This is a genomic window from Microbulbifer maximicatervae (SeqCode) (assembly GCF_056231245.1).
Genome location: NZ_CP174334.1, coordinates 3,936,824 through 3,994,494, shown reverse-complemented (window position 1 = coordinate 3,994,494; position 57,671 = coordinate 3,936,824). Strand labels below are relative to the sequence as shown.

Here is a 57,671-nt window from a genome sequence, read left to right as displayed (position 1 = left end):
GGCGTTTGCTGGATCAAGAGTTTCTATCGAAAAGGCCTGTATAAACTGATGGAGCGCGGACTTACGGCCCGTTTGACGGGTGAGCTCAGCGGCCGGTACTTTCTTTTTCCACTTCAAACCCGCGATGATTTTCAACTGCGAAAGCACTCTGATCTGGTTTCTATCGAAAATGCGATAGAGGTAGTGTTGCAGTCGTTTGCACAAAATGCGCCACAGGGTTCGATGATGGTAATAAAGCACCACCCTATGGATCGTGGGTTTTGTCACTATCAAAAGCTGATACAGGAACTGGAAACTCGCTACCAGATTACCGGCAGGGTTATCTACTGTCATGACCTGCACCTGCCGACTTTGCTCGATCACACCCTAGGGGTTGTAACAATCAACAGTACAGTGGGCATATCTGCACTCTTCCACGAGGTGCCAACTCAAGTACTTGGAAGATCACTGTATGACTTACCGGGGCTGACTCATCAAGGGGGGCTCTCCAGCTTTTGGAGTCAACCCGACCCGGTAGACACGGAGTTCTTCCAGCGATTTCGGGCCTATCTTTATGATAAGACCCAAGTGGATGGCAGCTTCTCCCGCCATATTGCCGCTACAATCGATGGAGTTTGCAGGCGCTTGACGGAGTCCCGTGCAACGGAGCTAAGGCGGCAGCCTGAAACTGAGGTGGATATGGTCTAAGGAGCGCTGTACTCTTTTTCCCTCTAGATCAATGACGCTTTTCTTTTTATCTACCCAATATTGATATCCTATCTGTCGGCGGAGATACATGCTAATCAACTTGCCTAAAAAACAGGCTGATCTGGATCGTCTAACCTGTTAGACTGCGCGGCCTTTTACCCACCGCTCCGGTCCCGCGATAGGGACTTTGGCTTCAAGTGAATTCCGAAATGACCGATACCCCTAAAGCGGCCGGCTTCGACCAGTTGGGTCTGCCGTCTGAAATTCTCAGCGCCATCGAAAAGCTCGGCTATGAGACTCCCTCCCCGATTCAGGCACAAACTATTCCGTCCCTGCTGGAGGGGCGGGATGTGCTAGGCCAGGCCCAGACCGGCACTGGCAAGACCGCAGCCTTTGCGCTGCCGCTACTCTCCCAGCTGGACCTGAAGGATCGTCGCCCTCAGGCACTGGTGCTGGCACCGACCCGCGAACTGGCTATTCAGGTGGCTGAAGCCTGCCAGTCTTACGCATCCAAGTTGAAAGGTTTCCACGTTGCGCCTATCTACGGTGGCGCTGACTACCGCGGCCAGATACAGCAGTTGAAGCGTGGCGTTCAGCTGGTGGTAGGTACTCCCGGGCGGGTGATGGACCATATGCGTCGCGGTTCCCTGGATCTGTCCAATCTGCGCACCCTGGTGCTGGATGAGGCGGATGAAATGCTGCGCATGGGCTTTATCGATGATGTGCAGTGGGTACTGGAGCAAATTCCTGAAGAGCGCCAAATTGCGCTGTTTTCCGCCACTATGCCAAAAGAGATTGCCCGCATCGCCCGCGAGCATCTGGATGAGCCGGTTGAAGTAAAAATCCGTGTTAAGACCGAGACTGCGGAAACTATTCGCCAGCGCTACTGGCCGGTTGGCGGCCTGCACAAACTGGATGCACTGACCCGTATTCTTGAAGCGGAGCCGGTGGACGCCACGATTATCTTCGTGCGCACCAAAAACAGCACCGTGGAACTGGCAGATAAGCTGGCCGCCAGAGGGTTCGCCAGTGCCGCCCTGAACGGTGATATGGCGCAGAACCTGCGTGAAGCCGTGATCGACAAGCTGAAAAATGGCAAGCTCGATATTGTTGTAGCCACCGATGTTGCGGCTCGTGGGCTGGACGTAAAGCGTATCAGTCACGTGATTAACTACGATATCCCCTACGATACCGAAGCTTATATTCACCGTATCGGTCGTACCGGCCGCGCCGGTCGCGAAGGCGATGCGATCCTGTTTGTGGCGCCCCGCGAGCGCCGTATGTTGCGAGTCATCGAGAAAGCGACCAAGAAGCCGATCGAAAAACTCGATTTGCCCAGCGCAGATGCGGTTAACAGTGCCCGTATGCAGCGCTTCCGCGAGCGCATCACCGCGACCCTGGAAGGCCAAACTGATCTGGCGCCCTATCGCCAGCTGGTTGAGGAATTCCTGGCGCAGAATGAAGTTGACCCTCTGGATGTTGCTGCCGCGTTGGCTGCAATGGCCCAAGGTGATCAGCCCCTGCTGATTCAAGAGAAAGAGCAGAGGCCGCGCAAAGAGCGTCGCGAGCGCGATGATGACTTTGACGGTGGCCGCCGCCGCAAGAAGGAAAGCTTCGAGAAAGATCGCAAGCTGCCGCCGCCCGATGAGGGGCTGGAGCGCTTCCGTATCGAGATCGGCCGCGAGCAGGGCGTGCGCCCCGGCAGCATTGTTGGCGCTATTGCCAATGAGGTGGATCTGGACAGCTCCTATATCGGCCGTATCGAAATCTACAACGATTTCACCACGGTAGATCTGCCCCAGGGAATGCCGAAAGAAGTGTTCCAACACCTGAAGAAGGTGCGTGTTTCCGGTAAACCGATGAAAATCACCCGCTTCGATGAAGCGGCGGTGAAATCGAAAGGGAAGCCCAAGGGTAAGCCTAAGTTCAAGCCCAAAGGTAAGCCCAAAGCCAAGCGCGGCAATAACGACGAGTAAGTCGTACCTGTTTAGCAGGTTTATTCCGGGAGAGCGCAGGCCTGCGCTCTCCCATTCAGTTTCCTTTCTTCTATTTCTTCCCTGACTTGAATTAGCGCTGTGGCAGCATACGGGTGAGTGTGTTATCGCGGGCAATAAAGTGGTGCCACAGGGCGGCGGCGATATGCAGTCCAACCAGTACGAGCAGGGCGGGCCACATTACATCTTTGTGCAGGAAAGCTATTTGCTTGCCCAGATCCGGGTTTTTGGCGAACAGGTTGGGAACGGCAAACAGGCCAAAAAACTCGGTATCGCGCCCAAACAGTTGGCGCATCACGATGCCTGATACCGGCATAGCCAGAATCAACAGGTAGAGTCCACCATGGGTCAGGCTGGACAGCGCCTTCTGCCACTTCTTGCCTTCAATCTGTGGGCGCTTGTGACGTGCACGCCAGTAGAGGCGAAGGGCCAGAAGCATCAGGACACCGACTCCCAGGGAGAAGTGCAGCTGCATAAACCAGCCGCGCATGGGGTCGCCGCGCTCGTAAAACTCATGCAGTTCAACCGCTCCCCACACAGAGAGCAGCAGGATTACAAAAAGCCAGTGCAGTCCTTTACTCACTGAGTTCCAACGTTCAACCGGGTTTGACATAGAGGGTCTCCTACAAAGTCCAGGCATTTGGCCGGGTACAGGCCAATGCCGTATATAAGGAGCCTCTGAATAACTCCGTAATGCCTCTGCGGGTCTTGAAGGCCGCAGGTGTTAGACGCAGCTCAGTGCGAATGGTCACAGTCCTTTGCGGACGCTGCCATGCAGCAGATGCGGCCTTCAAGACCCGCCCTTCGGGGCTTGCAGAGCGATTCACACTCTGCGTTGCGACTTCTTGCAAGGTCTGGACATTCCTGCGAAGCCGCGTCTTGAGTGTGAACCGCTCTGTAAGCCAGAGGTATCACGGAGTTATTCAGAGGCTCCATCGTTATTTGTGTAATTTTACCGGCCTCTCCGGCCAGACCAAACCATTGATTTGTTTGATCTGAAAATATTCAGTTTGTTTGATAATTGTGCTGAGGTTGAATAAGTCATTATTTCCGCAAAGGCTTAAGCCGCCCAGTTAACTTTTGTAAGTGGTTAGGCAGGTTCTGCCACACTGGGGCTGGTTTTGGCCGCTCTCACACCTTGCAGATTGGCAAAGCTGGTATCCCGTGCGGTTTTGAGGAAGTCTGTGAGATAAGGTTGCTCGAGCATATCTTCCCGCACTGCCGCATAGAGAGTGCTCCAAAGGCCCTCTTTACCCAGCTGGAGTTGGGAAACAAACCCCTTTTGCAGGTACTCGTGCAGAGCCCAAGTGGGGAGGGCGCAAACCCCTCGGCCGCTGGCTACTAACTGAACCATCATCACGGTCAGTTCTGCGGTTCGAACTTCTGCAGGTTCAATTCCAGCGGGGTCGAGGAAGTGCTGGAAGATATCCAGCCGCTCTCGTTCAACCGGGTAGGTAATCTGGACTTCACCAGCTAACTCCTGCGGTTCTACCCAGCGTCGCTTGCTCTCCTGCGCCAGTGGGTGTTTGCGGCTTATGGCAAGGCACATTTCAAAGCTGAATAGTGGCTCGTAGTGCAGGCCTTTGAGACCCGAGTCCGGGTTGGAAGTGACAACCAGGTCCAGATCGCCGCGCACCAGTGCGGGCAGGGGAGCGAAGTGGAAGCCGCTGCACAGGTCCAGTTCCACTTCTGGCCAGCCGTCTCGATAGGTATTCAGTGCGGGCATCAGCCACTGGTAGCAGCTGTGGCACTCGATAGCGATATTGAGCCTGCCCGCTTGCCCAGATGCCAGCCGGGACAGGTCCCGTTGTGCTATAGCTACCTGGGGCAGTATGTCGTCGCCCAACTGCAGCAGTCTCAGACCGGCACTGGTAAATCGCAGAGGCCGGGATTTACGTATAAACAGTTCTTGGCCGAGCCGGTCCTCCATTTCGCGAAATAAGTGCGAAAGAGCCGACTGGGTCAAGTGAAGGCGCTCTGCTGCGCGTACCAAGCTGCCTGTCTCACGCAAAACACTCAGCGCACGCAAATGGCGCAATTCAATCATCATTAAAATTATTCATGTTATTTGCAAAAAATATGAAATTGATTGAACAGTACTGTGCGCACACAATCAAGTCAGGACTCTCGCTAATGCGACCGTTACCGAGATCGCAGCTGCGGGGTATTTTTCAATGGGGCAACTTTGTTCCCCTCACAGGAAACAGCTTGGGAAGGCGGCCATGGTGCAAACACATATCCTCGGCTATCCGCGTATCGGAGCCAATCGCGAACTAAAGAAAGCGCAAGAAGCCTATTGGCGCGGTGATATGCCCCAGCAGCAGTTGCTGCAAGTGGGCGCAGGGGTACGCCGTGGTAACTGGCAGGCCCAAAGTGAGGCCGGTTTGAGCCGTGTAGCTGTGGGGGATTTCGCCTGGTACGACCAGGTTCTGAATCACTCCCTGATGTTTGGTGTGGTCGGTCAGCGTTTTGCAGAGGGAGCGGCAGACAACAAGCTGGACCAGTACTTCCGCTTGGCCCGTGGTCGCGCTCCATCGGGACAGCCGGTAGCGGCCAGTGCCATGACCAAGTGGTTTGATACCAATTATCACTATCTGGTGCCTGAGTTCTCCAATGATCAGATGTTCTCCCTTGATAGTGAGTGGTTACTTGACGAGGTACGGGAAGCCCAATCCCTGGGCTACAAAGCCAAGCCGGTGGTTATTGGACCACTCACTTACTTATGGCTGGGGCGAGGTGTGGATAGCCCTCTGGATTTAGTGCCAAAACTCCTGCCTTGCTATGCCGAGTTGCTGTCTCAGCTCGCTGACCTCGGAGTTGAATGGGTGCAGTTGGATGAACCCATACTAGGCCTGGATCTGCCGGATGAATGGCGTGGGGCTTTTGATAGCACCTACCAGCAGATTGCGGCAGTAGCCCTGGGGGTGAATACACTGCTGGCTACCTATTTCTCACCTTTGCGCGAGAATTTGGAGCTGGTATTTTCCCTCCCGGTGCCTGGGGTACATATTGACTGTGTACGCGCACCTGAAGAACTTGAAGCTGCGGCCCAGCTGACAGGAAAGAACAAGGTTCTGTCTGCGGGTGTGATTAATGGGCGCAATGTGTGGCGAGCAGACCTCAGCCGCTGGCAGGGCACTTTGCAGCCTTTGGCGAAGCAGTTGGGAGATCGCCTGTGGCTATCAGCGAGTTGCTCCCTGCTCCACAGCCCTGTGGATCTGGAAACGGAGGTCAAGCTGCCCAGTGAGCAAAAACAGAAGCTCGCTTACAGCCGCCAGAAACTTCAGGAGTTGGCTCAATTACAGCAGCTGCTCAATGAGGACACAGAGATCCCTGTCTCAGGCGGAGAGAGTGGTGTAGCTGAGGGCTCCATTGTTGATCAATTACGGGATACTTGGCGTCAACAGTGCTTTCAGGATCGCTCTTTAGTACAGGCCAAGCGTTGGAAATTACCACTGCTGCCCACCACCACAATAGGCTCATTCCCACAGACGGATCTTTTGCGCGGTGTGCGTCGCAAGTACCGCAATAGCGAGATTTCTGAGGCGGATTATTTAGAACATCTAGGCGCTGAAATTGCCGAAGCTATCCGTCGTCAGGAAATACTCGGTCTGGATGTACTGGTGCATGGTGAGGCTGAGCGCAACGATATGGTGGAATATTTCGGGGAGCAACTGGATGGTTTTGTACACACCGGTAATGGCTGGGTGCAAAGTTATGGCTCTCGCTGTGTGAAACCCCCGATAATTTTTGGTGATATCTCCCGACCTAACGCTATGACAGTAGAGTGGAGTAGCTATGCCCAGAGCCTAACTAATAAGCCGGTAAAAGGTATGCTCACCGGCCCGGTCACAATTCTCAACTGGTCCTTCCCGAGGGAGGACATCCACTGCAGTGAGAGCTGTCTGCAAATTGCCAAGGCATTGCGGGAGGAGGTGCTGGATCTTGAGGCGGCCGGTATCGGGATTATCCAGATTGATGAACCGGCTTTGCGTGAGGGAGTTCCCCTTCGAGAGTCTGAGCACCAGGATTATTTTGCCTGGGCGGTAGGGTGTTTCCGCTACACCTGTAGCGAAGTAAAAGCGGAAACCCAGATCCACACTCATATGTGTTACAGCAATTTCAATGCAATTATGGATGCCATTGTTTCCCTTGATGCGGATGTAATTACTATTGAATCAGCTCGCTCCGATTTGCGCCTACTCAGCGCGTTTGCCGACAAGGCCGGTGGTTACCCCAATGAAATTGGACCTGGCATTTACGATATTCACTCACCCAATGTGCCGGAAAGGAGGGAGCTGGTTGAGCGACTTAAGAAAATTGCACAAGTGGTGCCGGTTGAAAGACTCTGGGTAAATCCGGACTGTGGCCTTAAAACCCGTAACTGGGCTGAGGTCGGGTCATCCTTACTGAATATGGTAGAGGCTGCGCGCACTGTGCGCACAGAACTGGCCTAGCCAATTTAGAAATAAAAAAACCGGCAATCATTTGGATTGCCGGTTTTTTCTTTTCTGTTTTTTCCGCTTCTGTTTTTTTAACTTACTCGGACTTGGTGGCTACTGTAGTAGTATTATTTAATTCAAATGGCACTGAAGGGTGGAAAGGTTTAATACCCAAGGCAGTGTAAAGCTCATCCGGGCGATACATATTTTGTCCCTCGAGAACCAGTGCAGTGCGACGTAACGCAGTGATATCCTCAAGGGGATTTCCCTCCAGTAAAACCAGGTCTGCATTTTTACCCACCGCAATACTGCCAGTGTACTCGTCGGCCCCCATAACCTGCGCCGGTACCAGTGTAGCCGTGCGCAGTACATCAATATTGGGAATACCTGCTTTGGCATAGAGTTCGAGTTCGCGTAACAGGGTAAATCCGGGGATGCCATCGGAGCCCGCGACCATAGTGACCTTGTGCTCGTGTAGTTTGAGCATCATGGCCAGCAGGGCTTCCGCTGAAAGGTCGTAGTCATCCCGGTGTTCCGGCTTCACATCCAGTTCGGCCCCAACAAAGGCGCGCTGGATATTGACTGGAAGGTGGTCGGTAATATCGGCAAACTCAGGATCTACTTTGCCCGGCTGGCGCAGTAACATCGAACTGAATACGGTGGTGGTTGCGTCTACGACAGTGCCTTTTTTGGCTAGCTTATCCAGGAAAGTAGCCACTTCTTTGCTATCCAGATCCAGCTCGTGGGCGTGCTCTCCGATTTCTGTAAAGCGCAGTCTTTTACGGGTATCTATCTTGCCCATAAAATTCAGAAACAGCATATTGATATGCTGAATTTCATCAAAGCCCGCGTCCACTGCCTCTTCGGCGGTCATAAATGCAGGAATATGACCGGACAAACGCATACCATTTTCGTGGATATGCTTGGCTAAGGGAGCGATCCACTCGGGCTCCATCGAGCTGTAAGTTTTAATTTGCTGATAGCCGCGATCGGCATACCACTCGACAATATCCTTGGCTTCTTCCAGGCTGTCCGCAGTCTTGCCCATTCGCATGGCATTTTCGCTTTCCCGGTCCATAAAGCCCGCACGGAAAAGGTCGCCGCCTATGATTTGCTCTGACTCAAACATCCCTTCAATACGCATGATACTTTCATGGGTATTACCGATGTCGCGAACATTGACAATGCCAGCGGCCATATTCAGAACACCATCGGTAGGGGATAAGTGGGCGTGCATATCCCAGAGGCCGGGGATCAGCGTATGGTTACGAGCATCAATGGTGGTTGCCCCGTTGGCTTTGATCGGCTTTTTACTGATTTTTGCGATCTTTCCATCTTTGATCAGAACATGGTGCTTTTTCTGCAGTTTGCCAGATTCAACATCAACCAGGTTGACGTTGCTGATCAGGATCGGTTGGGTTGATGTGTGGGTATGTTTCTTGGCAATACCTTGCAGGTACTGGTCTGCGGCTGCGACTTGCCGGGTTTTCAGTTCTTCGAGGTGAGATTTATCCCAACCTTTGCGCAGGATGGCGAACCATCCCCCTTCGTCGGAGGCAAATAAATCCCCATTGTCATCGTACCAGGCGAGATCTGGGGTAAAGCCCAGGCCGCTTACGCCGTAAAGATGGACCGTTTTCTTTTTCTCGCCTTGTTGCAGGGTCACTTTATCAAGCTTATGGAGGCGTGCTTTTCCTTGCGGCAGTAAATCAATATTTTGATCTGCATCGGCAATCAGTGCTTTTACCAATTGCGTCTGTACGGCAAGGGTACTGTTCTTGGGAATATAAAATTGGGCTTCGGAAGTTTTTGCACTGCCATGTTCATCGGAACCTTTCCAGCGAGCGACACCATTTTCCAGGGAAAATTCTTCGCTGACTGGAGCACCAAATGGGCTGATCCCTTCAATGGATAATTGCTCGGGCATTGCCGCCTCACCGATAGTGAAGCTCTCCTTGAGGTTTAGGCGACGGTTATTCCAGCCGAGCTTTAATTCACCAGATACCTTTGTTCCATCCTGATGAATAACTTCAGAGCCAGCAATGCCCTCTTTATCGTAAAAAATATATTCGATTGATTTTGCATAAGCGCTATTGGCTGCGGCTAGAACTGTGGCTGCGATAAGCGTTGCCAGTGTTTTTTTTCTCATGAACTGTCCCTTTTCTTGTTGTAATACCGGTGATGGACTTTGGCTTTTTTTCGGTGAGGGGGCAAGCAGCTCAGGGGCGCAAGCGGCGAGAGGAAAAGCGGGAGCGGTAGGGCGTTCTTTAATGTTTTAACTTTCTGAGTAAGGTAAAGGTATTGCGAGAGCGCTTACTTGTAAGCACTCTCACAATATTGCTTTAGTCTATGAACTAAGGGGTGCGAGAAAGATTTTCGTTGCCGGTTGCGTGTACGGCAATATTGTCTTCAATACGCACGCCGCCGTAGGGGCGGAAGCTGTCGACCTTATCCCAGTTAACCTCGGCAGCGAGGTCTGAGTCTTTTAGCTCTCCCAATAGGCTATCGATAAAGTAGAGTCCAGGTTCGATGGTAAATACCTGGTTCTCCTCGATAGTTCGGCTGGTGCGCAGGAACGGGTACTCGGCCGGTGGGGGTGTCGTGCCTCCATCGGGGCCGGTTTGGTGACCGCCGACATCGTGTACCTGGAGGCCGAGGAAGTGACCCAGGCCGTGTGGCAGGAAGGGGCGAGTTAAGCCGGATTCCACGGCATTCTCGGCAGAGGTTTTGATTATGCCAAATTGGGCCAACAGCTCTCCCACGTTGAAGTGGCACTGGCGATGTAGTTCCGGGTAAGGCAGGCCAGGCTTGAGGCCGTCTACCAGCTGCAACTGCTTTTCATCCATACCCGCTACCAGCTCTGCGAACTCATTATCGGCATAGGCGTAGGTGCGAGTGATATCAGAGCAGTAGCCATTGCAGTCAGCACCCGCATCGATCAGGAAGCTTTTCAGCTGCGGCTCAGGCAGGCGCTCAGTAGACAGGTGGGTGTAATGCAGGATTGCGGCGTGTTCATTCAGGGCAACAATATTGCCGTAGGGCATACGGTTCTCACCCTGGCCTGCAGCGCCCAGGTAGGCCTGATTGATTTCAAATTCACTGGCGCCACTGCGGAAAGCCTGTTCGGCGGCGCGGTGCCCATTGACCGCAATACGGTTCGCCTCACGCAGGCAGGCGACCTCATAAGGCGTTTTATAAGCGCGGGCCCAGTGCAAGCGGTTGATCAGAAGCTCCGGATTTTCCTCCCCCAGTGACCAGCCTTGCAGCTTGTCGCTCTCACCGATAAAAGCGGCATTCTCCGGGCTCAAGAACGCTTGGGCATCGGCCGGCTTGCTCAGTAGCTCGATATCGTAGAAATCGCTCCAGAAGGTCTGGGGTGCCGGCGGTACATAGTGCCAAAAGTCTACTGGGCGGTAGAACAAAAGCTTTGGCTTTTGTCCGCGCTGATAGATAACCCAGCTGTGGGGGTTGTCGGTAATGGGAACCAGTGCCTTAAAGTGGGGATTCACCTTAAACGGGTAATAGTTATCGTCTAGGAACTGCACCCTGGGAGCGCCACTGAATACGTTGAGGGTATCAAACCCGCTCTGTTCGAGGATTTCGTCGTAGCGGCGGCACAGGGTGGCCATATGATCGGCGTAAAGGTTTTTATCCATGTTCTCCCCGGAATGGATCGCTGAATCGTAAAGTCGGCATAGTGTATAGTCTGGACTCTGGATATTTGGCCTGAAATTTGACCATGGAAAAGAAGATACTGCTGACCGACTGCCCCGATGATAAGGGGCTGATCGCAAAGATTACCAATATTTGCTACAAGCACCAGCTGAACATCATCAAGAATGATGAGTTTGTGGACCGGGTTGAGGGGCGCTTCTTTATGCGCACTGCCCTGGAGGGTATCTTTAACGATACCACCTTCCTGGAAGATCTGGATATGACGCTGCCCCAGGGGGCAGAGCGTCGCCTGGTATCCATAGAGCGGAAGAAACGCCTGGTGCTGATGGTTACCCGCGAGCCCCACTGCCTGGGTGATATCCTGATGAAGTGCTATTCCGGCGCTATGGATGTGGAGATCGCGGCTGTTATCGGCAATCATCCGGATCTGGAGGGGCTGGTACAGAAGTTTGATATTCCTTTCCACTGTATTTCTGCTGAGGGGGTGGAGCGCGGAGCTCACGAGCAGCAAGTGGCCACCTTAGTGGATGAGTACAATCCAGATTATTTGGTGCTGGCCAAGTATATGCGCGTGCTAACCCCTGATTTTGTTGCTCGCTATAGTGGGCGCATTATCAACATCCACCATTCTTTCCTGCCCGCATTTATTGGAGCCAAGCCCTATCAGCAGGCCTACGAGCGTGGAGTAAAAATTATTGGAGCCACAGCTCACTTTGTTACCGACGATCTGGATGAAGGGCCGATCATTGAACAGGATGTAATACATGTGGATCATGCCTATTCTGCAGAAACCATGGCGGATGCAGGTAGGGATGTTGAAAAATTGGTTTTGACTCGAGCGCTGCAACTAGTTTTGCAGGAACGAGTGTTTATACACGGAAATAAAACAGTGGTATTTAAATAGAAACGCAGTAAACAATACTAACTTTGCGCTCGATGTAGTAAAGCTGGTTAGTGTTTAGAGAGGATTTTGAGTGAATAATAAAAATATTAGCAGTTTTCAGGCCCGCTTATTTATTGCCGCTGGCCTAGCGTTACCTATTTTTCTCAGTGCCTGTTCCAGTAACAAGCCGATTCCCGGAATGAAAGAGTCGTTTGTAACTGAGATTGCTCAAAACGGAGCTAAGCGTTTTACATTTACTCTTGAGAAGGATCGGCAGGATCTTCCTCCCCCAGTTTCAAACCAGCCTAGTTCTCAACGTCGAATGCAGCGGGATACAATCGGTTTGGGAGGCCGTTCAAGTGACCGAGTAGAGCGTTATTTAGATTGGGCTCTCGAGCAAAAGATGTTGGAAACCGGTTTCTGTGAGCGTGGCTATTTTGAAATTGAACGGGTTATTTCTGCAGATGGGGGTGAGGTGCGGGGAGAGTGCCGAGAAGGCGCTTTTTAGTGTCTTTTCTGCTTGCTAGACCTGTGCAGTAATTCAAGCCGATGTAAAAAGACAGGGGCTCTTTACCAGCTATTGCAGATAATAATAATGAAGTCTGAATCAATATTGGAAATGGTGTCTACCCAGCAGATTATTGCGGTTTTTGATTTAATATCAGATATTATTTTTTGGGTAAAAGATGATTCTGGTTACGTAGTACATTGTAACCGAGAGTTTATTGAGCATGTTGGATGCAGGTCCCTTAATCAGGTTGTGGGCCGCTCTGATATGGATTTTTCCCCCTCTTATCTCGCAAAAAACTATATGCGTGATGACCAAAGAGTGATGGAGGGCGAAACGATTACAGATCGACTGGAGTTGAATATAGGGAAAAGTGGAGAGTTGGTTTGGTTTACGACATCCAAGCGCCCACTAAAGAATTCCACTGGAAAAATTATTGGTACCTATGGCGTAGCTCGCGACCTTAATGAAACGGTCAAAACGCTCTCCAGAATGGATAAGCTGAAAAAGCCTGTTGAATATATTAAAAATAATTACAGTCAGCCGATTACTGTCGAACAGCTAGCAGAGGTAGCCAGTTTGTCTGTTAGCGCCCTTGAGAGGCGATTTAAAAAGTATTTGGAGAAAACTCCAATGCAGTTTGTCAGGGAGGTTAGGTTAGAGAACTCCCGTCGTATGCTGGTGGACACTCAGCGGCCAATTTCTGAAATCGCATACCGTGTCGGATTTCCATCTCACAGTTACTTCAGTAGACATTTCAAGACCATGTTTGGGCAGCTTCCCGCTATTTATAGAGAAGAAGTTCAGTCTCAACTTTGAATGCGATAGGCCATTCCTGAACTACTTAGAGATGGATAATCAATAGAAGTTTTTTATTGAAATGGTTTGGTGCTGGCTTTCTTCTCTTTAAAAATAGTTTATCTATTTGTTGAATATCCTGTAAATCCATAATCGAATTTTGGCCTTTCATACCTTCTAATACCTTTCCCTTAGTGTCCTCCAAAATTCCAAACGCCGATTTTGTTCTATTCCTGTCTCAGTTTCTATTACCCCCTTATCCCGTTTTTTTCTTAGGGTTTTAGTGCTCAACAAGTGGACTGTCATTACGGGGTTTAGGGTCCCCTGACGGTTTCTCGCCCCTCTCCAATTTGGAGAGGGGCTCTTTTAAAAAACTTATAAGAAAAGAAAGTTGGGATACTATGAAAACAGTCAAGAATAATAGACGAACCACGGTCAAAATCTGGAGCCGGGAGAATAAGCAGAAATCGCTAGTCTCCGCTATTTCATTAGCCATTAGTAGCGTGGCGATTGCTGATGATATCTCTGAGAAAGACAAACCGATGGATCAAATTGAGGTAATCGGAATTCTTGAGAGTAATACCAGAAACCTGGAAATTAAGCGGGATTCTAATGCTATTGTAGACGCGATAACCGCCGAGGATGTGGGCAAGTTCCCGGATAAGAATGTTGCAGACTCTCTTCAGCGCGTGCCAGGGATCACAATTACACGCAGTGGTGGAGAGGGTAGTCGAGTCAGTATTCGTGGCACCAGTGCCGAGTGGACCTTGACTCAGTTAAATGGAAACTACATTGCAACCTCTGATGGAGAAGCGCCATCTCGAAGCTTTAATTACACTTTGCTGCCATCCAACATGATTAGCAAAGTAGAAGTTTACAAAAGCCCGGAAGCTAGAATTGATGAAGGAGGAATTGGCGGAACGGTTATTCTACACAGTCGTAAGCCTCTGGAAATGGATTCTGGTGAGGGTGTTATAACTACTGAAACCACTTACTCAGATACTAATGAGCAGTGGGAACCTCAATATAGTGCTTTTTACTCCTGGAAAAATGAGAGTGAAACCTTTGGTATCCTGGCTGGATATACCAAGCAGGACAGAACCGTAACCTCAATTGAAAACTACGCGAGCCATTGGCGATTCCATTCAGATACAGTTGAAGGTGCTGAGCGTCCGGCAATTGTTGACCAGGAAACTGGTGAAGTTTACAACAATGTTTGGGCGCCCAGAGCTATGGGTATTGGTAATCATGAGCAGGATAGGGCCAGGGATGGTTATCAAATTACTACTCAATGGCGGCCAACTGAGCGTTTGGAATTTTCTCTGAACTATTTCGGTTCCCAGTTGGGATACGATACCCGTAGTCAGAATCTCACCTTAGCTGAATGGAATGATAACCATAACCCCTACTTTGGCGTTGAGCTGGAAGGGGATACCGTGGTCACCTATGGCAACGGTGATAACGGCTTGCTAAATGCTGATAACTGGGGCGATGCTGATGTCAATGGTGGTGTTGAGGTAGAGCGAGGCTTAATGTCTCCGCAATTGACCGGGCAGGATAGCTACGGTGAATCAGAATCTCATACATTCGACCTCGAAATTCTGTATGAAGGTGATTCTTACACAGCAGCAGTGAATATTGGGCGCAGCTCTGCAAAAGGAGGTGTCTCCGAAAGAATCATGGCAAATATGGATGCACGTTATGGTTCCGTAAATAGTTGGCTGTGGTCTATTGCCGACGGGGAACCTAGCTACGAAATCTCTACAGATCTCACCTCGGATCAGGAGGCCTATCCATATTATGACTGGTTTAGTTCTGACGCTACCCAAAATCGGGATAGGGAAGATTATTATCAGCTTGACCTGGGATTTGATACCAATTGGGGAATAGTTAACAAAATCTATGTCGGTACTAAATATCGGGATCATGAAGCCAAGTCCCTAAGAGATACTTTCCTGTGGGATGACGGTATTTCGGATAACGGTGGTTATCGTGGGTGGTTGTCGGGTACCGAATGGTTCCACAACCCGGATTTTCATCCAGACACTTCAATCTTACTTGGCGGCAGCGTAATCGATAATAGCGCAGGCGATACCGGGGCTATTAACTATCTGCCTTTTGATATAGATGCGCTTAAAGCCTACGTTAGTGATAATTTTACCCGGACTGTAGTTCCTGTCTTATCCGGTACCTATACCATCGAGGAGAAAATATTTTCACTTTACGCACAGGCAGATTTTGAATGGGAAGCCTTCCGGGGTAACTTTGGTGTCCGCTATGTTAATACCGACTTAACTACCTCGACGTACGATGACATCATTGGTCAAGAGACAGATATCACCAATGCAAATAACCGAAGTGCTGATAGTGAAAACTTCCTGCCAAGTTTGAATATTGCCTGGGATCTAACTGATGACCTTGTAATACGATTTGCTGCAGCAAAAACCATGTCTCGAGTTAGTTATGCTGATTTGGGGCAGGCTGAGTCTTATGGCCCCCCTGTAAATATTAACTCGCCGGATTCTTGGACCGGCCGTGGGACTGGCACTTCAGCAAATACTGGGCTAGAAGCGATGCTTTCCAATCAATTCGACCTGGGAATTGAATGGTATTACTTTGATGCTTCCGCACTTGGGGCAACATTATTTAGTAAGGATATCAGCAACCTTCCTATAACCACAACTGAAGTTGTATTACGTGAGCACAATTGCTGCAATGGACCCATTGAAGTCGACATGACCACAAAAACGGGTGGTGCTGAGGCAACTTCAAGAGGCGTTGAGCTGTTTGCACAACACGCGTTCGAAAGTGGTTTTGGTGTAATGGCAAATTATACCTACACCGACACCAGTACTTCAGGGGTGTTTGTTAATGGTGAAGAAACTGAGGCAGAAATTCCTGGAACGGCTAAGCACCAGTACAATCTTTCCGGTTATTATGAAAATGATTTGTACAGTGTGCGAGCATCTTATAACTGGAAAGATGATCGAGCTGGGGGGCTTCACCAAGGGTATAATTTATATGATAAAGCTTATGGGCAGCTTGATCTTAATGCCAGCTTTACCTTCAATGAAAACCTAAATTTCACGGCATCTATCATTAATTTAACGGAGGAAAAGGCAGAGGGGTTCTGGAAGCAGGAAAACAGAATGACTTATTATAATTACTCTGGGCGCAGACTATATATTGGTGCAAACTATAAATTCTAATACCTCGTTGATCGTAGTGTTGGGTGTAGAGTGTAAGCTCTACACCATTTTTTTTGACTATCGATATTAGATTATAGAATTTACATAACCACATAATAAAAATGAGCATAAATATGAAACAATCGACACGTAGAGCAATGCAGACTGCTTGTGCCACCATTTTATTTCAGACTGGTGCATACGCAGATATTGAAGTGGTCAATTCGGATGACTGTCCCTCGGACACTACAACAGTAAGCTATTCTGAAGCGCTTAATTATCCTAATGAATTTTGTGATCTTCTCAATAATGGTGATTTGGTTGGTTTATCAGACGGGTCCTCAATAGAACATCTGGGAAATAATTGCCAATTGACGAGTAATGAAAGTCGCCAATTATCCATGACATTGTGTAAATCCGAACCTTCAGCGCCTCATGTTGTTAGTGGAAGCAGCTGTGCAACTGATGCAAGCCCGGTCACCTATCTTGAGGCTCAAATCTATAAGGATGAGCTGTGTTCCATCCTGGGGGACTGGGAAATTGCAAATCTTGCCGATAATGCCTCCATGGATGGCAGCGGGTATGGGTGTGGTTCACGTAAGAATGAAATCCGTGAGCTGGGCTCAACTCTGTGTAAATCTGATACTCCTCAGGAAAGTGTGTCAGCGCCTAAAGTTGCTTACGTAGAAGTTAATAGTAATAACCTGGGCAATGCAGGCTGCTTTACAGAGAGCGATGGCAGCCAGTTGTTTGATATAGCTGTGATCTTCGCGGCAAATGTTAATTACGATGGTCAGAAAGCTGTACTGCATTTTAATGACCAAGTGTCAGACTTGCTCAATAACAATTTGAGTACAGTACAAGAATTGCAAGACAAGGGTACGAAAGTGGTGCTCAGCGTTCTCGGAAATCACCAAAATGCAGGTTGGTCCTGTTTTGCCGATGAGCAGTCCGCTGATGACTTTTCTCAGCAGCTAAAAGATGCCGTGGATCAGTATGGGTTGGATGGTATTGATATTGATGATGAGTACTCACAGTGCAGCCAAACCTATTCTGACTCCTTGGTAAAAGTGACTAGTGCATTGCGAGAGAAGATGCCTAACAAAATTATTTCTAAAGCACTTTGGAGTGATACCGATGCTTTTCAGGCTGAATGGAATGGGAAGAAACTGGGCGACCAATTAACTTATGGTTGGGAGATGAGCTATTGGTTGGGCTCAAGTTGCACTTCACGAGTTCAGAAGTACTTAAACTTGGGGGTCGATAGATCCAAATTGGGTGTTGGCGCTTCTACTGTGTTGAATGGCGCTTCCGCTGCAAGTGCATTAGCTTCCTGTAATGAAAATAATAACCTGGGTGGCGGCACTATGATATTTAATGTGACTAAAGATTCTAGCAGTTACCTTTCTACAATATGGCCAGGTACTTCAGAGGTCCCTAATTGCCTTAAGTGATTATATAAACCCTGGCTGATAGCCCCGTGGAAATTGGCATTAGTCGATGAAGCGGGGCAGCTCTAATAAAAAATGGATTTTGAAAAGTAGTTTAAGGGAGTGAAAAGGGTGTGCTCAATTATTGATTCTGATACTTATTTAAAATTACTATGTTGGGCCAACTTTCATTTTTCGAGTCAAGCGGGGATAGCCTGATATATTTTTACACTAGTAAAAGTAATGCTTCCCCTAATCAGTACGTAGAAACAACTTTACGAAGCCATTACTACCTTGCCACCTTCGCAAACAGATCCATTGTTTGGTCGATCATACCAGAACTTAATAGGTTTTCTAGCCGCGTGAGCTGCCAGAACTATGCTTTGTATTAGTTTAATTGATTCTTCAGTTACTTCCTGCGAATTCCCGACCTCAACATATATGCGCTTGCCGTCTCCGTCTGTGCATGCGGAATTAAAAGCTTGAGGAAAATTGATCTCTAATCTTCCATCGGGCAAAACGCCTACTGTTTCAGAAACTTGATAACTAGGCATTCCGACACTTGCCGATACTATTGATGAAAAAGAAGTGCACAGAAAGAGTAGGCCAATAGAGGTTTTTTTCATTTGGAAGTCCTTTTTGGAGAGGCTTAAGCAAGTTAGGTTACTTGCAAGCTATAAGAGGCTAAGTTTGGATGAAGTTAATGTCAATCAACTGGATTGCAAGCCGGGTGAAAAAAGCGGGCATTAAGCCCGCTTTTAAATCCATCTGTGAGAGTGTTAGATCTTACTCAGCGTAGCTCTCAATCGGAGGGCAGGAACAAATCAGGTTACGGTCGCCGTAGACGTTGTCGATACGATTAGCGGCCGGCCACACCTTGTGCTCTTTCAGCCATGCTGCTGGGCGCGCAGCAATATCCCGGGAGTAGCTGTGGGTCCACTCATCGTTCATCACGTCCTCAAGGGTGTGAGGTGCATTGTGCAGCGGGTTGTCTTCAGGGGTGTATTTACCGCTGGTGACATCTTCCACTTCCTGGCGAATTGTTGCCATTGCTTCGATAAAGCGATCCAGTTCACCCTTGGATTCGCTTTCGGTAGGCTCGATCATCAGGGTGCCGGCTACCGGGAAGGACATAGTGGGGGAGTGGAAGCCAAAGTCCATCAGGCGCTTGGCGATATCCTCTTCAGTGATGCCGCTGGCTTCCTTGAGTGGGCGCAGGTCAACCAGGCACTCGTGGGCAACAAAGCCATTGGTGCCGGTGTAGAGTAGGGAGTAGTGCTCACCCAGCTTCTTGGCTACGTAGTTGGCGTTCAGGATTGCCATTTCGGTAGCCTGCTTCATACCCTGCTTACCCATCATACGGATATACATCCAACTGATCGGCAGGATGCTGGCGGAGCCCCAGGGAGCAGCGGAGATGGTGCCGTTATCCAGATTGGTTTCCGGTACTTCAGTCACCGGGTGGGCCGCCAGGTAGGGCTTCAGGTGTTCGCCAACAGCGATCGGGCCCATGCCGGGGCCGCCGCCACCGTGAGGAATACAGAAAGTTTTGTGCAGGTTCAGGTGGGATACGTCACCACCGAACTGGCCCGGAGCTGCGACGCCAATCAGGGCGTTCATGTTGGCACCATCGATATAAACCTGGCCGCCAGCCTGGTGTACCAGGTCGCAAACTTCGCGGATACCTTCTTCGAACACCCCGTGGGTGGACGGGTAAGTGACCATCAGTGCGGCAACGCGGTCGCCGTGCTCTTCGATTTTGGCTTTCAGGTCTTCGATATCCACATTGCCTTTATCATCACAGGCAACCACTACCACTTTCATGCTCACCATCATGGCGGAAGCCGGGTTGGTGCCGTGGGCAGAGGCGGGAATCAGGCAGATGTCGCGCTGGGTTTCGCCCTTCGCTTCGAAGTACTTCTTGATAGCAACCAGGCCTGCGTATTCACCCTGGGAGCCGGCATTGGGCTGCAGGCTCACCGCATCGTAACCGGTGCAGGCGGATAGCATTTGCTGTAGCTGGCGGAACATTTCCGCGTAGCCTTCTGCTTGATCTACTGGTGCGAAGGGGTGCAGCTTGCCGAACTCGGGCCAGGTGACCGGGATCATCTCGGCTGTGGCGTTCAGCTTCATGGTGCAGGAGCCCAAGGGAATCATTGAGTGATTCAGGGCGATATCCTTAGCTTCCAGAGACTTGAGATAGCGCAGCATCTCGGTCTCGGAGTGGTAGGTGTTGAACACCGGGTGGGTCAGGAATTCAGTATCGCGCGCCAGGGAGGCGGGTACACCCAGGGAGCCCTTGCTGGCAATTTCGCTGTCCAGAGTATGCAGATCGATGCTGTGTTCGGTGCCGATAAAGGCATTGATCAGGTCGGACACATCCTGCAGGGTGGCGGTCTCACTCAGGCTCACACCCAGGGCGTCTTCACCAATTTTACGCAGGTTGATCTCAGCGGCCAGGGAGCGCTGGTAAATCTCTTCCTGCTTGGCGCCAACGGTGATATTCAGGGTATCGAACCAGCTGTCGTGGGCCAGATTAAAGCCTTCCTGCTGCAGGGCGGAAGCGAGAATGTCTGCCAGGCGCTGGATGCGGGCAGCGATGGTTTTCAGGCCTTCAGGGCCGTGGTAAATCGCATAGAAAGCGCTGATTACCGCTAACAGCACCTGGGAAGTACAGATGTTGGAGTTGGCTTTCTCGCGGCGAATATGCTGTTCGCGGGTTTGCATGGCCATGCGCAGGGCACGCTTGCCTTTGCTGTCTACGGAAACACCGATAATACGACCCGGTGCGGAGCGCTTGTAAGCTTCGCGGAAGGCGAAGAAGCCCGCGTGGGGGCCACCGTAACCCATGGGGATGCCGAAGCGCTGGTTACAGCCGACGACTACGTCCGCACCCATATCACCCGGTGCCCGCAGGGCTACCAGGCTCATCAGGTCGGCGGCCACAGTGACCAGGGCGTTGGCTTCGTGGACCTTGGCAATAATATCGCTCAGGTCGCGTACGCGACCGGTGCTGCCGGGGTACTGCAGCAGTGCGCCGAACAGCTCGGTGGGGATATCTTTTTCCACATCGCCGACAACGATTTCGAAGCCGAAGTGTTCGGCGCGGGTCTTAACTACGGCGATGGTTTGCGGATGGCAGTCCTGGTCCACAAAGTAGACGTTGGACTTGTTGCGCTTGACCTGGCGCTTACACATGGCCATGGCTTCTGCGGCAGCGGTGCCTTCATCCAGCATGGAGGCGTTGGCCAGTTCCATACCGGTGAGGTCCATAATCATCTGCTGGAAGTTCAGCAGGCCTTCCAGTCGGCCCTGGGCAATTTCTGGCTGGTAAGGGGTATAGGCGGTGTACCAACCCGGATTCTCCAGCACGTTGCGCAGGATCACATTGGGGGTAATGGTGTCGTGGTAACCCATACCAATAAAGGTGCGGTAGATCTTGTTGCGCGCCGCGATATCTTTCAGCTCTGCGAGGGCCTCAACTTCATTGATCGCATCGGCCAGATCCAGCTCATCGGTCTTGCGAATGGCTTCGGGCACGGTTTTCTCGATCAGCTCTTCGAGGCTGGCAACTCCGAGGGTTTCCAGCATGGCCTCTACCTGTTTGGCATCGGGGCCGATATGGCGATGGATAAAGGCGTCGTGTTGTTCCAACTGCTGCAGCGATGGTTGGGTCATAAACTTCGTTCCTGTAGTCGCAGGGAGTCGTCGCGGTGCGCTCGCGGTTAAAAATAGCACCTGGCCTCAGTACCGCTTTTCCTGTGGAAAGCCTCGGGCCTCCGCGTTGCGGATAGGCGAGGGTAACGCTTGGGAAAATCGGTTTGCAGGCAGCCCCGGGTCGTAATACGGAACCAGAGGGGGCGCCGGGCCATAGCGGCAGGCGCGCATCTTAGCAACCGGGGCGAGTAGGGGCAATCTGCAGGATTTGAGCGAGGAAACTGCTAAATTTGGGGCCAAAAAGTAGGTTAAATCCTGTGAATTTGGGGTTGGTGAGATTTTGTTCTACGCATGGCTGAGCAGATTTGAAGGTTGGCCATTTCCCCTACAGGCCGCTAACTGTTAAAGGAATGTTGTTCATCCTCCCTACGATTTCACAAAAGCTCACCATCTTAGCTGCCTCTCCAATTAACTAACACCTTATTGAGAGCGACGTATCTGCCATCAAGAGTTGCGATCATGGACATAGCTTATGGAATGAGGTCTGCATTAGCTGTCGCTTGACCCGGATATTGAATCTTTCGATCCACCTAATGAGCTGTTGTCTGGAGTGGGATAGCGGAGTGATTAGGATAGAAAGAAGTTTCGACGAAATAATTATTCTTGAGGGTATCAATTGCTTCCCTGCAAGTAGGCTATCCCCCCGAAGGGGGGATGGGATTGGAGACTAAGCTTGCTCTATTATTTGCTTGTCTTTATCTATGATCGTGGGGTTGAATTCTGAACTCAAAAATATACAACTACCACAAAGCCCCATGGCTGCTAACAATAACCAAGTATTGTTCAGTCCTATTTCAGCTGCGCCAAAACCACAAACTAGTGAACCGATGACACCACCAAAGCGAGTCGTTAATGAAAAAATGGAGTCAACAGTTGACCTGACCTCGTCCTTGACTGCTTGATGTTGTAACTGAGCGGAGGCAGAAAGACCCAGGCCGATGCTAAAATTAAACAATAAGAATAAACTAACAAACAGTAATAGATCTCCAGATAAAGCCAGTAACATCACCAGAGATAATTTTATCAGGCTGGCTACCAAAAGTACTTTTCCCAATTGCTGGTTAAAAAATTGAGCCATCCAGGTAGTGATTTTTGCTGACAAACTGCCTAGTAGCATAATTAATGCCATTAATAGCCCATACAGCCAACCTACGGGCATATCGTCCGATAAGGCCTCTAAGCGTACTGGCCAATATTTTTCGATAGCACTAGCTATAGGAGTCAATAAAATAACAGTCAACAATAAGCGCCATAGTGATGGTGAATAGCAGGCTTTAACACCTAAACTGAGTTGGCTTGGGATTTGGGCGATATTTGAAATTCGAAAACGATCAAATACACGATTTTCTCTGATTTTTATCTCGGTAAAGGCAAATAAGAGTAAGCTGCTAAATAGGGATAAAGCTAAAAGTCCCCGATATAAGTCCAGGTCATAATGCCCGAAATACTCCCCGCCTCCCACTACCAGGGCACAGCTCATTGCACCAAGCGCCCCAATGAGTCCGGCACGAGTCGCGATACGTGCAAAACCCTCTTGCAGGCTCATTGTACCTTCGGTTTGGTTAAAACACTCTACAAACCAGGCATTTAAAGAGCCAGAAAATAATGCCTGACTAGCTCCCCATAAAAACATTGCTAGTAAAGCTCCATAAAAGCTTTGCCAAACCAATAACACGAGGTAACAAGCCATAGACATCGTCAGGGAAATTAGATATACCTTTTTCCTCCCGATCTGATCCGCCAAGCTACCGGTGGGTAATTCGAAAAGTATCACTGACAACCCCATGACTGCCAGTATTATTCCCAGCTGCGGCATAGACATGCCCATAGCTAAAAAAAAAGGTGTTAATATCGGTAAAACTAAGTAGGTGGAGAAAAATCCCCACCCCATTTGAAATCCGTATAAGCGGATTAATTCTTGTCGTTCCATAAATCCTTCCTGGGAAGCCCCTAAAAAATACCAAATTCCTCAAAAGTTCTATCGTAAATATGTAGATGTAAATTTTTTCTTGATAAAATATATTCAAGGAATGTAGGTGTATAAGGAAATAAGTCAGAATCTCCCTCAATTCAACTGTAATTTTGAGCTTTAACAAAGCTAAATCTTAGTTTTCAGCGGATCTTCATTTAACTATAAATTACTTCGCTATGAGTTTCAGTCTCTAGATAATTATCGTAGCTGGAGGACAATTTAAGGTTGATTACGTTGGCCATAGTATTCAGTGTTTCATCTTCTATCATGATTCGCTCATGTTTTGCATCTATGGCAATATAATCGCAATTTAACAATAAACTTTCGAAACCATTTTTAGGCGTTGAGAAGCCCTTGTTGAACAATTCTTGAATGTCAATATAGTCATTGATCACAGCAAGGATTTGTGTTGGGGTTGCCTCATCAGAGACACTACTGCCTTCAAAGAAAACTACTGGTCCGCTATAGGACTGAAGTGATTTGACATATTCGGCATAGAAAAGAAAAGTATCCACCATTTCAGCTTCAAAACGCCCACAATTAGGTAGCCTAGGATCCTGCTTGATGGTGTCAATCAGATTTTGCTCTATATTGATCACCACGGGGTCAACTAAAAATAGCATTTCGACACTCTCGCCTAAAGCTTTCAGTCTTTGGGCGATACCAAGGGAAACCATAGCGCCTTCGCAGTAGCCTCCCAGCAAATAGGGCCCACTTGCCTGCTTCTTACGTATCACAGCAAAATAATAGTCAATCAAATAATTCAGTCTTATTTGCCGCCCACTATACACCTGGATATTTTCCAGCAAGTGGACCGGCCGGTTGATGTCCAGTTTTTCCACCAGTGGAGTAAAAGTTTCAGGACCTGCCGCTGCTGGAATCAGGAATAAACCGGTTTTGTTACTTACTTCGTTAAAGGTCATAAATTTATTAAATTCATTATAACCTGTCAGAAAGTTAACAATTTCGCTCTCGGTGCAGGATGAAAAATCAGGCATGGGTTCTGCTTTGATACTTTCAGCCAAGCCTCTGATAGTGGGTTGTTCATTGAGTAGTTTAGGTGAAACCCGGATATTGCTACGACTACAATGATGGTAAACTTTAAGTAAAAGTATTGAGTCCCCTCCCAATTCAAAGAAGCTGTCTAGTACTCCGACAGTATCTATACCCAATACCCTTTGCCAAATCTGGCACAACTCCTGCTCCAGTTCATTTTCTGGCGCAACATATTCAACCTTGCTAGTAAATTCTGGAAAGGGCAAGGCCACGCGATTTAATTTTCCGTTTATTGTTAGCGGCAATGTATCCAGGAAGGTAAAGGTGGAAGGCATCATATAATCAGGTAGGAATTCAGAAACAAAAGCTTTTAACTTGCTAGGGTCTGAACTTTTCTTTTCACTGAGGACGACATAGGCGGCAAGGTACTTATTCTTTTCGTGGATCCTATCAATTACCGCTACTTGCTGTACTTGAGGATGTTGGGCTAAGGCAGCTTCAATTTCACCCAGTTCAATACGATAACCTCGAATTTTTACCTGGGCATCATTTCGTCCAAGATACTCAAGTTCACCGTTAGGCAGCCAGCGGACTAAATCTCCAGTTTTATACAGCCGGTTTTTGATGTTTCCCTCTGATGCAATAAAAGGGTTCTCAATAAATCTCTCAGCCGTAAGTTCGGGCCTGTTAAGGTACCCTCTAGCCAACCCTGATCCGCCTACATATAGCTCCCCCGGAGCACCGATTGGTAAAGGTATTAATTTACTATTGAGTACATATGCCTTCATATCCTTTAATGGCCTACCGATATTGGAGTAAGCCGTATTATCGTCGGCTGTTAACTCTTTATAGGTCACGTGCACGGTCGTCTCTGTAATACCATACATATTTACCAGTCGAGTTGATTTATTACCATAGGTATCCCACCAACTTTTAAGTTGTTCAATATTTAGCTTGTCCCCTCCAAAAATCACCAATCGAAGTGCTTCAAGACATTCTCCAGTGATCCTTAATGTATCAACTAGTGCATAAAAGGCAGCTGGTGTTTGGTTTAATACTGTCACTTGCTCTTGCTGACACAAACGGACAAAAGTGGGTAGATCCTTTGTGATTTCTGTCGTTGGGATTACAAGTTTTCCACCTGTAGTCAAAGCGCCCCAAAGTTCCCAAACACTAAAATCGAAGGTATAAGCGTGGTAAAGTACCCAGTTATCGCTGTCATTGAAGCCGAAATCGGCCTGGGTTACCTGTAATAAGCGGATCACATTTTCATGAGTTTGTAATACCCCTTTAGGTTTGCCTGTAGTGCCAGAGGTATAAATCACATAAGCCAGATCCTGAGGTTTAACAGCGCTTACAGGCGCTTGTCTGTCGCTAGTAGCTTGATTTTCTAAGGTGTCCACATATACCAATTGGGGTATCAGTTCCAGTTCGCCAGAGAAAGCCGTGAAAGTGTGAGCATATTTTTTTCTGGTTATAACCAAGGAGGCCCCAGTATCTTGTAAAATGTACAAGCTTCGACTTTTGGGGTAGTCTGGAGAAATAGGTACATAAGTACCGCCGGCCTTGAGAATAGCTAGAATGCTAATTACCATTTCCAGGCTGCGATCAAGGAAAATGCCAATCAAAGTATCCGGTTCAAGTTGTTTTCCCTGTGCTGATAGATAATCAGCTTGTAGCTTTAGCGCCAGTTGGTTGGCTCTATTGTTTAGCTGTTGATAACTGAGAGTTTGTTGTTTAAATGATATTGCTGGTTTATCGGCAAAGGTCTTAACTCGTTCTTCAAATAGTTGATGAAGACATAGACTCTGAGATGAGCTTTGTGTGGTTTTGACCCAGTTATTTAATAAAGTTTGCTTCTCCTGCTTGCAAACCAAATTCATAGAAGCAATAGGCTGATGTACATCGGAAACCATCTGGGCCAATATTCTTTGATATAAATCAGCGAATCGCTTGATTGTATGCTCATCAAATAAGCTGATAGCAAAATTAAAGACACCGCTGAGATCAGGTTGCGAGTCATTAATATATAAACTCAAATCAAATTTTGCTGGAGAATACTCTTGATGGTGTTGAATGTCTTCTAGTAATTCTTCGCCAATAAAATCTAGCTGGTTTAGGTCGTTTAAGGATAGCTGGGTAAAAGAGGGATTTTTACTTTTTTCTACATTCGTCTGGACGCTTTCCAGACTAAACAGGACTTGAACTAAAGGGTGGCGGGAGGGGTCTCGTTCCACTTTAAGCAGTTTAACCAAGTGCTCAAAGGGGAGTTCCTGGTGAATTTTAGCTCCAAGAACCAATTGGTGAACTTTATCTATCCATTGTGCAATTGAAAAGCTTTCGTCTATTTCCCCCCTCAATGCTAACAAATTAACAAAAAAGCCTATAACATTTTGGGTTTGTACATGGTGACGATTTTCTGACGGCGTACCGATAACCATGTCTTTCTGGCCGCTTAACGTCGAGAGCAACAAATAAAAACCGCTGAGCATTAAACAATACAGAGTTGTCTTCTGATCACGGGCCAATAATCTTAATTGTTGTGAAAGATGTGTATCTAATGAAAAATTGAATACCTGACCACGATAATCTTGCTGGGGCGGACGTGGTCTATCGGTGAACAAGTGTAACGAGCTGTATCCACCCAATTGCCCTAGCCAGTAATTTTCAAGGTTTCGTAGTTCTTTTCCCTGTAAAAATGTCTTTTGCCATACGGCATAATCACTATAGCAAATGTCTATCTGAGCAAGGTCGGGTGACTGCCCAAGACAATAGGATGAATAGGCTTGAGATAATTCGGTGAAGAAAATTTGTGCTGACCAGCCGTCAAATGCAATATGATGCCAAACAAAAAGAACAAACACTCCTTGGGGAGAATCAAATCGAATAACCCTTAACGGTATTTTTTCGCTTAAATCAAAGTTCTGCTCTATGGCTTCTTGTATCCCATTTAACAGATCAGTATTGTTATTTTTTGATAGACAACGAATAGTTAAAGGGCTATCAAGGACTTGCTGGTACGTATCACCATTTTCATGAAGGCGATAAACGGTGTTTAGTATTGGATGGCGCCTAACCATATACTGAATAGCATCTACTAAAGCGGGATAGTTAATATCATCAGATAGTCGAATCAGATGTGGGATATGATAGGCATTACTTCCTTGCTGCCACTGATGAATAAATAATAACCTCTCCTGGGCAAAACTAAGTTCAGATTTCTCTTCGGGTACAGAAAATATTATCCTATTGATGAAGTCACTTTTACTGTAAATGTGATTAAATTTTAACAAGCGGATTAATGATGACTTGTGTTCTTTGATTGACTCTAATAGATCGCTGTCTGACAAATCTTTTTTACTACTCAGGCGTAGCTGTTCTCCATCCAGCCAGATTGCGACTTGATTGTTTTTTATTTTGCTGATTAATTGATTCATTTTATTATCCCTATAAGACCATCTCAAATTCTTGAGTTTCATCCTGATTTGATACTGCGTCTTGCTGTAACGAGGTACTTAATTTTTCAATTGTTTGATTTGCAAATAACATTGCTAGTGGGATATCTATACCAATTATCTGGCGACTTTTGGCCCCAAGACTGATGGCTTTGATTGAATCTCCTCCGATACTGAAGTAGTTATCGCGGATACCAACCTGGCCCAATCCCAGGACCTGTTGCCAAACTTCGCACAATTGGCGTTCAAGTTGCGTACGTGGAGCCAGATAATCACTCTGGGAAACAAGCTTGGGAGTTGGCAAGGCCTTTTTATCCAGTTTGCCGCTTAAATTAAGTGGTACTTTATCAATCCAGCTAAAGCTTGCAGGAATCATATACTCGGGCAATACAGACACTAATGTTGCTTTTAATATATCAAGATCTTTGGAGTCCTCGGAATCTGGGACTAAATAGGCTGCCAAGTATTTTTGACTTTGATATTCGTGATCTGTCACTATCGCTTGCCTTACTCCATCTAGGTCATTTAAAGCCGCTTCGACTTCACCTAACTCAATACGGAAACCTCTAATTTTCACTTGCAAGTCATTGCGACCGATATAATCCAGCTCACCGCTGGGTAACCACCTGACCAGATCGCCAGTTTTGTAAAATTTGGTATAACCTCTGGCTTTATCTTCCTCACTGGCAAAGGGGTTTTCTATAAAGCGCTCTGCTGTCAGTTGAGGTTGATTCAAGTAACCCCGGGCAAGGCCGGCTCCACTTATATGCAACTCACCAATAGCCCCTATTCCTAATAACTGACCTGATTTATCGAGGACATAGCTTTTGTTATTGGCGATGGCCCTGCCTATCGGGATCTGGTTGTCTTCTGATTGAGGTGGACAATGATATTGATGGCTACTGATAGTCGTTTCTGTAGGTCCGTAGACATTAATGAGCTTATCCCCCAAATCACTGGCTAGCTTGGTTGAGGTCACTTCGCCACCCGAGATGACTCGCTTCAAGCCATGTTTTTCCCCAAGTTCCAATGCCAGAAGGAGACTAGATGGTGCATCCAGGTGAGTAATGGACTCTTGCTCAATTAGCCGCTCCAGACGGCTAAAAGACTGGATGTCGGCATCACCGGTAATCACTAGCCGAGAACCACTAAGTAATGCTATAAATATCTGCTCTATCGATGCATCAAAAGTGTAGTTAGCCAGTAATAATAAATTTTCACCAGAAGAAACTTGATACGTTTCTAGGTTATGTTGCATCAAATTTACGCAACTGTGATGCTCAATCATCACACCTTTAGGTGTGCCAGTGGTACCGGATGTATAAATCACATAAGCCAGATCGGATGTTGATGTCAGCGCAGGTAAATTATCCCCACTTATTGCTTCATTCAAAAGTAACTCTTGGGTTACACACACTATGGATTCTTGATGTTCAATACCGACGATTTTCCGGAGTTTATCTTCGTTACTCTCTCCCGTTAGGATCATCGGACATTGACTGTCAGCTAAGATATAACTCAGGCGCTGTTCAGGGTAATCAGGCGAAAGGGGCAAATAAGCTCCACCGGCTTTTAGTACTGCTAAAATAGCAATAACCATATCGATACCGCGCCCAAAATATAATGAAATAACGGTATCTGGAGTTATCGATTGTCCGTGAGCTGATTGATATTGTTTTGACAGGATGCGGGCCAAACGGTTGGCTCTTTTATTAAGTTGACTATAAGTAATCCGTTGCTGCTCAAAGATCAGTGAAATGTGATTTGGCGTTCGCAGGGCTTGCCGTTCAAATAAACCATGTAAGGTTTGTCCCTCAGGGAAGTCAATCCTTGTATCATTCCACTTACCCAGGATTAGTTGACGTTCAATTTCACTAACTCGTTCAATCTTTTCTAAACATAACTTAGGCGTTGCCAACATACTTGTGAGTAGGTGTTGATACAAGTTGGCAATGCGTATGATGGTCTTTTCATCAAATAGGCTGACTGCATAATTAAACGTTGCGGTAATTTCCTCGCAACCATCATTTAAAAATAAACTTAAATCGAAAATTGCCGGTGAATATAGAGAAGCTTCCCCATCGAGTTCAGAGGGTAAAAACGGGAAATCGTCATTAACACTTTCTTGCTGAACAAAGCTCTGTACACCGAACATGACTTGAAAGAGTGGATGGCGGGAGCTATCACGTTCAACATCAAGTGCCTCGAGCAGGCGTTCAAAAGGCAGTTCCTGATGCACTTTAGCCTGAGTAACGGTCTGATGCACCTGTGCTATCAAATCCTTTACAGTCATTTTAGTATCTAGAACAGTTCTCAATACTAGAGTGTTAACAAAAAAACCAATCAGGTCTTGAGTTTGGGCATGGTGACGATTATCTGAGGGTGTACCTACCAGGATATCTTCCTGCCCTGACAAGGTTGCGAGGCAAAGATAAAATCCAGTTAGTAATATGGTATATAAAGTAGTACCTTCAGATCTTGCAAAAGCGCGTAACTGCGCTGATGTATTTTCGTCTAGGACAAAGTGATAGTGCTTACCCCTTTGATCAGCCTTTGGCGGCCGTTGATGATCTAGTGGCAGTACCAAGGATTCGTAACCGGACAACGTTTTTTGCCAGTAATTCAGCAGATTTTCTAGAGTCTCACCTTTGAGATATTCTCGTTGCCAAACAGCATAATCATGATATTGGATTTCCAGCACCGGTAGTGATGCTTGCTGCCTTTCACAAATAGCATGATAGATTTGTGAAAATTCTTTAATAAAAATGCCAGTAGACCAGCCATCAAAAGCAATATGATGCCAAAGGATCAACAAGTACCGTTGTTCGCCTAACTGGTACATATGTAAGCGGACGGCGCTCTCATGGCTTAGATCAAAGGGCCGATTATTTTCCCTAATCAGGGCAGTCTTCAATTGGGATTCATCTGTAAGCTGGTGCTTGTTTATTGCTATCTCCCTGGGCTGGACTTCTTGTAGGGTGACACCATTTTTGTCCGTGTAGTAGATGCTGTTTAGTATAGTGTGACGTCGTACTACCTCGCTTATTGCCCGCTCAATATTATTTAGCGATGCTTGAGGCCTGAGCCTAACTAAGTAGGGAATATGATATGCACTTGCCCCGGAATCAAATTTCTCGATAAAGAATAAACGCTCCTGGGAAAAAGACAGGGGATAAGGGCCGACTTTTGCTGAAGTAATTCTTAGCAGCGGCTTCTCCTCAAGCCCTTTGGAGAGGGCAGCAATATTTTTTTTCTCAAAGAGAGTTGCTAGGGATAGTTCAATACCTAATTCCCTGCGAATGGTAGCTATGAGTTGTACCGCATTGATCGAATGCCCACCGATTCGAAAAAAGTCATCCGCAATACCTACACGATCAAGTCCCAATATCTGCTGCCAGATCAGGCAGAGATTTTGTTCAAGACTTGTGCGGGGAGGGAGGTAGTTATCATTTATAATCAATTGTGGATTTGGTAACGCGCGATAGTCCAATTTTCCATTAGGGGTTAATGGCAATTTCTCCAACAAAGTATAGCTTTCAGGTACCATGTATCCCGGTAAATTAATAGATAGCATTTGCTTTAGGGTATCCGGTGAAATTTTCTCTCTTGCCTCTGGTACTATATAAGCAACTAATATTGTATTTTCTTCATGGTGAAAAGTGGTCACTAATGCTTGCTTTACTGCTTCGATTTCATGCAAGGCTGACTCGATTTCTCCTAATTCGATCCGGTAGCCCCGAATTTTAACTTGCTTACCAATTCGCTCAAGGTACTCCAAATTTCCGTCTGGTAACCAGCGCACTAAATCCCCAGTTTTATATAGCCGGTCATGTCCCCTTTCTCTATCTTCATCACTGACATAAGGATTATTAATAAAACTCTTAGCTGTCAGCTCTTCCTGATTAAGGTAGCCGCGAGCAATACCTGCACCGCCGATATATAGTTCCCCAGGAGACCCGACAGGTGCCGGTTGGCCATTTTTATCCAAAACATATAATTTTTTATTATGCAATGGGCTGCCAATAGGCAGTTTTCTCATCTTGGTATTTAAGTGACAGGCAGTAGCAAAAACAACCGTTTCAGTTGGCCCATAAACATGTGTAAACGAAATTTCAGGGTGGTCATTAACTAGCTGGTGTAAAGTTCCAGCATCGGCCTTTTCTCCGCCAAATAAAATATTATTTACCTTCAATCTATTTAATAGTCTCTCTTTGGTCAGGACACTCAGTAATGCAGTCGTGATAAAAAATGAATCAATATGATGGCTATTTAGATAATCTATTAAACTTATAGGGGACTGGATTACGTCCTGCGTAACGAGATGCATACTGCAGCCATTTAGCACACTGTAAAATAAGTCAAATACGAAACCATCAAAAGCATAGGAAGACAAACTGGCAATATTGGTCACCTTGGAGGCTTCCAAATAACGATTATTGCAAGCAAAAGCTGTTACTGCATTATGTTGCACTAAAACGCCTTTGGGCTTACCTGTTGTCCCTGACGTGTAAATCACATAGGCAAGATGATTGCTACTTGATGTTTCTGGTAAGTTATCGTGATGATATGCGGTGACTTCCTTTTTATCATCAACTACAAGGATTGATGGAACTTGGTACTTGCCAGCCTGGGATGCGGGTAGTGCCGATAAGCTCTGCTTATCACTTATTACCAGCGAGATTTGTGCATCTTCCAGTATAAATTTGATACGTGCTTGAGGGAGGTCCGGTGCAATTGGCACATAGGCCGCTCCAGCTTTCAGTACCGCCAAAATGGCAACAACCATATCTGCGCTACGTTGAAAACATAATCCTACTAGAGTGTCGGGCTCTATTGTCCTCGCTGTGCTGGCTTCATATTTATTTAAAAGTGCACGTGCGAGACGGTTGGACTTTTGATTAAGCTCCCGATAGCTTAGTCGGCATTGCTCAAAAACCAGGGCAATATGATCAGGTGTCCGGCTGACCTGCTGTTCAAATAGACCATGTATAGTGTTTCTGTCGGGATAATTAACCTGAGTATCATTCCACTGGTACAACATTTTCTGTCGATCAGCGGTACTTAGTTTTTCTATTTGTGCTATCGGAAAGTCTGGTCCAGAAAGGAGACCGGAAAGCATCCTTTGGTAAAGACTGGATATATGTGCTATAGATTCTTCATCAAAAAGACTTACCGCATAGTTAAACCCTGCGGTAATTTCATCGCCATAATCATTTAGCGATAAACTTAGATCAAATTTTGCCGGTACATATAAATTGCTTTCATCAATTAATTTTGTAGGAATAAAAGGTAATTTTTCGGTATCACTGATTTCCTGCCTGTTATTCTGTAGACCAAACATTACCTGGAATAAAGGATGGCGAGAATTATCTCGCTCTATCTTCAGTTCTTCAACTAGACGCTCAAATGGGAACTCCTGATGCACCTTAGCCGAAGTTACGACCTGGTGCACTATGGCTAATAGTTCTTTTATCAACATTTCGGGCTTGATTACAACACGCAAAGCCAGGGGGTTAACAAAAAAACCGATCAAATTTTGAGTCTGGGAATGATGACGATTATCTGACGGTGTGCCCACCAAAATATCTTCTTGCCCAGACAGGGTTGTCAGGCATAGGTAGAATCCACTGAGAAGTACAGTATATAGAGAGATTCCTTGATCTCTTGCTAATCTTCGTAACTGTGCTGAGGTTTGACTACCTAGAGTGAACCGATGGTATTTACCTCGGTGATCAGCCACTATGGGCCTGGGGTAATCAAGTGGTAAAGCCAAAGATTCATATCCGGACAAACGTTGTTGCCAATACTGTAGCTGCTTCTCTAGCTGCTCTCCTTGCAGATAGTCATGTTGCCAGGCAGCATAATCACGATATTGAATATCCAGTTCGGGTAGGAGAGCTTCTCGCTTTTGACATATAGCTTGGTAAATTTCTGAAAGCTCTTTGATGAAAATCCCGCTAGACCAGCCATCAAAGGCGATGTGGTGCCAGAGTATTAGTAGGTAATCTACTTCCCCTAATTGAAATATATGAAGTCGAACTGCCCCTTCCTTTTCAAGGTCAAAGGAACGCATACACTCTTTTCTAACTAAGAGCGTCAATTGTTTTTTGTCCGCAGCTTTGTGCATTTGTAAAGTGACAGGAGTAGATAGTACCTCTTGCCGACTAATTCCGGTGTTATCGGTATAATAGACACTGTTAAGCACAGTATGTCTACGAATCACAGCGTTTAGTGCTTTTTCAAGCTTATCCAGCGATGTCTTTGGCTTTAGTCGGGTAAGATAAGGTATATGATAGGCACTGCTTCCAGATTCAAATTGCTCAATAAATAGAAGTCTTTCCTGAGCAAAAGATAGTGGAAATGCGGTTGCATTTGAGCGCGGGATTGTCAACAACTTTTGTTTTTCTATTCCCGAAATCAGAGTGGCTATATTTTTTCGCTCGAACAATTCTTCCAGTGAAACTTCTATAGCCAGTTCTCGACGAATAGTAGCGGTTAGCTGAACTGCATTAATTGAATGGCCACCTATACGGAAAAAGTCATCCTTAACGCCTATGTTTTCCAGTCCCAGTACACGTTGCCAGATCTGACACATCTGACTCTCTAGTTCGGTTCGGGGTGCAAGGTAGTTATTCTTAGAAATTAGTTCCGGGGTGGGTAAAGCACGATAGTCTACTTTACCGTTGGTGGTTAGCGGGATCTGATCCAGGTAAGTATAGCTCTCCGGCAACATATACTCAGGTAAGCTAAGAGCCAATGTGTCCCGTAAGGCTTCTGATGAAATATCTTGTGCTAGACAAGGTACTATATAGGCTATTAGCAGGGTACTACCCTGATGATGATAAGTTGTCACCAGTGCCTGTTTTACTGATTCTACGTTGGTGAGCGCAGTTTCAATTTCCCCTAACTCAATTCGGTAACCCCGAATTTTAACCTGCTGTCCTATACGTTCCAGATATTCCAAGTTTCCGTTGGGTAACCAGCGCACCAAATCGCCGGTTTTATATAAGCGATCATACCCCCTGCTTTTATCTTCATTATTGGCAAAAGGGTTATTGATAAAATTCTGTGCTGTCAGTGCTTTCTGGTTGAGATAGCCTCGGGCGACTCCTGCTCCACAGATATATAATTCCCCTGGAGCCCCGATGGGTACCGGACAACCTTTTTTATTAAGTACGTAAGCCTTAACATTATTGATAGGGCGACCTATACATCGATTATTATTTTGCTGATAAAAGTTCAGACTTTGAATGGCTGTTACCGTAGCTTCAGTTGGTCCGTATTCATTAATAAGCTTGTCTTTCCAAATATTTACCAACTCTGGTGAACAAGGTTCACCGCCAAATACTACTCTTTTTATTTGCTGTTTGTTTTTGATATCACCTAAAGTCAATAGATGAGAAGGAGATGCTACCAAGTGTGTAACCTGATGTTTGGCTATTAAGCCGATGATTTTTTCCGGTTGTTTTAATATTCCTCTTTCGGGTAATATCAACCTCCCACCATTCAACAGAGCCAAATAAAAGGGCTCAACTGAAGCGTCAAAAACATAAGACAACAGCCAAAGCACACGTTCTTGATTGTCAAAATTAAATGCTTCGCTTTGTGCTTTAATTAGATTGACAACGGATTTATGCTCTACCATTACTCCTTTAGGAGTACCGCTTGTGCCTGAGGTATAGATTAGATACGCCAGGTTGTTTCCTTGCGAACCATGACTTAGGTTTTCGATAGAATACGGCGCAGTTTCTACTTGGTTATCTACTGCAAGTAATAAAGGTGGAGTAGGGATTTCCTTGAGTAAAGAGCGGAGTTTATCAAGCTTGAAACTTTGACTTAATACCAGGGCAGATTTACTGTCTTCTAATTGAAATTTCAGACGTTTTTGAGGTGCATCACAGGCAAGGGGAAGGTAAGCTGCGCCGGCTTTTAGCACAGCTAATATCCCTATAGCCATTTCCAGGCTTTGTTCAAAATATAAGGCAACGATAGTATCGGGTCTTATCGTATTTCGGTGTTTATCTTGATAGTTATGCTGTATTGCCCTTGCTAGTTGATTAGCTTTTTCATTTAACTCTTGGTAAGTTAATTGTTGTTCTTCAAAACTAACCGCGATTGAATCATGATTTATTAGGGCTTGAGTTTCAAATAGATGTGATAAACTTAGCTCATTACCACCATGTGAGCTTGTCTGATTCCAATCAATTAAAACTTTTTGGCGATCTCTATCTGACAAACTATCAAAAGTATTGATAGATCGTGAGGGCTGCTCCAGCATCTGTACCAAAAATTTTTGATAGATTCCACTGGCACGGATAATGCTTTCCTCATCAAATAGACTTACTGCATAACTAAACATACCTTTTATCTGGTTCCCACTGTCATCGAGAGTCAGGCGTAAATCCGCTTTTGCAGGCGAATATAATGGGTTTTGAGGATCTGTTTCTACCGGGGTAAACGGCAATTCATATAGGTTTGTCAAACCAAAACTTTGTACCGTAAACATTACCTGAAACAATGGATGGCGGGACAAATCCCTTTCCACTTCCAGTGTGTCAATGAGAGACTCAAATGGTAGATCTTGGTGAGTTTTAGCCGCAGAGACTACCTGATGTACTTGCCTGATTAATTCATTAGCTGTTATATCTGCATTTAACTTTACTCGTAGCGCCAGCGAGTTGACAAAAAAGCCAATTACGTCTTGGGTCTGGGCATGATGACGATTATCTGACGGAGTACCTATCAGGATATCTTCTTGCCCTGATAGGCTAGACAGTGTTGCAAAAAAAGCACTGAGGAGGACGGTATATAGAGTAGTTTCCCTTGATTGGGCATAGTGCCGTAACTTCAGGGATAGTTCAGCCTCTAACGTAAAGTAGATATTTTTTCCTCGGTAATCCATTTTTTTGGGACGAGGACGATCTGTTGGTAAAATTAAAAGTTCATAACCGTATAGGGTATTATGCCAGAAAGACTTTAACTTGGAGAGATTCTCCCCATTTAGATAATCCCTTTGCCATTGGGCGTAATCGCTATATTGGATGGATAGGTCTGGTAAGCCTATTTCCTGGCTATTAAGTAAAGACTGGTAGATGTTAGATAATTCCCGTAAGAAAATATCCATTGACCAGCCATCAAACGCAATATGATGCCACATAATTAGCAAATACAGCTTTTTATTGGCCTCATAATATTTCAGACGCATTGGTGGATCTTGTGACAGATCGAAGGGGCGCACTATCTCATCTTTTACCGCCGGTAGTAACTTTTCTTCTGTGTTTAAGTGGTTTGTCGAAATTTTAACAGGGCCAGATAATATCTGGCTGATATTCCGGTTATCAGACTCAATATAGACTGAATTGAGCACGGGATGACGTATTGCCAAATGTGTAAAAGCACTTTGTAGAATATCTAATCGGGCATCTTGGTCCAATTGCACTAAATATGGAATGTGATATGCACAGGTTTCAGGCTCTAACCGTTCAATAAATAATAGTCGCTCCTGAGCAAAAGACAGACGGTATTGCAAGAGTTCCTCAAGCCTAAAAAATTTTTTCTGTGAGTCAATTTCTCTTCTTTGTAAATACTTAACTAACTGAGGCTTTTCTGCTTTCAATCGTGTTAGCAGTTCTTTCGGTATTTCATCACCGCTACTTGCCAATTTAAGAATATCTCCACTGACCCATACAGCCAGGTTATTTTTTTTGAGCTCTTTTAATAACGCTAACATCAACTAAATCTCCATTACTAACTGATTATTAGCTGTAGGCTTATCAGCCAGCTTGGGAATGACCATGCTTTGTTGGTTTTTTAATGCAAGTGCTAATCTGGCAACGGTGCTGTGCTCTAATAATAGGCGTAAGGGAATATCTATCCCGTTTAACTTTCGGCTGACAGCTGTGAGCTTTACTGCATTGATAGAATTGCCACCGATACGAAAGAAGTTATCCTCAATCCCGACCTTGTCCAGCTTCAAGACTTCTTGCCAAACTGTACATAAATGTCGTTCAAGCTCATTTCTTGGTGCTTCGTAATTATGCTGGGTGACCATTTCTGGCTCAGGTAACAGATTGGGGTCAAATTTTCCATTGATATTAAGGGGGATGACATCTATTAAATTATATGAATCAGGCACCATATAATTTGGTAGGCTCGACTGTAGAAATGACTTTATTGCGTCGCAATCCAGTACTACATCATGTGTTGAAACCAAATAGGCTGCCAAGACTTGATTACCCTTTAACTCCCGTTTAATAACAACTGCCTGTTTTATTTCAGGGTGAGTGCACAAGATGTTTTCGATTTCGCTTGTTTCTATTCGATAACCACGGATTTTTATTTGGCTGTCGTTACGGCCAAAATACTCTAGAGAACCGTCAGGTAACCAGCGGACTAAATCACCAGTTTTATATAATCTATCGTAACCTCTATCGAGATCTTCCTGTGTTGCAAAATAGTTGGGAATAAATCGCTGTTGCGTTAAGGTTTCTCTATTTAAATATCCGCGAGCCAGGCAAGCTCCACCTATATATAATTCGCCAATAACACCAACAGGTGAATAATGTCCATATTCATTTAATACATAAAGCCTCACATTATCGATTGGTTTTCCTATGTTTATTTGGTCAGGCTTCTCTATTTTTTGTTGTGTCACACATACCGTGGCCTCTGTCGGGCCATATTCATTAAATGTGAACTCGGCAGGCAATACTGCTAATGGACTTAAATTGTCACCACCTGTGTGGACTAATGTTAATGTGGAATTTCTTAGTTCTTCTGCAATTTCATTGAGTATTGCAGTTGGAATAAATGCTTGGTTAATATTATTCTCAGTGATATATGAAATTAGCCTTTCACTCTCAACTCTACATTCATCCGAAGCAATATGGAGTTCCGAGCCAGATAAAAGTGCTGGAAATATTTCAAAAACACTGGCATCAAAAACATAGTTGGAGAACTGTAAGATCCGTTTTTCAGTATTCAACTGATGACTTTTGATCATATATTGAGTCAGATTTACTACGCTTTGATGCTCTATCATCACCCCCTTGGGTTTTCCTGTAGTGCCGGAGGTGTAAATCACATATGCAAGAGCTCTGGGATCTAGCTTAATGGCGGGAGATGCTGACGATTGAGTGGATAGCAATTCAGGTATATCAACAGAAATAAGTAATGGAACATTTTTAAATTCTGATAGTTTTTTATCAATAGCAGTAAAGTGGTGCCGTTGCGTCAAAATAATCGGAGCTTGACTGTCTTTAAAAATAAATTGAGTACGTTGCTCTGGGTATTCTGGAGAGATGGGTAAATAGGCTCCGCCAACTTTTAAAACGGCTAACATACTAATAATCATTTCCAGGCTGCGATCTAAATACAACGCTACTATTGTATCTGCCATTAACTCATGGCCGGTTTGAGCTCGATACTGAGTGAGAATAACCTGGGCAAGTTGATTAGCCTTCTTATTAAGCTCCTGATAGCTGATAACACTATCCTGATATACCAGGGCTGTATTTTGGGGGGCTTTACTTACCTGGGATTCAAATAATTCAACCAAAGTTCTGGTCGCTGAATATTCGGTATCGGTATTATTCCATCTGGCAATTTGTTGATTCAATTTAGTATCAGCTATCACTAAATCCGATATTTTACTGGCATCCCCCTGCAGGATTTGTGTCATTACAGACTTAAATGAGGCCATCATATTCTGAATAAACCAAGGGGCATGTCGTTCCTGATTGAACTCCCATAGTACGGTAACGGGATCACCACTGCCTTCCTGCCCCATCCTCGGGATAACCACAATATTTAAATCGAATTTTGCGGATTTGCTGCCGATGGCTTCGACCAATTGTATCTCTGAGATGCCAGGTAATGTCATTTTCGGTAAGGGAGAATCATGAAAACTAAAGCAGACCTGAAATAACGGATTTAGTCCTTTGATGCGTTCAGGATTTACCAAATCAACAACAGTTTCAAATGGAAGTTCCTGATTTTTTTGTATTTCTTGTATCGTATCAAAGCAGGTATGAATAAAATTATTAATTCCTTGTTTTGAGTTTTGTTTTATTCTTGCAACATTGGTTGCCACCATCATTCCGATAGTATTTTCTACTCCTTGATAATTACGGTTCGCAGTACCAGTGCCGACGCAAATATCGGTATCGCCGGAGTACCGAGATAATACTAAGTTGACGGCCGCCAACATAAAGGAAAATGGCGTTACTCCCTGTTTCTGACAATAATTTTGTATTTCATGCCAGAAATTCCGAGGGATCTTCATTTTTTTAGTATCTCCTCCCTTTAAATCTCCTGCGGCGGTCTGAGGTAAATTGATTTTAGTTGGGGCATCTTTGAGTTTTTTATACCAGAATAGCTTCTGTTTTTCAGCTGCTTCGCTCGTTAGCCAATTGTTTTGAAAAACAGCAAAGTCGGCGTACTGCCCAACATGATTAAGAGTTGTTTTTTTTCTGCCCTCGAGTCTTTGCTTATAGCAGGAGAATAAATGCTCAAGAAATATATTTGAGGACCAGCCATCATGGACAAGGTGGTATTCAATGTGAACAAGAATATGTTCTTTGTCTGTTAATTTTACTAATCCCCAGCGTACCAAAGGTAGTTGGGTAATGTCGAATACCTGATTCAGTCCTTCTGCTATTAAATAGTCAACTTGCTGTTGAGCCTGTTGATAATTCATGGAACTAAAATCATATCTGGCTATCTCAACTTGGTAGCTTTCATGGATGTATTGGCAGGGTTCCTCCAAAGAATAGGACGTTCGGTAAATCTCATGTGCATCGACTACATCCTGGATAGAGTGAGCAAGAATGTCTGGATCGATTTCACCTTTTAGAATCAACTTACTCTTTGCATGATATGCTCTATTTCCTGGGTTGGATTTTGTCAAAAACCATATGGCTCGCTGCTGTGAGGATAAAGGTGAAATAGTCCGATATTTATTATCCCTGGTGTTGATACTGAAACTTTGCTGGCAGCGAGGTAATTGCTGCCAGATATTTTCAGGTGTGCGCTCTGTATAAATTAACTCAACTGGAATATTTACAGATGCTTCTCTGGCGAGTTTTGAACATAATCGAATAGCTGAGATTGAGTCGCCACCAGCGGCAAAGAAGTCTTCTTTCCATGCCAAAGGTAACGCTGTGTATTTACTTATCAAGACTAGAAACGTCGCCTGTTCAGAATTAAGATTCACATCCATCATCGCAGATGGATCGTGTGTTGCCATAGATAATAAAATCGATTTATCTATTTTTCCATTCTCTGTCAGCGGAAGCTCAGGTAGAATTAGAAAATGCTCAGGTACCATGTGAAGTGGCAAATGTGCCTTTAGGTGTGATTCGAGCTGTTGTATATCCAACGAGAATTCTTGCTTGAGTACTGCATATGCATACAGCGATTTTTTGTTTCCTGTATCGCTTGCAAGTACGCATGCCAAGGCAATGCCATTTAGAGTTTTTAGGCAATTTTCAATTTCCGAAAGCTCTATTCGGTGGCCTCGTATTTTTACTTGCGAGTCATTCCTACCTATAAACTCAAATTCGTCTCCTTGGAGACGTCGAACTAAATCTCCTGTTTGGTATATGCGTTTATATCCGTCGCGGCTAATTTTCGATGGTAGTAAACTACCGCTGATAAATTTTTCGGCTGTTAATTCTGGTTTTCTCCAGTAGCCACGGGCAATGCCTGTACCGCCAAGATATAGTTCCCCAATATCTCCGATGGCCACCTGCTGTAAATTGCTATCCAACACCCAAGCTTTAGTATTCTTTAACGCTTTGCCGATATTGTTTGCCGAATCCCCATGCGTAAAAAGGTGTGCGGTAGCGCACACAGTAGTCTCTGTTGGTCCATAGGCATTGAAAATCTTGCTTTGCTTGTTGAGCTTTTGCATCATATTAATGGATGGTGCTTCACCGGCAACAACAATGCTTTGCAAGGAGTGAAGTTTTTCTTCGGGTAACAACGCTAATAGTGATGGTGGTAAAGTGGCAAACTGTATTTGATTGTCTCGGATTAAGTTTGCAAGTTTATTGTGGTCTTTACGTTCTTCTTCATTAGCAATATAAATCGTTTGGCCCAAAAATAGACTGGCAAATATCTCGAATACACTGGCATCAAAAACATAAGATGCAAACTGTAAAGTCCTTTGAAAATTTTCCAGTGAAAACCTTTCAATTTGCGCCGAAGCGAGGTGAAGAATATTCTGATGAGTGATCATAACCCCCTTAGGCTTGCCCGTTGTTCCAGATGTGTATAGTACGTAGGCAAGATCATTAAGGCAGTTCTGATTTACTTCCTCCAATGAAGGGCTGGTTTTAATAGTATCTTTATCGTCAGAAATGAGTAAGATTGGCGAGTTATGATTTGAGTTTAGCCAGCTTGTCAGTTGAAATTTATGATGAGCCTGAGTTACAACCACTTTGGTTTTGGTATCCTGAAAAATGTATAATGCTCTCTCCCGTGGATACTCTGTAGAGATTGGAACATAGGCAGCACCAGCCTTTATTACTGCCAGCATGGCAATTACCATGTCCAAGCCTCGATCTAAATACAGTGCAACTAAATTTTCTTTTGAGTTGTCTTCTTTAGCTAGCGCCTGGCTGATTAAGGTTGAAAGTGATTTTGAGCGCTCATCAAGCTCTTGATAACTAATACTAATCCCTTGATATATGAGAGCTGTTTTATTTGGGTTTATATTGATTTGCTTTTCTAAGCAGCTATAGACGGATCGTGCTTTTGAATTGAAATTCTCACTTTTGATATTCTGTGAGTTAACGATTTCATTGATTTCCATCATCAGTATTCCATTTTTATTTTTTATTAACGATCATTGTAAAAAGTGATAGCTTTGGTTGTTGTCTGGTTTATACCCTTCTTGGATGACTTTTCATATGTTGTGAATATGAAATTTTATTATTTATTCTGTAAGTGATGTGCGTCTTGAATTAGTAGTTATTTTTAAGTTTTCAAGTTAGTAAATTATATTTTGTTAAGAGGGTTAGGGTAGGTGACTGAATTAATATCGTGTAATGAAGATCAAAAGGTTTTAGCTGTGGAAAATGATTCTCTATAGCTGGCTTATAATGAAAAGGCTGGCGGGATGTGTGTTGTTTAGATTGAAATTTATTATGTTTCGTCTGCCAATGTTGAAGCATTGGTGAGGTGGTAAATGTGGCTAAGTTGTTAGAATAATTTGCATTTTTCATAGTGCCAACTTCCGTGCATGTCTGTCACTACAATACTGCGCTGGGAAGTTATCAAAAATGTTTTTGTGCATCAACAAAAAGGTACTTGCAATATTGGTAGCAGATTTTATGGCGATTATTTATTTGATAGGAGTCTGATGGGGACGGTTTTTGTTTTTTGTGATTGCGCTTTTTTCAGTTCGGAAGCGTGTAAATAGTTCGTTTTTTCTCTGATTTTAAATTTGTAGGGGGAGGTTGTTGTTTGTGTGTTCGATGTTTTTATGATGATTTCAGGTAAATTTTTTGGAGTGTTGTTGTTGGGGGTTTTAAAGTGGGTTGGGGTTGAGAATTATTTTGATTGGCTTTTCTTTTATAGTAGCGTTGGCTGTATGGGTGGTAATTCTAATTAAGAAGTTTGTTCGTGTTTTATCGATGTTTTCTAGATATATGAAATGTTAACTTTAAATAAAGTTTGCAGTCGTTGCTGTGAGGAGTGAAGTTAGGGTTTTTGGGGATATGTATTTTAGATTGTTCGGTAATGAAGTTTTGGCGCTGTATGAACGATTCTCTATCTTGATGGCATAGGGATTGCTAGCGACATAGTATATGCTCAAACTGAGCGTAAGCAGTTAATCAAAGATAGGGATGTGGAGCATATATATGAGAATTTAAAATAAATTATTCGATTAGATATCGGGGGGGATATGAGTGAGATATTCAATAGTCGATATCAATATAATTTATTTGAATTAAGTTGTTGCAATTTGGTGTGTTTATCGATGTTTTTTGAAAAGAGAACCTTCTAAAATTTCAGTTTCTGAAGAAATTATTTAAGAGGTTCTCTTTTACTAGTTGCAGTAGTAGTTAGTTTAATTTATTCATACATCTAGGTCCCTTCCGCGCAGCATTAAAGCGGTCACGCAAGCGCTCAATCATCGCTGAGCGCGCAGCATCGTGGTTTATACCCATAACCACATTTACTGCCAAGCCCTCACCGGTCTCAGAAAAAGTAGTCTTCCCTACTGTTGGGTCAAAGGTAATCGGATCATAAGGTGTTGTGCTATCGGCTAGGCCTGCATCTAGTTGATCGACGGTGATATAGCCGGGCACTAATTCCATTTCCAAGGTTTCAGGCTCCAGTAGTACCAGCGCAGCAATAATATCCCACAGGCGAATAACGGCATCCATGGCGAAGTCACCATTACCCTGGAAATCTCCACCCTCAAATTCACGAATGGAACTGAGGAGTTGGGAGGTGTAGCAGGCTTCCGGAGTTGCGCGGCGCTCTGCGAGGGCTTCGATGGTGCTGCCTTGTACTTTGGCCATATCGGTTGAGTTGGTCGGAACCAGATAGGTTTCAATATTATTTTTACTCAGGGCGTCGAAGGCCCATTGTGCGCTCAGTGGGTCGAGCAGAATATTGAATTCCTGATGGGTACTGAAGTCGCTGTCACAGCCAAAGCTGGGGTGGGAGAAAATATTACCGCCCAGATTTCTAGATTTATCGCCAAAGCAGGCTGCTTCGTGATTCTCAGTAAACGGCTCATAATTCTCAAAGCCACCACCCATCATAATAACGCGGTCAATTTTAGCTAGCTGCTCTTCGTTGGCTTTGCCAAGTACCCGGGCCAGGGTGGTGAGTTTGCCGGTGTTGAAAACTACTGGGCGTTGCTCCAGGTTATCCATCGTTTCCAGGATAATGTCTTCGGCCAGCTCAAAATTGAAGGAGACACCATTGTTACCTTGGTAGCGGTAGTGCTCCTGTTTTGCGCGCGGGATTAGGTGGTCAGTTCCATACAAGGTGGAGCCGTTGTCACGCCAGGGGCCGGGTACATACTGGCCGTAGAGATTGATACCCATGGCGTTGCGGCGCTCCAGGTTCCAGGTGCCGGTGGAGAAATCGGAGGAGTTGGGTAGTTGGTAGTCTTCTCTGCCGAGAACGGCCTTATCGTCATTCACTGGAGATACTGAAGCTTTGCCGTTTGCGCCGTAGGCGACTTCTTCTGTGGCAAAATAGGCTCCGCGAATAACCTGGGTATCGTTATTTCCCAGCCATTCGAGGATGTTGTAAACAGTGTTGGCCCCGTGCGCTACGGTATTGAAAGAGTCCTCAACGACAGCCAGCTCCAGGGTATAGCGTGGGTCTTTGGCGATTAGCATCAGTGCTACGGCATCGTCAAAGTTATTGAAGTCGCCAATCCAGATAATGGGTTGGGCGTTCTCGATCTTGATGGCCTGGTGTGGTTTCTTGCTGTGAGGTCCGCTATCCGCATTGCAAGAAGCCAATGTGGTTAGGCTGCCCAGTACCAGAGCTCCTACAGAGAACCAGTGTTTTAATTTCATTTATCCTTCCCTAAATATTCGAGTGGTTTTACTCGGCAATCCAATAGCTCCTCCCTGATCTACTCGATTGCCACCTTGTAGCACCGTTTGTTGTATGAGTTAACGGTATTACACAGGTGTGAGCCGGAACATGGCCGGCAGCGATACTTCCCTGTAGCGCTTTGTCTGAAAGCTGTTTAAATCAGCCTTCAATAAATGGCTTTAAATTTCGTAATAGCTGTTGCTCCAGGGGTTCACTACCGCTAATTCCCATACCTGTCAGTTTTGATTTATCCAGCTGGCAATTGTAAGGGCGTGGCACTGTAAAATTGGGTTCACTTTCAGCGCTCAGGTGTTCGGCATTCAGGTTGCAAGCCTTGGCAATAATGTGTGCGAGTTCGTAGCGTGTGCAGGCCGTATCGCCACTCCACTGGTAAATGCCTTCAAAATTCATACCACTACGAATTTTTAGCAGGCATTGCTCCAGTACTTCAGCCACTTCCTCAACACTGGTGGGAAAACGAATAGCCCAGTGATCCAACGTGACTGGCTTTTGCTCGCGCAAAGTATCCAGTAGGGCGGTGATACCGGATTCCTCCAGATAGGCAACGGGCCCGAATAACCAGGGCAACCTCAATACCCAGTGGTTGCCGTTATTCAGTACCGCCTCTTCCCCTGCCAATTTACTGCGGCCATAGAAGTTAACCGGGTTGGGATTGTCATCAGCTTTGTAGGGCGGGGTGCTGCCATCAAAAACATAGTCGGTGCTGATATACACTAATTGTGTATCGTTTTCGTTACAGTATTTCGCCAGGAATTCTGTGCTGCTGACATTGAGCTGCCAGGCGGTGTCGGGGCTGTCGGCGCAGCGATCAGGCCAGCGCTCGGCGGCGCAGTGAATGACAATATCGGGATTAACCTGTTGCAGGCAGGTCTTTACCGCTTCGCTATCGGACAAGTCCAGGCGAATTAAATTTTCTCCCGCGCGGGAAAAGGCGGTACCGGTAACAGAAAAAACCGGATTGTTGGAAAGCTGTTTAAATACACTGCGCCCCAATAGGCCGGAGGCGCCGGTAATCAGTATTTTCACGGGTGATTTCCTTTTGTCAGGCTGGCGGGAAACGTGTGGCCTGAGTGGGATAAAAGATGGTGCAGGATGGTTGGGTAGGCCACAACTGAAGGCCGCCTACCCGGGTGCTGCCCGGTTTGCCTATCTGAAAAGTTACAGAAGGTGATACCGGGCTGGAGCAATTTACATCTGCTCCATCACTTCAATGCCAAGCAGGTCGAGGCCAGTAGCGATAGTGCTGGCCACTAGATTACATAATTGTAAGCGGCTGTGCTTCTGCTGTTCACTTACGCCTTCTTTCAGTACTGGGCAGGCTTCGTAGAAGCTCATATAGGCACTCGCCAGTTCGTACAAGTAGGTGCAGAGTACGTGCGGGAAGGTATCTTTGGCTACCTGGTCCAGTACTTCGCCAAATTGGCTTAGTTTAATTGCCAGGGAGCGTTCCTGTGGGCTTTCCAGTTGGATATCGCCCTTGAGCTCACTCGGCTCAATACCGGCTTTACGGAAAATACTGCGTACGCGGGTGTAAGCATACTGTAGGTAGGGGGCGGTATTGCCCTCAAAGCTCAGCATGGATTCCCAGCTGAAGATGTAATCGTTAGTGCGGGTCTTGCTTAGGTCCGCATATTTCACCGCGCCGATGCCCACCTTGCGCGCGATTTCTGCACAGGTTTTTGCATCCAGCTCCGGGTTTTTCTCAGCCACCAGTTTCTCTGCACGCTCTACTGCTTCATCCAGGAGGGCTGCCAGTTTTACGGTGCCGCCGGTGCGGGTCTTAAATGGTTTACCGTCGTCGCCCATCATGGTGCCAAAAGCGCAATGCTCAAGAGAAACCGACTCTGGCAGGAAGCTCGCTTTGCGTGAGGCGACAAAGGCCTGCTGTAGGTGCAGGGATTGGCGAGCATCAACAACATATAGGATACGGTCGGCACTGAGTTGGTTGGCGCGGTAGCGGATAGCGGCCAGGTCGGTGGTGGCATATAGGTAGCCGCCGCCTTTCTTCTGGATAATCATCGGGCTGGGGTTGCCTTCCTTATCGGCCATCTCTTCCAGGAAAACTACGATCGCGCCCTGGTCTTCAACGGCGATTCCATTATCCAGCAGCTCTTTTACCAGCACCGGCAGATCATCGTTGTACTGGCTTTCAGCGTAAACGTCTTCCTGTTTGAGGGTGACATTCAGCTTGGAGTAGATTTCTTCGCAGTGGCTGATAGAGATATCAATAAACTGCTTCCACAGTTTCAGGCACTGCTCATCTCCGCCTTGCAGTTTTACAACGTATTCACGGGCGCGATCGGCAAAGCCCTCTTCGTCATCAAAGCGAACCTTGGCTTCGCGGTAGAAGACTTCCAGATCGGCCAGTGCCACTTCTGCATCACTGTCTGCCAGCTTGTCGGAAAGGTGTGCCAGCAACATGCCGAATTGGGTGCCCCAGTCGCCCATATGATTTTGGCGAACTACTTTGTGCCCCTGGAACTCCAGCAGTCGTGCCAGGGCATCACCGATAATGGTGGTGCGCAGGTGGCCTACGTGCATTTCTTTGGCCAGGTTGGGATGGGAATAGTCGATGACTACGGTCTTGGGCTCTTCAACCGAGGCGATATTCAGGCGCTTATCGCCTTGGGCGGACAATAGTTGCTGGCTCAGCCACTGTTCACTCAGATGGATGTTTAAGAAGCCAGGGCCTGCGATCTCGACCTTTTCGATCATATCGCCTTTATCCAGCTGCTCAAGGATCTTGCCAGCCAGCTCGCGCGGGTTGGTGCCCATGCGCTTGGCAGCGCCCATAGCGCCGTTGGCCTGGTAGTCGCCAAACCCGGCCTTTTTCGCAGGTGCCACAATCGGGCCGCATTCTTCGGGGATACCGGCGGCGAGCATGGCGGCCTGGAATTTGTCGGTGAGGAGCTGGCGAATATTCATAGAGTGAAGTGCTGTCTTAAATTCGTGGAAACGCCGAATTTTAATGGGCGGTGGCGGCTTTGCAACCAGCGTTGGCAAAGGAGTTGGTCCGGAGTGCTCGAAATCTCGACTTGGGTGTCCAGACGAGGAGGTTCTCGGTGGTATGATGCCGCCAAATTATGGAGGTACCGTGAGTTCTACCACACTTTATTGGCACGATTATGAAACCTGGGGTACAGACCCGGGTGCCGACAAGCCGGCGCAGTTTGCCGGTATCAGGACCGACGAAGAACTGAATATCGTCGGCGAGACATTGATGATTTACTGTCGCCCTTCAGTGGATTGCCTGCCACAGCCGATGGCGAGCCTGGTGACTGGCATTAGCCCGCAGAAAGCCCTGGCCAATGGAGTGCCGGAAATAGAGTTTATCCAGCGCATCCTCGCCGAACTGGGTGCGCCGGGCACCTGTGGGGTGGGCTACAACAGCTTGCGTTTTGATGACGAGGTAACTCGCTACACCCTTTATCGTAATCTGCTCGATCCCTATGAGCGGGAATGGCGCTCCGGCAACAGCCGTTGGGACATTATTGACATGGTGCGCCTCACCTACGCCCTGCGCCCAGAGGGAATCCAGTGGCCCACCCGTGAGGACGGTGCGCCGTCCTTCCGCCTGGAAGAATTGACCGCTGCCAATGGGATCTCCCACGAGGGCGCCCACGATGCGCTGTCGGATGTGCACGCCACCATTGATATGGCGAGGCTGATCCGCAAACAGCAACCAAAGCTTTACGATTATGTGTTCCGCCTGCGTCGCAAGCAGGAGGCCGCCAAGATGATCGATATGCGCGAGCGCCGTCCGCTATTGCATATTTCCGGCAAGGTCTCTGCTAATCATGGTCACTTGACCTATGTGATGCCCTTGGCCAGTCACCCGGTTAACCGCAATGCGGTTATTGTTGCCAACCTGGCAATGGACCCCGAGCCATTACTCAGCCTGGATGCAGACACTCTGCGAGAGCGCCTGTACACCTCTCGCGACAAGCTGGGTGAGGGTGAGTTGCCGGTAGGGCTGAAACTGGTGCATTTGAACAAGTGCCCGGTATTGGCGCCTGCAAATATGCTGGATGACAAGCGCGCCACTGAGCTGGGTATCGATCGCACAACCTGTGAGGCGAACTGGCAGAAGCTCAAAGATATCGATTTGACAGAAAAGCTGCACAACGTATTCCTGGATCGGGAATTCCCTGAGAGAGATGTGGAAGCGGACCTTTACGGTGGATTCCTCAGCGACTCTGACCGCGATATCTGCCGTGAACTGCACCGTGGACTGGCGGCCCGAGGTCCGGAAGCTTTGGCGGGTGAAGTGCCTTTCACCGATAAGCGCCTACCCGAGCTGCTATTCCGTATGCGGGCGCGCAATTTCCCCGAGACCCTGTCTGAGGAAGAGCACCAGCGCTGGCAGATCTGGTGTTTCCAGCGCTTAACTGACGCTACTGCCGGGGCCTCAATCACCCTGGAAGATTACTTCCGCCAGCTGTCTGAGCTGCGGGTTCAGTACCCGGAGCGCATCTCCCTGATTACAGAGCTGGAGAACTGGGGCGATAGCTTACTTGCCTAATGTGTCGAATCACGTCAGCGGCCGTTCTTCCTCTGGGCTCTTTCCTGGTGCCCGAGTAGAATGCCGCTCGCGAATACCCGGCGCCCACAAGGCGCAACCACTGGAGTAACCATGGACTTTATCGGAGCCAATATACTGTCGGTCAGCCAATTTGAGCGCGCCGACATAGAGCGTGTATTTGATGTAGCTGACGCCATGACCCCCTATGCACAGCGTGAAAAGGTAACGCGTGTATTGGAAGGGGCGATTCTCGGCAATATGTTTATGGAGCCGAGCACTCGTACTCGCCTGAGTTTTGGAGCCGCCTTTAATCTGTTGGGCGGTACTGTACGTGAAACGGTAGGAATTACTGCCAGCGCTATGGCAAAGGGCGAATCCCTTTACGACACCGCCCGAGTGCTATCGGGCTATAGCGACGTGATTTGTATGCGCCACCCAAAAGAAGGGTCGGTGGCTGAGTTTGCTGAAGCGAGTCGTGTGCCGGTGGTCAACGGCGGCGACGGCGCCAATGAACACCCCACCCAGGCACTGTTGGACCTCTACACCATTCGCAAGGAACTGGCTGCGCACGGCCGCACCCTTGATGATTTTCGTATCGCCATGATCGGCGACCTCAAGCACGGCCGCACGGTGCACTCCCTGTGCAAACTGCTGTGTTTGTTTGGCAAGGTGCAGATTACCCTGGTTTCTCCACCGGAACTGGCGATGCCGGAAATGATTGTGGAGATGCTGCGCGGGGCGGGGCACGAGGTGACGGTTACCGATCAGCTTGAATCCTCTATCTCCCATGTGGATATTGTTTACTCCACCCGTATCCAGGAAGAGCGTTTCGCCTCTCAGGAAGAGGCCAACCGCTACCGTGGGCGCTTCCGCCTGAATAAGGCTATTTTTACCCGCCACGCAGAGCCTAACACGGTAATTATGCACCCCCTGCCACGGGATTCACGGGCAGAGGCGAACGAACTGGATACCGACCTGAATGAACATCCGAGCTTGGCGATTTTCCGCCAGACCGACAATGGCTTGCTGGTGCGTATGGCTCTGTTTGCCATGTTGCTGGGTGTTGAGAATCAGGTAGATAAATATTCCCGCGATGTGAACTGGTATAGCCGACGCAATCGGGTATAAAACTACTCAACTGGGCGTAAATCCCGGTGGAAATAAACAAGGCCCCGGCTAATTCTGTTAATCTGATGGAATTAGCCGGGGTTTTTTGTTTCCGGTTTAGGGTGTCGTGAATGCTAAAGTGATTTTGCTTTTTCGCTGTGGCACTCAATATCCAAATATTGGCGTTGAGCCAGATGTCGCATCAGGGATGGATGCATGTCGAAGCAGATTTCGCCCATTTTGTTCTTTCGCAGCCTGGTTTTCCTGGCGCTGCTGCTCAGCCTTTTTGTGTACAAAAGTGCCGCCCAGGAAGAGCCCTTTCCCCATGTAGCCATACTCAAAATTGATGGGGCCATAGGTCCCGCGACGACTGATTATTTCAAGCGGGCTACGCAGGAGGCTGTGGACCAGGGCGCAGAGTTGGTGATTCTGCATCTGGATACCCCTGGGGGGTTGGATGCGGCTTCGCGGGATATCATCCAACATATCCTTGCGTCTCCTATCCCTATTGCCACCTACGTTTACCCCTCCGGCGCGCGCGCTGCCAGTGCGGGAACTTATATTCTCTATGCCAGCCAGATCGCCGCTATGGCTCCTGCTACCACCTTGGGAGCGGCTACTCCAGTGCAGATTGGCGGACCTCAGGGCACACCTATGCCGGGGGGAAAGCAGGAGGAGAAAAAAGAAAAGGCGGAAGACGGTGAGGATGGAGAAAAAGAAAAACCGCTTGCTGGAACAGCCATGGAGCGCAAAGTCGTTAATGACTCTGTCGCGTTTATCCGAGGGTTGGCACAGCGCCATGGGCGCAATGCGGAATGGGCAGAAAAAGCTGTACGCGAGGCCGCGACCCTGACGGCTCCGGAAGCGTTAAAAATGAATGTTATCGATATTGTTGCGGATAATGATGACGATTTATTGCGCCAGGTTGCTGGTCGAAAAGTATTGCTCGATACCGGTGATTATACGATTCCTGAAAATATTGCCGAGCTGCAAAGTGAAAGTTACGAGCCGGATTGGCGCAATGAATTACTGGCCCTGATTACCAATCCTCAAGTGGCCTATATTTTGTTATTGGTGGGTATTTATGGGCTTATTTTTGAGGGTTATAGCCCCGGTGCTTTTGTTCCCGGGATTGTTGGTGTTATCTGCCTGCTTCTGGCATTTTATGCCTTGCAAGTTTTACCGATTAATTACGCTGGTCTTGCATTAATTATTATTGGCGCATTGCTGATTGTGGCAGAGGTTTTCATGCCGAGTTTTGGTGCCCTGGGGATCGGCGGAATTGTTGCATTGGTGATTGGCTCTGTAATGCTTATTGATAGTGATGTGCCGGGAATGCAGGTTTCCAAACAGCTGATTGGGGCTATTGCCGGTGTAAGTGGTGTTTTTTTATTGATGTTGTTGACCGCTGTTGGACGCAGTTTACGCCAGCCGAAAGTCCCGGCAGACCAGGCTTTTGTGGGTCGCTCTGCGGTGGTAAGCGAAGTTAAGGACGCAGAGATCTTGGTGCATCTCGATGGAGAGATTTGGCAGGCGACCTGTAACCAGCCTCTGAAGGTGGGTCAGAAAGTTAGAGTAGTGGCCCAACACGGCATGGTTTTACGGGTAGAGGTGGAATAGGTAGGGCAATCAATTGAGCTAATGACAGCGCTCAACAGTTAAGGTGGGATTAAGGAGAGTCCAATGATGCTCAGTTATTTTTTTGGGATACTGGTAGTCGCACTCATACTGCTACTGATGTATGCCATTCGTATTTTGCGGGAGTATGAGCGCGCAGTGGTATTTTTCCTGGGGCGTTTCCAAACAGTGAAAGGGCCAGGACTGATTATAATCATTCCCATTGTTCAAACTATGGAGCGCGTGGATCTGCGCACTGTGGTGATGGACGTACCCACCCAGGATGTTATCAGCAGGGATAATGTCTCAGTAAAAGTCAACGCAGTGGTTTATTACCGGGTAATTAATCCACAGTCTGCAATTATTAATGTGGAATTTTATCACGAGGCTGTAAGCCAGTTAGCGCAAACTACATTGCGTTCGGTACTGGGTAAGCACGAGCTGGATGAGATGTTATGTGAGCGAGACAAGCTAAATGTAGATATCCAAAAAATACTCGATGAGCAAACAGATGCCTGGGGTGTAAAAGTTACTAATGTAGAGATTAAGCATATCGATCTTGATGAAAGTATGGTGCGGGCTATCGCACAGCAGGCAGAGGCGGAGCGCGCGCGGCGGGCTAAAGTTATACACGCAGAGGGGGAGGCGCAGGCGGCTTTAAAGCTGACTGAGGCAGCGAATCAATTATCGAAAAATGCCAACGCGATTACTTTGCGATATATGCAAACCATGATTGATATTGCCGGCGCAAATAACAGCTCTACAATTGTATTTCCGTTGCCACTGGATCTAATTGAGCCAATGCTGAAGCGGGGCTCTGCATCCAGTTAACGATGTCCTTAGCAAAGATCAAAAAAGGCCGCACTAATTAGTGCGGCCTTTTTTGTAGAGTTTAGAGCAGCTTTTTCATCAGGCTGCGGGTTGAACTATCCCAGTCATCCTGAGGAATTTCACCCTTGGCAGCCTTATGGATTTTTGAACTCAACTGCTTACCAAGTTCGACGCCCCACTGATCAAAGGGGTTGATCCCCAGCAGGCAGCCGCCAACGTAGACCTTGTGCTCGTACAGTGCCAGGAGCGAGCCCAGGTGGAAAGGATCTAACTTTTCCAGGATCAGGGTGTTGCTGGAGCGATTACCAGGGATTACTTTATGTGGGGCTAGGGCGTGGGCCTCGCGATGAGTGTGACCAGCTTCTTCCAGCTCCTGGCGGGCCTCATGCAGGCTTTTGCCTCGCAGTAGCGCCTGGCTCTGGCTAATACAACAGGCCTGCAGCCAGCGGTGCTGTTCGAGGAGTTCAGACGTCGGTTCCTTGACTGCGATAAAGTCTGCTGGAATAAGGTCGGTTCCCTGGTGCAATAATTGGTGGAAAGAGTGTTGGCCATTCGTACCCTCACTGCCCCAGATAACGCTGCCACTGGGGTAGCCCAGCGCCTGCCCGTCCTTGTCGACACTTTTACCCAGGCTCTCCATATCCAGCTGCTGTAACCAGGCGGGGAATCGGGCCAGGCGCTGCGCGTAGGGCAGCACGACATGGCTGGTCGTATGCCAGCACTGGCGATACCAGAACTGGGTCAACGCCATCAGTACGGGTAGATTGGACTCCAGTGGAGTAGTGGCGAAGTGCTGGTCCATTGCATTGGCGCCTTGCAGAAGCTGTTCAAAAACTTCATAGCCGCAAGCAAGAACAATGGGCAGGCCGATAGCAGACCAGAGTGAGTAGCGACCACCCACCCAATCCCACATTGGGAAAATATTCTCAGGAGCAATTCCGAAATCCTGAGCAGCAGTAATATTACTGCTCACCGCAACAAAGTGTTTGGCCAACTGCGACTCATCGCAACCGGCAGATAACATCCAGCGACGTGCGGACAGCGCATTTTCACGGGTTTCCAAGGTGGAAAAGGACTTGGAAGCAATTACAAAAAGGGTTTCTTCCGCATCGATACCAGCCAAGGTGTCGCTAAGGTCTGCGCCATCGATATTTGCTACAAAGTGCACATCGATAGAGTCTTTGTGCCAAGGACTGAGGGCCTCTACCGCCATGCGCGGACCCAGGTCGGAACCGCCGATACCGATATTCACGATATGGCGGATCGGTTTATCTGAGAAGCTGCGCCAGCTATGGTTGTGCACCGATTCGGCAAACTGTTTCATTTGCTCGCGGCAATCTTTTACCGCCCGCTCTTGTTCAGTTTTCGGTTGCCCCTGAAATCGCAGTGCGGTGTGCAGGGCAGGGCGGTGTTCGGTATTGTTGACAATGGCCCCGTTCACTAGCGCAGTAATTTGGTTGTTCAGACCCTGCTCTTCTGCATATTCCAACAGCAACTTAAGGGTGTCTTCACGCAAGTGGTTCTTACTGTAATCCAGATAGATTCCGGCTGCGTCTGAGCTGAACTTATCTGTCCTTTGGGGATCCGTTGCAAACAGCTCTCTCAAGGACCACTTATGTTGGTCAAAATGGGACTTCAACCGTGAGATTGCCGCTACACGGCTTAAAGCCAGGGTTTCACTAGTCATGGTATTCGGTTTGTTCTCTTCTGAGCCTTTTTATTGCCACTTGGCTAAAACGTACACAAATCAAATTTTATTTATTATTTCTGGGCGGCAATGCTAACGGCATTTTCTTTGCCGGGCCAGCGCCGCGGGCATCACAGTCTATTACAGGGAATGTTTCGAGATAAGGAACTGTGTGGGGAAAGACAAATGCCGCTCGTTAGAGCGGCATTTTGTGGTGATCCATACTAAATAAGGCTTTGTAAATCGGGTGTCTGTCAGCGGTGATTTGGTCAAAACTTCATTTAGTATGAATCACCACGCTGTCGGGCAAGAAAAAGATTTTACTTGACCACCTTCATGCAGCGCACTCTGTCGGAAGCCATCCAGCAGTCGGCATCTGCAGGACAAGCCATGGATAGAGGAATTTGTTCAGCGCCGGGTGGGCAGTAAGCTGGAGGTGCCGGAGGGCTACAGCAACCTGCAAGAACCAGTGCACTGATAATTCCAATTAAGTACTTGGCTGGAGTGAAATTCATCCCCTAACTCCTTTCCGTTGATGTTAGCCATTAGCATAGCCAATAAAACGTCACCTGTTGGTCAGCTTTGTAAAATCTGTTCTACAAAGGTACCGCCTATTTGAGTGTAATAGGCGTTGGGTTTAAATGTCTGTCAATGATCAAGTTATGAAAAGAGGTGCGCCAATTTATTTTAAAAAACTACTTAAATAAGGGGTTTTTTAAAAAATGTGATTTGTGCTGACCGTTTTTTATGGTGAATTTCGGTTGTTTAATCTACGCGCTGAAACTGATCTCGCCAGTTTTGAGGCAGACTCTAAGAATTATTATTGTGGCTGACAATGCCGCTTGATGGATTGGGGAGTTTTTTTGCGATGCAAAGAAAATGGTTTCACGAGTAAGAGTTTTTTCTGTTAAAAATTCTCACTCGTGAAAGTAGCTTTAATGGGTGAGGGAGCACCAGCTGAGGCGTTATCTTTAGGCCTTCAGTGTGTCGGTTTGGGTCCGTGCAAAAAATTGCCAAAGGCTACTGCGAGACTTTCTTTTCTTGCCGGGTCACGGAGAGCACTCAATAGGGCGATTCGCACTTTCGGAATGAACATTAAATCGGAAAGCAGTAAGTTAAAAGTCTGCTGGTCAGCGGCATCGGCCAGCTTGCCAACCCACTGTGCGGCCAATTCTTGTCCTTCCAAATCTTGGACGCAGCGACTGCCTATTGCGGCCAGGACTTCTTTATTCCGGTTGCTGGCATCTTCAGCCAAAAGTGACTGTATAAATGCCTGTCGCAATCCTGTGGCTGGTGAGTGAGAGATACCCCTGATAGCAGCAGCGGCCACCGAGATATCCGGCGTGTTTGCGGTCAGTTCTTGCTCTGCTCGCTCAATAATGGCTGCTGCAAGACGGTGGTCGACCGGCTGGTTTTCCAGGCAATGGCAAATGTTAATAAAAACCGGAGCCGCGACTTTTCCAATCTGGCGCATTAGCAAAGTGCTTTCTTTTTCCCAGCGCACGGCCAAGTCGGCAATCCCTTGCAGCGCAAGGTTGTCCCAGCGGTGATTTTCCGGGTCGCCAAAATAGCGCAGGACAGGCTCGTAATGTTCGCTGGGCTGGCGGCCCAGCAGAAGCGCTGTTTGGGAGTGAAATGCTGCCTGCCGCTCAGTTGATGGGGTAAACAGCAAGCCACTTTGCTGCAGCAGCTGGTCCAGCTGCGCAGCAGATTCAGAAGCGGGTCCCTGCTTGAGTTCCTGTGCCAGAGCGCGAAGTAATCCATCTCGGGCTTGAAGTTGCAGCTTGCCCTGCTCGTCCAGCGGAAAGCGCAGGAACCAGACGATGGGTTCACCGCCTTCGGCTGGTTGCAGCAGCAGGCCCGTCCAGGCCTGGCGCAAGTATGGGTGTGGCCAGGGAGCCAGACCTGCTTCGAAGGATGCCGCAGTGGATTTCGAAACCGACTGCAAGCGCCGGCCCAGATCGAACCAGCGCAATTTGAAGTCAGCCTGCTCGATCAGGGCGCTTAGGGTACCGCTTTCACTCATAGGGGTTTTGTCTATTTCCTTAAGATGCCGTAGCCGCTACAGAAATGGGCTTCTGTTTAAAGTGCAGCCAGCCATAGGCGATCGCCAACAGAGGGCAGATAATATTGAATAGGGCAAAAGGTAAATACTCCCAGGTAGCAATACCCAGCGTTGCCGCCATAAAGGCACCACAAGTATTCCAGGGAATCAGCACAGAGGTGATGGTGCCGGAATCCTCGAGGGTACGAGACAAGTTAAGCCCGTGTAGGCCCTTTTCCTTGAAGGCTTCGCGGAACATACGGCCCGGAATAATAATCGCCATGTACTGATCGCCAGCGGCCAGGTTCATGCCAAAGCAGGTGAATACGGTGGCAGTTACCAGGCCACCCACAGTTTTAACCAGTGACAAAACTCCCTGGACGATGACCTGTAGGAATCCGGCCCGCTCCATAGCGCCGCCGAAGGCCATGGCGGAGGTGATCAGCCATACGGTGTTGAGCATGCTGCTCATACCACCTTTGGACAGCAATGCAGCCACGTTCTCGTTGGTGGAAGTGGACTTATA

General features: G+C 47.1%; 30 protein-coding genes (2 of these 30 running past the window's edge). 12 read left to right on the top strand and 18 right to left on the bottom strand.

The window, feature by feature from the left end; genetic code table 11:
* Both ACJJIS_RS17360 and ACJJIS_RS17355 read left to right on the top strand, forming a co-directional pair.
* Positions 1–687, top strand: partial view of a capsule polysaccharide biogenesis protein gene (locus ACJJIS_RS17360; protein ID WP_475708674.1) — the 3' portion only. Its footprint begins 549 nt before the window's first position; 687 of the gene's 1,236 nt are visible here — the last part of the coding sequence; the start codon falls outside the window, past its left edge; its stop codon occupies positions 685–687.
* Positions 688–896: 209 nt separating this feature from the next.
* Positions 897–2,663, top strand: a complete 1,767-nt coding sequence (locus ACJJIS_RS17355; protein ID WP_282934580.1) for a DEAD/DEAH box helicase — start codon at positions 897–899, stop codon at positions 2,661–2,663.
* A gap of 91 nt (positions 2,664–2,754) precedes the next feature.
* Here ACJJIS_RS17355 and ACJJIS_RS17350 read toward each other — a convergent pair whose 3' ends face one another.
* The 3 genes from ACJJIS_RS17350 to ACJJIS_RS17340 form a co-directional block, all read right to left on the bottom strand.
* Positions 2,755–3,294 (bottom strand): cytochrome b, encoded by a 540-nt coding sequence (locus ACJJIS_RS17350; protein WP_413664530.1) that lies wholly within the window; start codon positions 3,292–3,294, stop codon positions 2,755–2,757.
* A gap of 10 nt (positions 3,295–3,304) precedes the next feature.
* Positions 3,305–3,532 carry a hypothetical protein gene (locus ACJJIS_RS17345; RefSeq protein WP_444906306.1) on the bottom strand — a complete coding sequence of 76 codons (228 nt, stop codon included), beginning with the start codon at positions 3,530–3,532 and terminating at the stop codon, positions 3,305–3,307.
* 239 nt (positions 3,533–3,771) lie between these two features.
* Positions 3,772–4,731, bottom strand: a complete 960-nt coding sequence (locus ACJJIS_RS17340) for a LysR family transcriptional regulator (protein WP_475708673.1) — start codon at positions 4,729–4,731, stop codon at positions 3,772–3,774.
* Between the two features lie 172 nt (positions 4,732–4,903).
* Here ACJJIS_RS17340 and metE point away from each other — a divergent pair, with 172 nt between their 5' ends.
* Positions 4,904–7,138, top strand: coding sequence for a 5-methyltetrahydropteroyltriglutamate--homocysteine S-methyltransferase (gene metE / locus ACJJIS_RS17335; RefSeq protein ID WP_475708672.1), 2,235 nt, complete (start codon positions 4,904–4,906; stop codon positions 7,136–7,138).
* An 82-nt stretch (positions 7,139–7,220) separates the two neighbouring features.
* Here metE and ACJJIS_RS17330 read toward each other — a convergent pair whose 3' ends face one another.
* Together ACJJIS_RS17330 and pepQ are read right to left on the bottom strand one after the other, a co-directional pair.
* A complete protein-coding gene (locus ACJJIS_RS17330; RefSeq protein WP_444935025.1) occupies positions 7,221–9,272 on the bottom strand; it encodes an amidohydrolase family protein in 2,052 nt (683 codons plus the stop codon).
* A gap of 205 nt (positions 9,273–9,477) precedes the next feature.
* Entirely contained in the window at positions 9,478–10,779 is a 1,302-nt protein-coding gene (gene pepQ / locus ACJJIS_RS17325; protein ID WP_444935026.1) for a Xaa-Pro dipeptidase, read from the bottom strand.
* An 83-nt stretch (positions 10,780–10,862) separates the two neighbouring features.
* On the opposite strand from pepQ, the gene purU reads away from it, so the two are divergent.
* From purU to ACJJIS_RS17300, 5 genes are all read left to right on the top strand, one after another.
* Positions 10,863–11,702, top strand: coding sequence for a formyltetrahydrofolate deformylase (purU, locus tag ACJJIS_RS17320; RefSeq protein WP_444935027.1), 840 nt, complete (start codon positions 10,863–10,865; stop codon positions 11,700–11,702).
* Positions 11,703–11,772: 70 nt separating this feature from the next.
* Positions 11,773–12,189 carry a hypothetical protein gene (locus ACJJIS_RS17315; protein WP_444935028.1) on the top strand — a complete coding sequence of 139 codons (417 nt, stop codon included), beginning with the start codon at positions 11,773–11,775 and terminating at the stop codon, positions 12,187–12,189.
* Between the two features lie 87 nt (positions 12,190–12,276).
* Complete coding sequence (locus tag ACJJIS_RS17310; protein WP_413664535.1) at positions 12,277–13,008, top strand: AraC family transcriptional regulator; 732 nt, start codon at positions 12,277–12,279, stop codon at positions 13,006–13,008.
* A gap of 380 nt (positions 13,009–13,388) precedes the next feature.
* Positions 13,389–16,196 (top strand): TonB-dependent receptor, encoded by a 2,808-nt coding sequence (locus tag ACJJIS_RS17305; protein ID WP_475708671.1) that lies wholly within the window; start codon positions 13,389–13,391, stop codon positions 16,194–16,196.
* 113 nt (positions 16,197–16,309) lie between these two features.
* Positions 16,310–17,629 carry a glycosyl hydrolase family 18 protein gene (locus ACJJIS_RS17300; RefSeq protein WP_444935030.1) on the top strand — a complete coding sequence of 440 codons (1,320 nt, stop codon included), beginning with the start codon at positions 16,310–16,312 and terminating at the stop codon, positions 17,627–17,629.
* A gap of 251 nt (positions 17,630–17,880) precedes the next feature.
* Here the strand turns inward: ACJJIS_RS17300 and ACJJIS_RS17295 are convergent, their stop codons facing one another.
* The 9 genes from ACJJIS_RS17295 to argS all read right to left on the bottom strand — a co-directional run bounded on the left by ACJJIS_RS17295 (position 17,881) and on the right by argS (position 48,262).
* Complete coding sequence (locus ACJJIS_RS17295; RefSeq protein WP_444935031.1) at positions 17,881–18,231, bottom strand: hypothetical protein; 351 nt, start codon at positions 18,229–18,231, stop codon at positions 17,881–17,883.
* A 160-nt stretch (positions 18,232–18,391) separates the two neighbouring features.
* Entirely contained in the window at positions 18,392–21,283 is a 2,892-nt protein-coding gene (gcvP, locus tag ACJJIS_RS17290; RefSeq protein ID WP_475708670.1) for an aminomethyl-transferring glycine dehydrogenase, read from the bottom strand.
* Positions 21,284–21,989: 706 nt separating this feature from the next.
* Entirely contained in the window at positions 21,990–23,252 is a 1,263-nt protein-coding gene (locus tag ACJJIS_RS17285; protein ID WP_475708669.1) for an MFS transporter, read from the bottom strand.
* A 197-nt stretch (positions 23,253–23,449) separates the two neighbouring features.
* Positions 23,450–27,727: a non-ribosomal peptide synthetase gene (locus tag ACJJIS_RS17280; RefSeq protein ID WP_475708668.1), complete on the bottom strand. Its 4,278-nt coding sequence runs from the start codon at positions 27,725–27,727 to the stop codon at positions 23,450–23,452.
* Between the two features lie 10 nt (positions 27,728–27,737).
* Complete coding sequence (locus tag ACJJIS_RS17275; RefSeq protein ID WP_475708667.1) at positions 27,738–37,475, bottom strand: non-ribosomal peptide synthetase; 9,738 nt, start codon at positions 37,473–37,475, stop codon at positions 27,738–27,740.
* A 3-nt stretch (positions 37,476–37,478) separates the two neighbouring features.
* Positions 37,479–42,563, bottom strand: a complete 5,085-nt coding sequence (locus ACJJIS_RS17270; RefSeq protein ID WP_475708666.1) for a non-ribosomal peptide synthetase — start codon at positions 42,561–42,563, stop codon at positions 37,479–37,481.
* Positions 42,564–43,815: 1,252 nt separating this feature from the next.
* Positions 43,816–45,294, bottom strand: a complete 1,479-nt coding sequence (locus tag ACJJIS_RS17265; protein ID WP_475708665.1) for a nucleoside hydrolase — start codon at positions 45,292–45,294, stop codon at positions 43,816–43,818.
* Between the two features lie 181 nt (positions 45,295–45,475).
* Positions 45,476–46,363, bottom strand: coding sequence for a dTDP-4-dehydrorhamnose reductase family protein (locus ACJJIS_RS17260; protein WP_475708664.1), 888 nt, complete (start codon positions 46,361–46,363; stop codon positions 45,476–45,478).
* Positions 46,364–46,525: 162 nt separating this feature from the next.
* Complete coding sequence (gene argS / locus ACJJIS_RS17255) at positions 46,526–48,262, bottom strand: arginine--tRNA ligase (RefSeq protein ID WP_475708663.1); 1,737 nt, start codon at positions 48,260–48,262, stop codon at positions 46,526–46,528.
* Positions 48,263–48,407: 145 nt separating this feature from the next.
* Between argS and sbcB the strand changes: the two genes are divergently transcribed.
* The 4 genes from sbcB (at position 48,408) to ACJJIS_RS17235 (ending at position 53,414) form a co-directional block, all read left to right on the top strand.
* Positions 48,408–49,859 carry an exodeoxyribonuclease I gene (gene sbcB / locus ACJJIS_RS17250; RefSeq protein ID WP_475710366.1) on the top strand — a complete coding sequence of 484 codons (1,452 nt, stop codon included), beginning with the start codon at positions 48,408–48,410 and terminating at the stop codon, positions 49,857–49,859.
* 111 nt (positions 49,860–49,970) lie between these two features.
* The gene (locus ACJJIS_RS17245; RefSeq protein ID WP_413664546.1) at positions 49,971–50,987 is read left to right on the top strand and encodes an aspartate carbamoyltransferase; all 1,017 of its coding nucleotides are present in this window, start codon (positions 49,971–49,973) and stop codon (positions 50,985–50,987) included.
* 195 nt (positions 50,988–51,182) lie between these two features.
* Positions 51,183–52,586 carry an NfeD family protein gene (locus ACJJIS_RS17240; RefSeq protein WP_475708662.1) on the top strand — a complete coding sequence of 468 codons (1,404 nt, stop codon included), beginning with the start codon at positions 51,183–51,185 and terminating at the stop codon, positions 52,584–52,586.
* A 63-nt stretch (positions 52,587–52,649) separates the two neighbouring features.
* Complete coding sequence (locus ACJJIS_RS17235) at positions 52,650–53,414, top strand: slipin family protein (RefSeq protein WP_413664548.1); 765 nt, start codon at positions 52,650–52,652, stop codon at positions 53,412–53,414.
* 61 nt (positions 53,415–53,475) lie between these two features.
* On the opposite strand, the gene pgi is transcribed toward ACJJIS_RS17235, so the two are convergent.
* From pgi to nhaC, 4 genes are all read right to left on the bottom strand, one after another.
* The gene (pgi, locus tag ACJJIS_RS17230; protein WP_444914583.1) at positions 53,476–55,101 is read right to left on the bottom strand and encodes a glucose-6-phosphate isomerase; all 1,626 of its coding nucleotides are present in this window, start codon (positions 55,099–55,101) and stop codon (positions 53,476–53,478) included.
* Positions 55,102–55,421: 320 nt separating this feature from the next.
* A complete protein-coding gene (locus ACJJIS_RS17225; protein ID WP_157533369.1) occupies positions 55,422–55,616 on the bottom strand; it encodes a hypothetical protein in 195 nt (64 codons plus the stop codon).
* 464 nt (positions 55,617–56,080) lie between these two features.
* The gene (locus ACJJIS_RS17220) at positions 56,081–57,127 is read right to left on the bottom strand and encodes a DUF3549 family protein (RefSeq protein ID WP_475708661.1); all 1,047 of its coding nucleotides are present in this window, start codon (positions 57,125–57,127) and stop codon (positions 56,081–56,083) included.
* A 19-nt stretch (positions 57,128–57,146) separates the two neighbouring features.
* On the bottom strand, positions 57,147–57,671 hold the 3' end of the coding sequence (gene nhaC, locus ACJJIS_RS17215; protein ID WP_413665846.1) for a Na+/H+ antiporter NhaC. 942 nt of this gene lie beyond the right edge of the window; the window shows 525 of its 1,467 coding nt (coding positions 943–1,467); its start codon lies off the right edge, out of view; it ends in the stop codon at positions 57,147–57,149.

Coding starts and splice junctions, on each gene's coding strand:
- ACJJIS_RS17355 (WP_282934580.1), top strand. CDS start 897: ATGACCGATACCCCTAAAGCGGCCGGCTTCGACCAGTTGGGTCTGCCG.
- ACJJIS_RS17350 (WP_413664530.1), bottom strand. CDS start 3,294: ATGTCAAACCCGGTTGAACGTTGGAACTCAGTGAGTAAAGGACTGCAC.
- ACJJIS_RS17340 (WP_475708673.1), bottom strand. CDS start 4,731: ATGATGATTGAATTGCGCCATTTGCGTGCGCTGAGTGTTTTGCGTGAG.
- metE (WP_475708672.1), top strand. CDS start 4,904: ATGGTGCAAACACATATCCTCGGCTATCCGCGTATCGGAGCCAATCGC.
- ACJJIS_RS17330 (WP_444935025.1), bottom strand. CDS start 9,272: ATGAGAAAAAAAACACTGGCAACGCTTATCGCAGCCACAGTTCTAGCC.
- pepQ (WP_444935026.1), bottom strand. CDS start 10,779: ATGGATAAAAACCTTTACGCCGATCATATGGCCACCCTGTGCCGCCGC.
- purU (WP_444935027.1), top strand. CDS start 10,863: ATGGAAAAGAAGATACTGCTGACCGACTGCCCCGATGATAAGGGGCTG.
- ACJJIS_RS17310 (WP_413664535.1), top strand. CDS start 12,277: ATGAAGTCTGAATCAATATTGGAAATGGTGTCTACCCAGCAGATTATT.
- ACJJIS_RS17305 (WP_475708671.1), top strand. CDS start 13,389: ATGAAAACAGTCAAGAATAATAGACGAACCACGGTCAAAATCTGGAGC.
- ACJJIS_RS17300 (WP_444935030.1), top strand. CDS start 16,310: ATGAAACAATCGACACGTAGAGCAATGCAGACTGCTTGTGCCACCATT.
- ACJJIS_RS17295 (WP_444935031.1), bottom strand. CDS start 18,231: ATGAAAAAAACCTCTATTGGCCTACTCTTTCTGTGCACTTCTTTTTCA.
- gcvP (WP_475708670.1), bottom strand. CDS start 21,283: ATGACCCAACCATCGCTGCAGCAGTTGGAACAACACGACGCCTTTATC.
- ACJJIS_RS17285 (WP_475708669.1), bottom strand. CDS start 23,252: ATGGAACGACAAGAATTAATCCGCTTATACGGATTTCAAATGGGGTGG.
- ACJJIS_RS17280 (WP_475708668.1), bottom strand. CDS start 27,727: ATGAATCAATTAATCAGCAAAATAAAAAACAATCAAGTCGCAATCTGG.
- ACJJIS_RS17275 (WP_475708667.1), bottom strand. CDS start 37,475: ATGTTAGCGTTATTAAAAGAGCTCAAAAAAAATAACCTGGCTGTATGG.
- ACJJIS_RS17270 (WP_475708666.1), bottom strand. CDS start 42,563: ATGATGGAAATCAATGAAATCGTTAACTCACAGAATATCAAAAGTGAG.
- ACJJIS_RS17265 (WP_475708665.1), bottom strand. CDS start 45,294: ATGAAATTAAAACACTGGTTCTCTGTAGGAGCTCTGGTACTGGGCAGC.
- argS (WP_475708663.1), bottom strand. CDS start 48,262: ATGAATATTCGCCAGCTCCTCACCGACAAATTCCAGGCCGCCATGCTC.
- sbcB (WP_475710366.1), top strand. CDS start 48,408: ATGCCGCCAAATTATGGAGGTACCGTGAGTTCTACCACACTTTATTGG.
- ACJJIS_RS17245 (WP_413664546.1), top strand. CDS start 49,971: ATGGACTTTATCGGAGCCAATATACTGTCGGTCAGCCAATTTGAGCGC.
- ACJJIS_RS17240 (WP_475708662.1), top strand. CDS start 51,183: ATGTCGAAGCAGATTTCGCCCATTTTGTTCTTTCGCAGCCTGGTTTTC.
- ACJJIS_RS17235 (WP_413664548.1), top strand. CDS start 52,650: ATGATGCTCAGTTATTTTTTTGGGATACTGGTAGTCGCACTCATACTG.
- pgi (WP_444914583.1), bottom strand. CDS start 55,101: ATGACTAGTGAAACCCTGGCTTTAAGCCGTGTAGCGGCAATCTCACGG.
- ACJJIS_RS17225 (WP_157533369.1), bottom strand. CDS start 55,616: ATGAATTTCACTCCAGCCAAGTACTTAATTGGAATTATCAGTGCACTG.
- ACJJIS_RS17220 (WP_475708661.1), bottom strand. CDS start 57,127: ATGAGTGAAAGCGGTACCCTAAGCGCCCTGATCGAGCAGGCTGACTTC.